The sequence below is a fragment of the Azospirillum sp. ST 5-10 genome (assembly GCF_051225715.1).
Lineage (GTDB): Bacteria > Pseudomonadota > Alphaproteobacteria > Azospirillales > Azospirillaceae > Azospirillum.
The window spans coordinates 1-53,373 of the sequence record NZ_JBPJSP010000005.1; the positions used below are offsets into that span (position 1 = coordinate 1).

The window sequence follows — 53,373 nt, forward strand, 5'->3', positions numbered from 1 at the left end:
CAACGCCCGCCTGAACGGCGCAACCAGGGGGCAGATCCTCATGGCGCCAGGGGGGCAGTTCGGGATGTCGCTGGACACCTTGATCCGCTCCTGCTCGTCTGTTGTCGGCCCCGGCCGCTCCCCTGGTCGCGCTCGGCCTGCCGAACCCAGCCCCGCAGCGTCTCGGCCGTGCAGCCGATCTTCGCTGCGATCGAACTGATCGCCGCCCACTGTGAGGCATGCTCGCCTTCGTGCTCGAACACCATCCGAACCGCGCGCTCGCGGACTTCAGGGGCGAATTTGGCTGATCTCTGCTTCGTCATGATGACCCCATTCTCTCAAGAAACGGGGCCTCCTGTCTAAGACGGTTCAGGTATGTTGAGAGTGGCAGATGGCATTCCGCGGGCCTCCAGGGACAACAAAGCCCGTTTCCCGGACTGGAAGCCATCTGCTCATCGATTGTCATCCTGAACAGTTGATTGGGTCTGCGTTGCAGACCCCGCAGGACAGGGGCAGGAACATGGTGCAGGAACTCTTCATTGGTGTGGACGTCGCCAAAGATTGGCTGGACATCCACCATCCCGGTCTCGGCGCTCGCCGGATCGACAACACCCCCGGCGCGGCGCGTAGCTTCGCCAAGGCATGCGTCAAGGAAGGCGCCTGGGTGATCTTCGAGGCGAGCGGCGGTTACGACCGTGTCCTGCGCGAGGCGTTGGAGACGGCAAATGTTCGATTCAGCCGCGTAAACCCACGGCAGGCTCGTGACTTCGCCCGGGCCATGGGCGTCATCGGCAAGACCGACCGCGTGGATGCCCGAATGCTGTCGGAGCTTGGTGTTCGTCTTCGCCCGACGGCAACGGAGCCGCTGGCGGCGGCGCGGCGCGCCCTCCAAGCGCAGGCGACGCGCCGCCGCCAGCTCGTGGCGATGCGCAAACAGGAGACGACCCGCCTTCAGCAGACGGCGGACGCCGAAGCGCGTGCCGACATCCGCAGCTTGCTCGTCGTCCTCGATCGCCGAATCGCAAAGATCGAAGAGCGCATGACGGCTCTCGTTGCCGCCGATCCGGAAATGGCTGCCGTTGACCGCCGACTGCGCACCATACCGGGTGTCGGCGCTGTCGTCGCGGCGACATTGATCGCGGAACTGCCGGAACTGGGGCAACTCGACCGCCGTCGTATCGCGTCACTCGTCGGCTTGGCCCCCATCGCCCGCGACAGCGGAAAACGCTCCGCTCCTCGGGCAATCGCCGGTGGCAGGCCCATCGTCCGGACGGTGCTCTACATCGCTGCCCTGCATGCCTCTCGATGGTGCCCGGCATTCAAGGACTTCCGTGCGCGGCTCCAGACCGCCGGAAAGCCCGTCAAAGCGGCTCTCGTCGCCACCGCTCGAAAGCTCCTCGTCACACTCAACGCTATGATCGCAACAGGCACCGATTACCGAGCGACCACAGCAGTCTGAATACAGTTGCCGGGAAACCCGGTGCGGTTCGCTCCACCCAACCCGGTAGAATTTTCCACAGCCAGGAAAAACCTGCCCAGCGTCCATTCCTCGACCAACGCGACACGACCACTTCACGTGGTGACGACCTTCACAGTGCAAGGTGTTGGCATCTGGTATCAATTTTGCTCGATGGAATCCGCCAACTTCAACGGGCGACCACGAATCCAGTACGATGGTATCGACCGATCTCCCTCTTCCCGCCGCGATGCGGGCGAACCTGCTGACCCTTCAGGTCACGCAGCGGGGGATATCGGCTGCCCAGCAGCATCTGGCGACCGGGCTGAAGGTCAACACCGCCCTGGACAGCCCGCCGGTGTACTTCGCCGCCAAGGCTCTGACGCAGCGGGCCGGCGATATGTCGGCGATGAAGGACGCCATCGGGCAGGCGATCAGCACCGTCAAGGCCGGCGACAAAGGAGCCAAGCACATCGGCGATCTCCTGGCCCAGGCCCGCGGGCTCACGACCGCAGCCCTGAGCAACCTGGGAACCGATGCGGGGTCCATTCGGACCCGGCAGAACCTCGCCGGTCAGTTCGACGCCATCCTGGACCAGATCAACGGAGTTGCCCGCGACAGCAGCTACGGGGGCAAGAACCTCCTGGTCGGTGACGGCTCGAAGATGGAGGCGACCGTTGAGAGCAAGCTCGACGTGCGGCGGATCGTCGGAGTCACAAAGGCCCGCGTCACCGACATCACGTCCCCTGACAGCTACGACATCCGGGTGGTCGGCAACGGCGAGATCTCGGGGTCTGCCGAAGGCATCGCCGACGCGGAACAGCAACTCGGCCTTGTGGGCCTCTCGATCAGCGGGCTGATGAGTTCGACCCAGGGTAACTTCAACAACATCCAGATCGCGGTCACCGGCAGTCCCGGACGGGACAAGACCATCACCGTCTCGAATCCACCCGAGACGTACACCCGGAAGTTCACCGTTGACGAATGGAAGGTGGCCGACGCCGCCGGCATCCCCCTGTCGTTGGACCACGCTTTCCAGAGCGGTTCCCGCGTCCGCTTCGATGTCGATTTTGACCTGATCGACGCGACGCCTCGCAACGTCGGCACCCGCTCGGTCGAGATCGAGAAGCACGCCGCCCTGGCCGTGAAGGTCACCAACAACCAGGGTCTCACCGTGACCCGTGACCTCATGAGTCCCCTCGGACAGAGAAAGCTCGCCAATGGCGTCAATGACTTCGTGTTCCCGAGCGGAACCGTTCGGATCGAGGTGGATGGACAAAAGCTGTGTTCCAGAACGGACCCCTTCGCCCGCGGCACGCAGATCGGGGTGGACGATCTGCGGGGCACCGGACCGTACCTTCCGGTCGGCGTCCCGGTCGCCCAGGCCGAGCAGTACCTGAGCGTTCCGGAGTCCACCTACTTCCAGTTCAAACTGGGCCTGCCGGACGGGAATTCGCCCGGCTTCCGAGACCTTTACGTTTGGGACACACGGTACGATTCCGTGACCCAGGTCACCGTGCCGAATGAGCGGCAGACCTACTTCCCGGTCACGCTTGCGGGGAGCAACCCGAACTCGGGCTCGACCATCCGCCTGAACATCGACGCATTCGACCCCGCGACCCCGTACGCCTTCGATTTCGGCATTCCCAGCCCGGTCACCGAGGGAACCCCTGGCTGGCTCGGCATCACCGACACGCAGCCGCATTCGACAGGCTGGGTCGGAATTGCGACCAACAGTCCGATCCTCGACGGGATGGGTGGCATTCCGCCGTTCGCCGACAACGTCAGCAACATGGCGTCATCGGCGAAGCAGGGCGTCTACAATCTGGTCCCCGAGAGCATCCAGGGCTTTGTGCCCGGTGTTAATACCCGACTTCGCTTCCAGGAGGGGCTGCTGGACAGTGCGGGGCCGGGGCAGGCAACGCTCACGGTCACCGACGACCTTGGCCGGTCGTTCCAAGCGGCCGTCCCGAACGCCGGTTTCACGTACGTCGATGTGAATTTCGCGGAGACGGATGCCGCTCCGGCGTCCTCGATGCGGGTCGGCGTGGTATCCCGGCTCGGCACAGGCTTCGGCCAGACCCTCACGCCCTTCTGGCACGATGTCGAGATCAAGTGGCCGGAGGGCACCCGCGAAACGGCGTCGCTGAAGACTGCTCTGGTCAAGCCGGCCGACCACGCGAACGACATGTTCGTGGCCTTTGACACTGCCCATCAGAACGGCGTCACGGTCGAATCCCAGAATCTCCAGGTCGAGGGCACGGGGCTGAACGTCGATTACAGCCAGAATGGCTGGACCGACCGGGCCGACATCGAGAACGCCGTCCAGGGCCTCGACACCGCCGAGCAAAAGCTTCGGTCGGCCACTCAAGTGCTGACCAACGGCTTGGGCATCATCACAACCCGCGAGGGCTTCATGCGGGGCTTTTCCGATGTGCTCGATGAAGGGGCGAACAAGTTGACCTTGGCCGACCAGAACGAGGAGGGGGCCAACCTTCTGACGCTCCAGACGCGGCAGCAGCTTGCCCAGACCGCCCTGGGGCTGGCGAACCAGAGCCAGCAGGCGATCCTGTCTCTGTTCAGGTGACGCCCCTGGCAGGCAGCGGTAGGGCCGGTGTCGGCCTACGTCCCTCCTCGTGGCATCGTATGGCCGACAGCGGTGATCGCAGGTCGTTGACGGACACCTGATCGGTGGTGAAATGGCCTGTCCACGACTCCTTGGAGATGAAATGGAAGATCCCGCAGCAGGCCAAGCTACAGAATCGCACATCCCACGGCTCCAGCAGTGCTTCCTCAGGTGGCTGGCGGAGAATGCCCGTCGGTTCGTCAGGTCGCCGTACGTGATGGACCGCACTGAACGGATGATCGAGATGTCGCTGGTCGGTACGTCGCCCGCGATCACGGCTCGGCTGACCGTGGACCAGCTTCTCGCCGAAACCGGCGGCAGCGTCCTGGTCTGCTTCGACTTACCGAAGAGGAACACCGGATACACCTGTGGGGCGATATCGCCTCTGTATACAAGAGTTGACGGCACCGATGAGGACATGTGGAACCGCAACTTCGAGCGATTTCTGGCCTGGGCGAACCGCCAACACGGACCGCCGGTGTAGCCGCTATTCGATCCTCATAGAGGGCAGATGTTGAACTCCAAGTCGATCTCCTCGATTGCTTGGACCGTCTGCTGGAATCTTGCCGGCTCCCAAAGGGCTAGCCGAATTACTTCCGCCCAGAATTCCTCCATGATCTCCGGGGACCACGGAGGCAGCCAAACATCATCAAGATGTGGCCCGCCTGACCGGCAGGTTAGGATAGTCCCGATGAGCCAGTTCACCGCCGCGGAACGGATACCCACCTTGTAGCGAAAATGGGGAGCCTTCTGGCAATCCGTCGGCTACAAGCTCCAGAAAGGCCCGGAGGTGCACATTGTGGGTCAGCCGCCAGCCGGCGGCCTGCATCTCCCGCTCGAACTGTTCCCGCTTCAAGGGTTCTCCCGCACTTTGCGTGGATCAGGCTGCGAGGAGGACGCGACGGCGCAGCAGATCGAAGCTGGCGCGTCCATACATCTGACGCTTGATCAGCTTCAGCTTGTTGACCTGTCCCTCCGCTTGCCCGCTGCTCCAGGGCATGGTGAGCGCGGCTTTGACGGCTGCCTCGTCCTGCCTCACGCCGGCGGCGAAGGTTTCGACAGCCGGGATGCCGCAGGACAGCGCATCTGTGAGCCAAGTGTCCAAAACGGCGGAGGGATTGGCGGGAGCCGCATCCGATCGCACTCCGCAGCGTCCGATCAGTTCAGCAAAGCGGCGGATCAAGTGGCGCCCCTTGGCGACCTCCGGGTCCTGAGAAATCCGGGCGAGGGCCTCGGTCGCGGTGGCGTCAAGGCTCTGCGGCGCTTGCACCAGCCGCCATGCCAATTGCCGAGGCGAGATCAGGGCGGGGAATGGACCGGCAGCCGAGGCTGACGCGGTTTCCGTGGGTCCGGGGCGCCACTTGTGCGGCGTGAACTTGGCCGGGGTGGTGCGCCGCTGGTTCAGCCAGCGGCGCACCTGTTTGGCCGATCCGGCGAAGCCGAGGTCTTGGAGTTCGCGCCACAGGGCCGCGGCATTCTCGTTGCCCGCGGCAAGGCGGGCTTCGAGGTGCTCACGATACGGGGTGAGGATGCCAAGCCCGGACTCCCGCACGACCCGCTCGGGAAACTGCTGCGCGTGGGCGTAGCTGCGCACGGTTCCGCGGGCGAGCCCCATCGTCCGGCTGATCGTGAGCAGCTTCTCGCCAGCCGCGAAACGCCGCCGAACTTCCTCATACAAGGCATGGCGCCGGGCACGGCTGTCCGCCGTCGCGGCGGCTTCGGCCCGACTGCGCGGATAGCCCCCGACGCGCCGTGCCGCGGTTCCGCCCGAAGCCGGCGGCAAGCGGCGCCAACGGCCATGCACGCCGGCCAGCCAGCGTTCCACCATCTGGCGCAGGTTCTGGAGCAGGTGCCCGCGATCGGCCACCTGAACCGCGCCGGGAGCGCCCAGGGCACTGCCGCGGGCATATTCGGTGGAACGGTCGCGGGCGATCACCATGACCGTGTCACGGTCCCTGAGCCAATCCGCCAGCGTCTGGGCGGTGCGGTCGGGCAGCAGATCGGCCACGCGGCGTGCCTCCAGATCAACCAGGATGGTGCCGTAGCTCCGCCCTTTCCTCAACGCCCAATCATCCACGCCCAACACGCTGGGGGGCGCGCACTCCGGCAGGGGAAGGGCGCGCACCAGCCGCAGCACGGTGTCGGCGCTGGTCGGCATGCCGAGCCGACGCAGCAGTCGTGCGCCGGCTTCCCCACCACAGGTGACGCCGACCCGCCCTTGCGCGTTGGCGAGCCGCCGGGTGCGACGCACCCGCGGCGACAACAGCTCCGGCACGGGTTCAGCGAAGGTCCGGCGCGGACAAGCCGGGTTGCGGCAATAAAAAACGGCGAACGAGAAGGTTGATGTGGACGGCGTTGCCCAGGCTCGGGAGGTCAACGGGATGCCGATGGTACCGGCTATGAACGGATTGGCTCGGCCGTCGGCAGGATGGACAGTATGCGTGGGAATGCTTGACCTGAGCAACCACATGAAGACCAGCCGCGCCAACAGATTCAACCATCACGACACGGAAGTCCGGGATCACAAAAAGCTCTTGCATGCTCCACTACATGGGATCTACCGACGGCGCCGGCTCCAGCATTGTCAGCCTTTCCACGCAAAGTGCGGGAGAACCCCGATATCGGACACCGGCGTGTCCTGGCCGATGATCTCGATCAGCAGGCCGAACACCGTCTCGTAGGCCAGGATGGTCTTGCCGGACCGGATGACGCCGGGATCGGCCATGTAGGCGTCGTAGACTTGCTGAATGGTCTTCGCCTTGGCAGGCTCGGCGGCAGGCACAGCCGCCTCTCCGGCGACCTGTTGGGCGGCCTGGAGTTTTTCGGCGATGCGGCTGGCCAGCAGTTTCAGTTCGATGTGGATGGCGGGGCCGGTGGGCTTGGGCAGGACGGTGTTGGCCGTCACCGAGGGGGCGGGGGGCGGTCGGCAAGCCCTGTCGCACGCGGCGTGGGCCGGGTCGCTTCCGGTGCCCCCGCGAGCCGCATCGAACAGGCCCTCGATCTCGAAGGCCACCCGGCGGGCCGCCCGGATGGCGTCGGGGTAGCTGCTGGTCCGGAGAGATCGGTTCACATGGGTCCGGCCCAGCACCGCCTGGAGATCGGCGGGGACGCGGGTTCGGAACTGCCAGACGGCTCCCCGCAGCCACAGCCCCGTGGAACGCCGCTTGGGCGACAAGGATGTGCGACACCCAGGGCGGGCCAACGCGGCGGATTTTGAAGGGGATGGAGGCGATTCGGCCGACGCCGCGTGCGACAGGGCGGTGTCACACCGCTAGGAATTCCGCCCCTTCCGGGTGAATTCCTGTGTCGCATCGTTGTCTTGGGGGGAATTGGTGGAGCCGAGGAGGATCGAACTCCCGACCTACGCATTGCGAACGCGTCGCTCTCCCAGCTGAGCTACGGCCCCACTCGCCGTCCCCGGCGTGGGCGGGATAATGGTGATCCGGCCGGCCCCTGTCAAGCGCTTGTTTCGCCCCCGCGAAACGACCTCCGGCGCGGCCGGCCGGCCGGGGGCCGAGCCAGGGCTTGTCAGCGCCGGGGCCGGCGATTAGGGTGCTGCCAACCCGCGAAACCGGAGGGACAGTGCCGTCATGGAGCCGTTGGTCGCGACCGTCTTCGGTTTGCTCTACATCGTCCTCGACCTGTTCAAGTGGATGCTCCTCATCGCCGTGGTGATGAGCTGGCTGGTCGCGTTCAACGTCATCAACACCCGCAACCGCTTCGTCTACATGGTGAACGACTTCCTGTACCGGGTGACCGAGCCGGTGCTGGCGCCGATCCGCTCGGTGATGCCCAACCTGGGCGGCATCGACCTGTCGCCCCTGGTGGCGCTGCTCGGCGTCTGGTTCCTGCAGAGCCTGATTGCCAACTACGGGCTGCTGTATTGAGCGGAGCCGCCGGCCCCGTGGAGCCCGCCGCCGGTGGCGTACGGGTGGCCCTGCGGGTCAGCCCGAAGGCAGCGCGCAACGCCGTCGCCGGCGTCGCCGAGACGGCCCCCGGCCGGCGGGCGCTGAAGGTGTCGGTGACCGCGGTGCCCGAGGGCGGCAAGGCGAACGAGGCGGTCGTCAAGCTGTTGGCCAAGGCGTGGGGCGTGCCGAAGACCGCCCTGACGGTGGTGGCCGGCGCCGCCGACCGCAACAAGGTGCTGCACGTGGCCGGCGATCCGGCCGAGCTGATGCGCCGGCTGGGCGCGCTCGTGGAAGGGGGGGATGGCGATGGCCGAGGCTAGGATCATCGACGGGAAGGCCTTCGCCGCCGGCCTGCGCGGCCGGGTCGCCGAGGGTGTGGCGGCGCTGAAGGCCAGCCACGGCGTCACGCCGGGCCTCGGCGTGGTGCTGGTCGGCGAGGACCCGGCCAGCCAGGTCTACGTCCGCTCCAAGGAGAAGGCGCTGGTCGAGCTGGGGATGAACTCCTTCGACCACCATCTGCCGGCCGACACGACGCAGGATGCGCTGCTGACACTGATCGACGGCCTCAACGCCGACCCGGCGGTGCACGGCATCCTGGTCCAGCTGCCGTTGCCCCGGCACGTCGACGCCCAGGCGGTGCTGGGCCGGATCGCCCCCGCCAAGGACGCCGACGGCTTCCATGTCGTCAACGCCGGCCTGCTGGCGACCGGCCAGCCCGGCGCCACCATCCCCTGCACGCCGTGGGGCTGCCTGCTGCTGATCCGCGACGTGCTGGGCCGCGACCTCGCCGGCCGGCGGGCGCTGGTGATCGGCCGCTCCAACATCGTCGGCAAGCCGATGGGGCAGCTTCTGCTGCAGGCGGACTGCACGGTCACCATGGCCCATTCGCGCACCCGCGACCTCGCCGAGGAGTGCCGGCGCGCCGACATCCTGGTGGCCGCCGTCGGCCGGCCGGAGATGGTGCGCGGCGACTGGGTGAAGCCGGGCGCCGTCGTCATCGACGTCGGCATGAACCGCATCCCCGGCGCCGAACCGGGCAAGACCCGGCTGGTCGGCGACGTCGCCTACGAGGAGGCGCGCCGCGTCGCCGGGGCGATCACGCCGGTGCCCGGCGGAGTCGGCCCGATGACCATCGCCTGCCTGATGCTGAACACGCTGACGGCGGCCTGCCGCGCCGCCGGCGCGCCGCTGCCGCCCGAGGCGGCCCCGTGATCACCGTCCACGCCCGCAACGAGCAGGGGCGGGTGATCGAGCAGCCGCTGGGCATCGGCGACCCGCTGCCCGACGGCACGGTGTGGATCGACCTGCTGCGGCCCGACGAGGCGGAGCGCGCCCACATCGGCCGGCTGGCCGGCTGCGACCTGCCGACCCGCGAGGAGATGCGGGAGATCGAGGCGTCCTCCCAGCTCTACGTCGAGGCCGACGGCATCTATCTCACCACCACCGTCATCGCCCGCGCCGACACGCCGCACCCCGAGCAGGGCGAGGTCACCTTCGTGCTGACGCCGCGGCACATGATCACCTTGCGCTACACCGAGCCGCGCTCGGTCGCCACCTTCGCCGCCCGCACCGGCCGCCAGCCGGAGCTGCTGGCCAGCGCCGAGGACGCGCTGCTCGGCATCCTCGACGCCGTCATCGACCGGGTGGCCGACGTGCTGGAGCTGATCGGCGGCCGCATCGACGCCCTGTCCGCGCGCATCTTCACCGACAGCCTCGACGGCGGCATCGGCGGCGGGCGCAACAAGAAGCCGGACGAGCTGCAGGACGTGCTGCGCGGCATCGGCCGGGCCGGCGACCTCACCCACAAGGTGCGCGACAGCCTGGCCGGGCTCGACCGTCTGGTGGCCTTCCTCACCTCGGTCACCACCGGGCGCCTCAGCAAGGAGCAGAAGACGGCGCTGAAGACGCTCGCCCGCGACCTGCGGTCGCTCAACGAGCACGCCGGCTTCCTGGCGCACGAGGCGAACTTCCTGCTCGACGCCACCCTCGGCCTCATCAACATCGAGCAGAACGCCATCATCAAGATCTTCTCGGTGGTCGCCGTCGCCTTCCTGCCGCCCACCCTGATCGCCTCCGCCTACGGCATGAACTTCGCCTTCATGCCCGAGCTGCAGTGGGAGTGGGGCTACCCCATGGCGCTGGTGCTGATGGTGGTCTCCGCCGTGCTGCCCCTGTGGTACTTCCGCCGCCGCGGCTGGCTCTGAGCGGCCGGCGCGCTCACGCCGCCATCAGCGCGTCGACCGGCTCGCCGGCGGCGGCCGCGGCCAGCGTGCGGAACAGGTTCTGCTGGCGCTCGTCGGCCACCAGATATTCCGGGTGCCACTGCACGCCCAGGCGCAGGGGCGCGCCCCGCGCCTCGACCGCCTGGACGATCTCCCAGCGGTCGCGCGCCACCACCGACAGCCCGTCGCCGAGCCGGTCCACCGACTGGTGGTGCAGGGCGTTGACCCGGCACTCGGCGATGCCGAGCACGCGGTAGAGGCCGCTGTCGGGCTCGATGCGGATGCGCTTGCGCGGCAGCACCGTGCGCATGCGCGGCGCCTCCTCATAGATGGCGTGGATGTCCATGTGCAGCGAGCCGCCACGGTGCACGTTGATCATCTGCGAGCCGCGGCAGATCCCCAGGACCGGCAACGACAGCCGCTCGGCGTCGTCCAGCGCGGCGAGCTCCAGCCGGTCGCGCTCGGGATCGACGCGGATCTGCGGCTCCGAGCCCTCGTGATAGAGGCTGGCGTCGATGTCGTCGCCGCCGCCGACGATCAGGCCGTCGAGGCGGTCGACGGGGCAGGGGCGGTCGGGGGTGATGCGCACCGCCCGCGCGCCGGCGCGCCACAGCGCCAGCCGGTTCGCCCACCAGGCGAAGCGGCTGCCGTGGGTCGAGGCGGTGACGCCGATCAGCGGGCGCGCCGCCATCGGCCTAGCCCGCCCCGGGAAGGGCGATCTCGCGCCCCACCTCCAGCGCCCAGGCGTCGAGGGTGTGGCGCGCCGCGTGCCCGCGGTAGGCCGTGCCGAGGCGGTCGAGGCGCTCGCGGTCGGCCGCCAGCTCCTCGACCGCCACCCAGCGGTTCCACTCCGCCGCCAGCGACCACGCCGTGTCGCCGATGCGGGCGTTGGGCAGGCGGTAATGGAAGGTCGGGCGGGCCCGCACGTGCGGATCGTCGACCCGCGCCGCCAGAACCTCGGGCGCCAGATGGGCGAACAGGGGCAGCAGGTCGAGCTCGCGGTTGCGCGACGGGTTGGCGTCGAGATAGTCGGCGATCAGCGTCGGCAGGTCGGGGCGGTAGGCGGGGTCGACGACCTGCGCCGCGAAGGGGACGGGGAAGGAGGCGACGTAGCCGGTCAGCCGGCGCGTCGGGTCGACGCGGATCGCCGCGCGCAGCCACGGTCCCAGCAAGAGGAACGCCTTGAGGTGGTCGAGCACGTAGTCGGCGCCGGTGTCCGCCACCTCCGGGTTGAAGTGCAGGCCGAAGGCGAACAGCGGGCTGGCCTCGGTGCCGGAGGCGCCGGCGTCGCGCAGGGCCGCCACCAGCCGGTCGAGCTCGGCCAGCCGCTCGATGGGGATCGGCGGGGCGGCGATCTCGAAGGGCATGACCAGGCTGCCGATGCTGCCCCACAGCGGGCGCAGGCGGTCGAGCACGGTGTCGAGCTTGTCCGGTGCGACGTCCGGCAGCTCCGGCTTCTTGTGCGCCGCCTGCATGTCGAGCTCCACCGTGAAGTCGCCCAGCCGCGTGCCGCGCACGCGGCAGCGGTGGGGATCCTCGGTCTCGATGGTGCCGCCGTAGAGCGCGCGCACCAGCCGGGCGGCGGCCGGGGCGTCGAGGTCGGCGAACTCCAGCTCCACCCCGACGCGGCGGGGCGAGCCGTCGGGCGCGGTGCGGCGCGAGGGCATGATCGGGGGCGTCTGCATGGCGTGAGATCAACACCGCGCCGGGCCGGCGGTTCCGCGCTGCGGCAGCCGCCGGCCTTGACCGTCCCGCGGGGGCTGCCTACCAAGGGAACGAGAGGCCATTCCGGGAGGACGAGGATGCCGGACGCGTTGCGCATCGAGCCCCTGACCGGCGACGCCCTGCAGGCCCGGCTGCCCGACCTGGCGCGCCTGCGCATCGCCGTGTTCCGGGACTTTCCCTATCTCTACGACGGGTCGCCGGACTACGAGGAGCGCTACCTCGCGACCTACGCGGCCGCGCCGGGCAGCGTCGTCGTCGGCGCCTTCGACGGCGAGCGCGTGGTGGGCGCCGCCACCGCCCTGCCGCTGCGCCACGAGCCGGAGCACGTCACCGCGCCGTTCCGCGCCGGCGGCTGGGACGTCGGGCGGCTGTTCTACTACGGCGAATCCGTGCTGCTGCCGGCGTACCGCGGCCGCGGCGTCGGCGTGCGCTTCTTCGCCGAGCGGGAGGCGCAGGCGCGCCGCCTCGGCGGCTTCAGCCACGCCGTGTTCTGCGCCGTCGACCGCCCGGCCGACCACCCGCGCCGGCCGGCCGGCCACGTCCCGCTGGACGATTTCTGGCGCCGCCGCGGCTTCCGGCCGCTGCCCGGCGTGGCCTGCCGCTTCTCCTGGCGGGACCTCGACGAGACGGCCGAGAGCGAGAAGCCCATGCGCTTCTGGATCAAGGAGCTGGCATGACCGTCCTGCGGGTCGCCGCCGCCCAGTACCCGGTGGAGCGCATCGCCTCCCTCGATGCCTTCCGCGCCAAGGCCGGGCGCTGGACGGCCGAGGCCGCCGGCAACGGGGCCGGGCTGCTGGTCTTCCCCGAGTACGGGGCGATGGAGCTGACGGCGCTGGCCGGCATCGCCGGCGACCTGGACGCCCAGACCGCCGCGCTGCAGCCGCTGGTGCCGGCGGTGCGGGAGACCTTCCGGGCGCTGGCGCGGCGCCACGGCGTGTGGCTGCTGGCGCCCAGCCTGCCGGTGCGCGGCGGCGACGGGCGCCTGCGCAACGTCGCCTGGCTGATGGCGCCGGACGGCCGGGTCGGCGCCCAGGAGAAGCTGGTGCCCACCCGCTTCGAGCGCGAGCGGTGGGACCTCCGCGGCGGCGGGGCGGCGCGCGTCTTCGCCACGCCGTGGGGGCCGGTGGGGATCTGCGTCTGCTACGACGCCGAATTCCCGCTGATCGCGCGGCGCCAGGCCGAGGCTGGGGCGGTGCTGCTGCTGGTGCCGAGCTGCACCGACGCGCCGGCGGGCTGGCACCGGGTGCGCGTCGGGGCGGCGGCGCGGGCGCTGGAGAACCAGTGCTTCGTGGTGCAGGCGCCGACGGTGGGGGAGGCCCCCTGGTGCCCGGCCATCGACGTCAACGTCGGCGCCGCCGCGGTCTACGCGCCGCCGGACCTCGGCATGCCCGACGACGGGGTGGTGGCGATGGGCACCATGAACGCCCCCGGCTGGCTCTACGCCGACCTCGACCTCGCCGCCGTGGAGCGGGTGCGCCGCGACGGCCACGTGCTCAACCTCCGCCACTGGCCGGACCACGCCGGCCTCGCCGCGGCGGAGGTGGACCGGTGGGAACAGCGGTCTGACGGCAGTGCGGATGAAAAACGCGAAGGATGAAAGTTTGTAAGAATATCTTCTTCCAAACTTTCATCCTTCGCGTTCTTGATCAGGACGGCACCCGCAAGCCGACCGTTACCCCCGTCCGATCAGGCGGCGCCAGAAGGAGGCGGAGGCGCGTTCCTCCTCGTCCTTGGCGGTCAGCCAGTCGTCGGCCAGCTCGCGCACCTGCCAGTTGCCGAGGAAGCGGTCGCAGTCGACGGCGGCGTAAAGCCGCACCCGGTCCTTGCCGAGGCGCTCGAAATATTGGAGCGTGCGCCGGCGGTCGTCCTCGCTCATCGGCCGAAAGGCCCCGTCACGATGCACCGTCGGGCGCTGCGTTACCAACATCCGCTCCCTTTGCGTCTGCGCTCGTACCAAATCTGGTTCTCCAGTCGGACACTATAGTGATAGCGTGCAGTGCAGCGCAACGGTGCCACCCTTCCGCGGGCCGGGAAAAGGGATCACTATGGGACAATCCGGCCGCGGCCTGCGGTGCGCGTCGCCAGGGGCGCGCCACAACACCAAGGGAGACAGGGAACCATGAGCACGAAGACATGGATGATGGGGACGCTGGTGGGGGCCCTCGTCGGCTTGAGCGCCGCCGTGGCGGGGGCGCAGGACAAGCCCAAGGTGACCATCGCCATGAGCGGCTGGACCGGCTTCGCGCCGCTGACGCTGGCCAAGGAGGCCGGCCTGTTCGAGAAGAACGGCATCCAGGTCGAGATCAAGAAGATGCCGGTGTCCAACCGCCACCAGGCGATGGTCGCCGGCGAGGTCGACGCCATCGCCACCACCGTCGACACGCACATGGTCTACGCCTCGTCGGGCGTGCCGGTGCAGCAGGTGCTGGTGCTCGACAGCTCGCACGGCGGCGACGGCATCGCCGTGCGCGGCGGCGTCGCCAAGGTCGAGGACCTCAAGGGCAAGCCGGTCGCCGTCGAGTCCGGCGGCGTGTCGCAGTTCTGGCTGGCCTACGTGCTGAAGAAGCACGGCCTGTCCATCAACGACGTGCAGCAGACCAACCTGTCGCCCAAGGACGCGGCCGCCGCCTTCGTCGCCGGCCAGGCCGACGTCGCCGTGACCTATGAGCCCTACCTCTCCAACGTCCGCAACGCCGACGGCAAGGTCCTGGTGTCCTCCGACCAGACGCCGGGCGTCATCATCGACACCTTGGCCTTCCAGCCGGACTACGTCGAGAAGCACCCGAAGGTGGTGCAGGCGGTGGTCGATTCCTGGTTCGAGGCCCTGGAGATGATCAAGGAGAACCCGGACAAGGCCTACGCCGCCATGGGCAAGGACGTCAACCAGTCGGCCGACCAGTTCGCCGCCTCGGCCAAGAACGTGCGCTGGTACGACAAGGGCATGAACCAGACCTACTTCGCCGAGACCATGCCGACCTTCCTCAAGGAGGTGCGCGACGTGATGCTCGACGCCAAGCTGATCCGCCGGGCCCCCGACGACCTCGCCGTCATGGCGAACGGCTCCTTCGTGAAGTGACGACCGCCGCCCCCGCCCCGTCCCCCGCGGACGGGGCGGGGGCCGCCCCCACCGCAAAGACCTTCCCACCATGCATGGCCTCTTCGCACCGCTGAAGCCGGTGCCGCCGGGACTGCGCCCGGTCCTCTCCATCCTGTGCTTCGCCCTGTTCTTCGCCGGCTGGGGGATCGCCACCTACGGCGGCTTCGTCAAGCCGCTGTTCCTCGCCTCGCCGGGCGAGACGCTGCGTTCGGGCGGCGCGCTGTTCGCCGAGTACGGCTTCGCCGGCGACGTCGCCGTCACGGTGTGGCGGGTGTTCGCCGGCTTCCTGCTGGCCGCCCTGCTGGCGGTGCCGCTGGGCATCCTCATGGGGGCGTTCAAGCCGGTCGAGGCGTTCTTCGCCGGCTTCGTGTCGTTCGCCCGTTACCTCCCGGCCTCGGCCTTCATCCCGCTCCTCATCCTGTGGGCGGGGGTGGGCGAGCTGCAGAAGATCCTGGTGATCTTCATCGGCTCGATCTTCCAGATCGTCATCATGATCACGGTGATCGTCGGTTCGGTGCGCGCCGACCTGCTGGAGGCGGCCTACACGCTGGGCGCCTCGCGCCGCGGCGTGGTGCTGCGCGTGCTGCTGCCGGCCGCGGCACCGCAGATCGCCGAGTCGCTGCGCCTGGTGCTGGGCTGGGCCTGGACCTACGTGATCGTCGCCGAGCTGGTGGGGGCGTCGGCCGGCATCGGCCACATGATCATCGAGGCGCAGCGCTTCCTCGACACCGGGCAGATGATCTTCGGCATCTTCGTCATCGGCCTGATCGGCCTGATCACCGACTTCCTGTTCCAGACCGCCAACGCCCGCCTCTTCCCCTGGGCGCGCGGGCGCTGAGGACCCCCATGAGCAAGCTGTCCATCCGCGGCGTCGAGAAGACCTTCCCGGCGCGCCGCGGCGCCGCCCCGACCCGCGCCCTGGAGCCCACCAGCCTGGAGGTCCGCGACGCCGACTTCATCACCATCCTCGGCCCCTCGGGCTGCGGCAAGTCCACGCTCCTGCGCGTCGTCGCCGGGCTGGAGACGCCGTCGGCCGGCGAGGTGCTGCTGGACGGCGTGCCGGTCACCCGGCCCGGCCCCGACCGCGGCATGGTGTTCCAGTCCTACACCCTGTTCCCCTGGCTCAGCGTGCGCGACAACGTCTGCTTCGGCCTGCGCGAGCGCGGCGTGCCGCGGGCCGAGCAGGTGGAGACCGCCGACCGCTTCCTCGGCCAGGTCGGCCTGAAGGGTTTCGAGAACCACTCCCCCGCCCAGCTCTCCGGCGGCATGCAGCAGCGCACGGCGCTGGCCCGGGCGCTCGCCAACGACCCGAAGATCCTGCTGCTGGACGAGCCGTTCGGCGCGCTCGACCACCAGACCCGCGAGCTGATGCAGGAGCTGCTGCTGGGCATCTGGGAGGAGCACCGCAAGACCGTGCTGTTCGTCACCCACGACATCGACGAGGCCATCTTCATGGCCAGCCGCGTGGTGGTCATGTCGGCGCGGCCCGGCCGCATCAAGTGCGACATCCCCATCGAGCTGCCGCACCCCCGCTCCTACAAGGTCAAGACCACCGCCGCCTTCGCCGCCTACAAGGAGCGGCTGACCGAGGAGATCCGCGTCGAGACCATCAAGACCCTGAACATGGAGGCCTGACGGCGCGCCGATGAAACTCCGCGCCCGCTCCGAGCGTTGATGGGGCACGGCAACCAGAGCACGGAGGAGACGATGGCCGAGAACCGCAACCAGGGCGAGGGCAACCGCACCGCCGACAAGCACTACCGCGACGCGGTGCGCGACCACGTGGAGCACCACGACGTCGCCGGCGACGCCAAGCGCGCCCGCGACGCCGTCGACGGCCCCGAGGGCGACGCCCTGCGGCGCGCCGAAGAGACGGGCAAGGCCCATTCCAAGGGCGAGGATCCGGCGCTGAAGCGCTGAGCGTCCTGCGGCGGGCCGCGCCCCGGTGCGACGCGGCGCGGCCCGCCCCTCCTGTGTCCCCGGCGCACCACTCCTTCCGACGCGGCGCTCCACCCCAAAATCGTCACGGCCACGGTCGCGCTGGATCCTCACTCTGATCCGGTACGAACCACTGCAACGGGTTGGAGCATGCTCAAGTCATCCGCCATCGTCCTCGCCGCCGCCCTCCTGCTGGGCGGCTGTTCCGGGCTGTCGCACCGGGAGAACCGCGCCCTCACCGGGGCCGCCGTCGGCGGCGCCGGTGGCGCGCTGATCGGCGGCGTCGCCGGCGGCAGCGCGCTGGTGGGCGGGCTGGTCGGCGCCGCCGGCGGCGCGGCCGTCGGCGCCCTCACCGCGCCGGAGGGGAAGCGGCACTGAGGCGCCGCCCTACTCGAAGTCGTCCAGCGACAGCTGCCGCACCTCGGGCGGGGCCGGCGGGGCGGCGGCGGGCGGCGGCGGGGCCGCCGCCTGCGGGGGCGGGGGCCCCCGCACCGCGCCGCGCGCCGCCCCCCGCGCCGTCTTGATCGGCTTGTTCACCGTTCCCCGCGGGCCGACGCTGGGCAGGTCGCCGAAGTCGGGCAGCGGCGGCAGGCGCGCCATCACGGCGCGCATCAGTTCGGCGACGCGGTCGGCCTTGGCCCGCAACGCCAGCCCGCGCTCCGCCTCGTAGCGCGGATCGTCGAGGAAGCCGCGGATGGCGAGCAGCCCCCGCAGCTCCAGCCCGCACATCTCGTGGGTGCCGACCGGCAGGTGCTCGACCCGCGCGAAGGACGCGAAGAAGCCGGCGCTCTCCTCGACGAACAGCACCACCATGCGGGTGTGCATGCGGTCGAGCGCCGTCGCCAGCGGCCCGGCCAGCTCCGGCGGCACCGCGTCCAGCTTCTCGTCGGCCAGCGCGGCCAGGGCGAAGAAGTCGCGCACCTTGCGGGTGAAGCGGCGGTAGCGGGTGAGTCCGCCGACGCCGACCCGGTCGCGGGCCAGCGCCGCCAGCTCCCCGGCCTTGCCCAGCATCTCGTCGAGGCGCAGGAGGATGGCCGCCACCTCGCGCTGGCGCGCCGCCGGGCCCGGCGGGGCGGCCGCCGGCCTGGCCGGCATCGGGGTGGCCGCCGGCCTGGCCGGCATCGGGGTGGTCGCCGGCCTGGCCGGCATCGGGGCGGGCGGACGGGGAGGCGGCATGGACCCTACCGTGCGGAACGGATGGTCACGGTGTGCGTCTGGCCGGCGCGCAGGAACGTCAACGGCACCGGGGTGCCGATCCGCAACAGGCCGATGCGGTTGCGCAGTTCGGTGCCGCTGCCGATCGGCCGGTCGCCCACCGCCACCACCACGTCGCCCGGCTGCAGCCCGGCGCGGTCGGCGGCCGATCCGGCCTCCACCTGGGCGATCACCGCGCCGGCGTCGCCGGTGACGCGCAGCGCCTCCGCCAGATCCGGGGTCAGGTCCTGGATGGCGACGCCCAGCCGGCCGCGGCGCACCTCGCCGTATTCCGCCAGCTGCTCCATCACCGCGCGGACGATGCTGGTCGGCACCGCGAAGCCGATGCCGACGCTGCCGCCGGCCGGGCCGATGATGGCCGTGTTGATGCCGATCAGTTCGCCGCGGAAGTTGACCAGAGCGCCGCCGGAATTGCCGGGATTGATGGAGGCGTCGGTCTGGATGAAGTCCTCGTAGCCCTCCACCCGCAGGCCGCTGCGCCCGAGCGCCGAGACGATGCCGGACGTCACCGTCTGCCCCAGGCCGAAGGGGTTGCCGATGGCGACCACGAAGTCGCCGACCTTGGCCTGGTCGGATTCGCCGAAGGGCAGGGCGGTCAGTCCCTCGGCCGGGATCTGCAGCAGCGCCACATCGGTGGCGGCGTCCGACCCCACCAGGCGGGCGCGCAGCCGCCGCCGGTCCTTGAGGGTGACGTAGATCTCCTCGCCGTTGGCGACGACGTGGTGGTTGGTGACGACGTAGCCGCGCCGGGCGTCGACGATCACCCCCGACCCGGCGCTCACCTGCGGACGGGCCTGGGGCATGTTGGGAAAGTCGAAGAAGCGGCGGAAGAACGGATCGCGCAGCAGCGGGTTGTCGGACTGCGGCGCGCGCGACAGCACGGCGATGTTGACCACCGCCGGGGTCACCGCCTCCAGCATCGGCGCGATGGTGGTGATGCCGCCGACCGCGACCGGCAGCGCCGCCGGCGCCGGGACGCTTCCCCCGCCGACCGCCAGCCCCAGCAGCAGCACCAGCGCCGCGCTCCGTCGTCCGTTCATGCCCGTCTCTCCGCTCCTGCCGCCGTCCGCGCGCCGCGCCGTCGTCCGCGCGACATTTGGTGGAAAGGAAAAGTTGGTTCAAGGTTGGCCGGCGCCCGCCGCGATCCGCCGTCCGTCTTCCAGGAGCCCCGCATGCCCGGCACCCCGACCTTCCCCGACCCGCGGCGACCCGACCGTCCGCCCGCCATCGCCCCGCTCGCCGTCCTCGACTGGTGGGCGACGGTCGTCCGCGCCTCGGCACCGCTGGTCGCGACGGGCTGGCTGATCGCCGGCTCGCCCCTCCACTGGGCGCCGCCCCTGTGGATCGCCGCGCTGACGGCGGGCCGCGGCGGTCCGTCCGCCGGCGGCGGCCCCGCCGCCGGTGCGGCGCCGGCACCCGTCGCGGCGCCGGCGCCGGCGCGGCCGGCCTCCCGCCGCCGGCGGCGCGGAACGGCCGCCTCCTGACCGGCCGCCTCCTGGCCGGCCGGCCTCACGTCGACAGCTCCGGCGGCCCGTCGGCCAGGGCGGCCACGGCGTTCTGCAACCGCACCGGATCGATGGGCTTGTGCAGCAGCCGCAGGCCGCGGCGGGCGGCGTCCTGCAGCAGGGCGGGGTCGGTGTCGCCGGTGACGATGACCGTCGGCAGGTGCCGGCCGAAGCGCGCGCCGACGCCGGCGGCGACGGCGATCCCGTCCACCGGCCCGGGCAGCCGGTGGTCGCTGACCAGCACGTCCGGCGCCTCGCTCAGCCCGGCGGCGAGCGTCAGGGCCTCGACGCCGTCGGCGGCGGCGACGACGCGATGCCCGGCGTTCTCCAGGATGCGGACCAGCGCGGCGCGCTGGTCGGGATGGTCCTCCACCAGCAGCACCGACAGCGGGCGGGTGGGGGCCGGAAGGGCCCGCCCGCCCGGCGCGGCGAGCGGGCGCGGCGCCGTCGAGACGGGGACGGTGACCGCGAAGCACGAGCCGCGGCCCGGCCGCGAGCACACCGTGACGGGATGGCCGAGCAGGGCCGCCGTCCGCCGCACCACCGCCAAGCCGAGACCGAGGCCGTGGCGGTGGTCGCGCTGCGGGTTGGCGACCTGGACGAAATCCTCGAAGATGCTGTCCAGCCGGTCCTCGGGAACGCCGATGCCGGTGTCCCACACCTCGATGCGCAGCGCCCCGCCGCGACGCCGGCAGGCGACCAGCACCCGCCCCGCCGGCGTGTAGCGCACCGCGTTGCCCAGCAGGTTGGCGAGGATGCGGCGCAGCAGCGTCGGGTCGCTGTCGACCACCGCCGGGCAAGGCCGGGTGCCGATGCGCAGGCCCTTGCCGGCCGCCTGCTGCTGCACCTCGTCCAGCGTGGCGTCGATGACGTCCTGGACGGGAAAGGCCCCGCGGTGCGGCTGGACCGTGCCGGCTTCCAGGGTCGAGACGTCGAGCAGGGCGTTCAGCAGCGCTTCGCCCGAGGCCAGCGCCGTGCCCAGCCGGTCGTGCATCTCGGCCGCGCGGCCGTCGACGTGGGAAGCCAGCAGGTGATGGTAGAGGCGCATGGCCTGGAACGGCTGGCGCAGGTCGTGGCTGGCCGCGGCCAGGAACCGGCTCTTGGCGGCGTTGGCGAGTTCCGCCTCGCGCCGCCGCGCCGCCTCGCGCCGCAACAGCTCGTCGCGCTCGCGCAGCGCGCCGTCGCGGTCCGACGCCGAGCCGGCCAGGGCGGCGCAGAGGTCGTTGACCTCCCGCACGACCGAGGGCGCGCCGTCGGGCAGGGGCTCGCCGCGGCGGGCGGCGGCGGCCAGCCGGCGCAGCGGTTCGGCGATGCGCCGGCCGGCGCGCACCGCCAGCAGGACCGCCAGGGCCGTCGCCGCCGCGGTGGCCGCCAGCACGGTCCACAGGCCGGCGCGCAGCGGCCCAGCGATCGCCTCGCGCGGCGCGGCATAGGCCAGCGTCCAGCCGCTCAGCGCCGACCGGCGGAAGGCCATGACGACCGACTGTCCCTCCAGGGCCTCGCCCTCCAGCACGCCTCCGGTGTGTGCCGGGGCGTCGGCGCGGGTGGCGGCGCGGTACCAGTCCGGCGCCCGGCGTCCGACATAGTCCTGCGGGGCGCGGGCGCGGGCGACCACCCGGTCCGCGCCGTCGACGACGACGCCGATCCAGTCCGGCGGCACCGCCTGCGCCTGGAGCAGGCGGCTCCAGCGCGCCGCCGCGACCGTCACGCCGATCACCGCGCCGACCGTCCCGTTGCGGCGCAGCGGCACCGCCACGGCCACCGCCGGCTCGTCGGCCGCGCCGCCGGGCAGCAGCCCGGACACCGCGACCCGGTCCTTGACGATGGCCTCGCGCACCGTCGCCGCCACCGCCGCCGTGGCGCCGGCCGCCGCCGCGGGCGTGCCGTCGCGCGCCAGCGTGCGGCCGAAGGCGTCGGCCAGGAACAGCGACCGCCAGGTCGGCTGCGCCGCCGCCAGGGTCGCGGCGACGGCCGGGAAGCGGCCCGCGCCCTCGGACGGGAGGGCCGCCAGGCCGCCGGCCAGGGCCGCCCCTTCCAACGTCGCGACGATGCCGCCGAGATCGGCGTCCAGCGCCAGCGCCAGCGCGTGCGCCGTCTCGCCCAGGGAGCGTTCCAGCGCGTCCCGCTGGGCGAGGGTGTGGTGGACCAGCAGCCCCCCCGAGAGGAGCGCCAGCGGCGCTGCGGCCGCCAGCACCAGCACGGCGAGGTGGCGCCGCACGCCCCAGACCCGGCCGCCCGCGGCGCCGGGCAGCGCGGGTCGGTCGGTCGGGTCGGGAACGGTGGCGGTCGGTTCCATGGTGAGGATGGCGGGTCTCGGCGGTTGGAAGGAACGGAAGGACGGACAGCCCCCAGTGTCTCACGACCGAGGATAGCAGGATTCCTTTACGCGTCCCCGGGCGAAGGCTAGAGTCCGTCGAGCGAACAGTGCAGGCCGCCGCCGCGGAACCGGACATGAACGAAACGCCGCTGCTCGAGATCAGCGAGGAGGAGTACCTCCAGGTCGAAGAGGCCCTGTCGCAGACCGCGCGCGGGCGGGCGTTCCTGCGCATGCGCGACCGCCGCACCCGGAACGCCGCCGTCGACGAGTTCCAGCGGGTCGCCCTGAACCTCGCCCGGCAGGTCGACCGCCTGAGCCGGCTCGGCGGCACGGCCCCGGGCGCCCGGGGCGCGGCGGCGGCCGAGGCGCCGCCGGTGAGCGACGGCGCGCTGACGCGCATCCAGCAGGAGCTGAACGCCATCGGCCAGTTCGTGCAGCAGGCGCGCAGCGACATCGCCGCGCTGAAGCCGTCCGACAACGGCACCAACCGCATCATGGCCGCCACGGCCGAGCTCGACGCCATCGTCGTCGCCACCGAGCGGGCGACCAGCGACATCCTGAACGCCGCCGAACGCATCCTCGACTACGCCGCCCGCATCCCCCGCGACGATCCCGACTGGGCCGAGCTGGGCGGCGGCCTCGAGGCCGAATGCATCGAGATCATGACCGCCTGCTCGTTCCAGGACATCACCGGCCAGCGCACCACCAAGGTCGTCAACACCCTGCGCTACATCGAGCAGCGGGTGAACTCGATGATCGAGATCTGGGGCGTCGACCGGGCCGGCCTGGGCCTCGGCGGCGACGACGGCGTGGCGGCGCACCGCAAGCTCAACGACGACCGGCCGGACGCCCATCTGCTGAACGGGCCGCAGCTCGAAGGCCAGGGCGTCTCCCAGGCGGAGATCGATTCCATCTTCGACCAGATGGCCGAGTGCATGCCGGAGGTGCTGGAGCGCGAGCCGGCGACCGAGGAGGCGCCGCCGCCCCCCACCCCGGCGGCCAAGCCCGTGCCGCCTCCGGCGGCCAAGCCCGTGCCGCCGCCCCCGGCGGCCAAGTCGGTGCCGCCGCAGGGACCGGCCGCCGCGCCGGCGCCCCGGAAGGCGGCCCAGAAGGCGCCGCCGCCGGCCCCCGTGCCGGCGGGCGGGGGCGAGCAGTTCAGCCAAGACGACATCGACAAACTGTTCGCCTGACCGACCATGGCATACGAGGGCAAGCTCAAGACGCGCATCCGCCTCAGCCAGGACCAGCTGGACCGGGTGTGCGAACGCCACGCGCGCTTCGCCGAGGGCCGGCCGGGCGGGGCGCGTGCCAACCTGCCTTTCTTCGACCTGTCGGGGCTCGACCTGTCGGGCCGCAACCTGGCGGGCGCCAACCTCTCCGGCGCGATCCTGCGCAACGCCGCGTTGCGCGGCACGGTGTTCGACCACGCCGACCTGTACGGCGCGGACCTGCGCATGGCCGACCTGCGCAACGCCCGCATGTTCCGCACCGACCTGCGCGGCGCCAACGTCCGCGGCGCCAACATGGAAGGGGCGAAGCTGGTCGAGGTGGATCTGCGCGACGCCAGCAAGGTGAACAAGCGCAGCGCGGCGGAGACCAAGGTCGTCGGCTTCCTGCCGGGACCGGCCGACCTGAGCGCCGCGCGCATCACCAACGCCGACCTGTCGCGCGCCAACATGTCGGGCAGCCTCGCCCGGGCGGCCGACTTCACCAACAGCGCCCTGACCGGTGCCCGCCTCGACCACGCCGACCTGCGCGACGCCACCTTCATCGGCACCGACCTGCACGGCGCCGACCTGACCGGGGCGGACCTGCGCGGCGCCACCCTCGACGGCGCCTTTCTCGACGAGCTCGACCTGATCGCCGCCGTCCGCTCCGACGAGCAGGCGGCGGCGCTGGAGGACGAGGCCGCCCACGACCCGCCGCCGGTGCCGGAGGAGCCGCCCCCCCTGCCCGCCGAGGAGACCGGCGAGTCGATGCCGGAACTGCTGCGCCAGCACCTGTTGTGGCTGGGATCCGGCGGCAAGGTGGGGCGCCAGCTCGACCTGAGCGGGCGCAATCTGGCCGGGGCCGATCTGTCGGGCGCGGTGCTCACGCTCGCCAAGGGGCGCGGCGTCAACCTGCGTCACGCCACCCTGACGGGAGCCCAGCTCCAGGCCGTGCGCTTCGAGGGCGCCGACCTGCGCTCGGCCGACCTGCGCGGCGCCGACCTGCGCGGGGCGACCCTCGACCGCGCCATCCTCATCGGCGCCGAGATGGACGCGGCGCGCCTGTCGGCCCTGGTGATCGTCGGCGCCGGGCGGACCATACGCACCTCGCTGGTGCGCGCCCGCCTCGCCGGCGCCTCCCTGGTGGGGGCGGACCTGCGCGACAGCGACCTGACCCGCGCCGACCTCACCGGCTGCGCCGCCACCGGCGCGACGCTCGACGGCGCCATCCTGACCGGCACGCGCGGCGAGATCGCGGCCTGAGCGGCGGCGTCGCCTCGCCGCCGCGACGGGGGGCCGCCGGGACGGGGGGCACGGGGATGCGTCGACCGGCGTCAGCCGAGCCGGTATTCGTCGCTGTGGAGCGCCTCCCGCACGGCGGTGAGCGTATCCTGCGTGCCGTGGCCGGCGGTGTCGATGACGTTTCTCTCGAACGCGCCGAGGCTGGAGAACTGCCGGTGGAGGGCGGTTATCGGCACCGGGTCGGCGAGCGTATCGCCGCCCCGTCGGCGGCAGCGGTCGATCGCGGCCTCCAGGTCGGGACGCAGGATGACGTAGTGGACGGGGCGGGTCAGCGTGCGGAACGGATCGAGGAACCATGGCCCGACGATGCCGTCCACGACGACGAAGTAGCCGCCCTCGGCATAACCTTGCGACGCCCGGGCCAGCACGGCCATGACGCACCGATTCTGCTCGTGCGCTTCGGGAAGGTACGGCGGAATCGCGCCCTGGCGGATGAAGTGCCAGAAGTCGTCCCCGTGAAGATGCACCGCCGCGACGGCTGACGACCGCGCAAGGCCGAGCGCGGTGGTGGTCTTGCCGGCCCCCGGCGGCCCAGTCAGGATGAGGATGTGTCCGGCAACGTCGCGCATGTCCCCTTATGCACCGCCCGGGCCGCCGGGGGAAGGGCCGACCGGCACGGACGGTCAGTCGACCAGCGCCGCCGCCACTTGCCGGTCGTAGCCGCGGGCGGCGAGCAGGAGCTGGCGCGTGTAGGCCTCGCGCACCGCGCCGGCCCGCAGCTCCCCGACCGTCAGGCGCTCCACCACCGCGCCGCGGCGCAGCACGCTCAGGCGGTCGCACATGTGGGCGACGACGGCCAGGTTGTGGCTGACCAGGATCATGGTCAGGCCGAGCTCCCGCTTCAGCCGGACGAGCAGGTTCAGGATCTCCGCCTGCACCGAGACGTCGAGGGCGCTGGTCGGCTCGTCGAGCAGCAGCACGCGCGGCTCGACGACGATGGCGCGGGCGATGGCGACGCGCTGGCGCTGGCCGCCCGACAGCTGGTGCGGGTAGCGGAAGCGGAAGCCGTCGTCGAGCCCGACCGCGCGCAGCACCCGCCGGATGCGCCCGTCGCGGTCGTCGAACCCCTGGATCGTCAAGGGCTCGGCCAGGGCGCGGTCGACGGTGTGGCGCGGGTGCAGGCTGCCGTAGGGGTCCTGGAACACCATCTGGACGCGGCGGCGGAACGATGCCGAGCGCCGCCGGCCGAGCCGCTCGCCGGCCACCTCCATGCGGCCCTCCCAATGGTCGTCGAGTCCGGCGAGGGCGCGCAGCACGGTCGACTTGCCCGAGCCGCTCTCGCCGACCAGCCCGTAGACCTCGCCCTCCCGGACCTCCAGGGAGACGTCCTTCACCGCCTCGACGAGGTGCTGGCCGCTGTGGAAGGTCACGCGCAGGGAGTCGATGGCGATCATCCGCCGCCCTCCGCCCAGGCGGGATCGCGGGCGAGCACCGGCAGCTCGCCCGGCGGGCGGTCGAGGACGGGCTGGGCGGCGAGCAGGCCGCGGGTGTAGGGGTGGCGGGCGCGGTTCAGCTCGGCGGCGGCGCACTCCTCGACGATCCGGCCGGCGTACATCACCGCCACGCGGTCGCAGAAGCTGGCCACCAGGGGCAGGTCGTGGGAGATGAACACGAGCCCCATGCCGGCCTCCGCCACGAGGTCGTCGAGGATGGCCAGCACCTGCATCTGGACGGTGACGTCGAGCGCGCTGGTCGGTTCGTCGGCGATCAGCAGGTCGGGGCCGAGCGCCACCATCATGGCGATCATCACCCGCTGCCCCATGCCTCCCGACAGCTCGTGCGGGTAGGCGTCGTAGACCCGCCCGGCATCGGCGATGCGCACCTTCGCCAGCGCCTCCAGCGCGATGGCGCGGGCGCCGCCGCGGGTCAGGGTGCGGTCGGCGGTGCGGAAGGCCTCGGTCAACTGGCGGCCGACGGTCATCACCGGGTTGAGCGAGAACTTGGGGTCCTGCATCACCATGGCGATGCGGCGGCCGCGGTAGGCGCGCATGCGGCGCTCCGGCAGGGCGAGCAGGTCGGTACCGTCGAAGCTCAGCCGGCCGGCGGTGACCCGGCCCGGCGGCCGGACGAGGCGGAGCACGGCCCGTCCGGTCACGGACTTGCCGGAGCCGGACTCGCCGACGATCCCCACCCGCTCGCCGCGGGCGACCCGCAGGGAGAGGCCGCGCACGGCCTGGACGACGCGGCCGTCGGTGGTGAAGTCGACACGGAGGTCCTCGATCTCGAGCATCCCTCAGCTCCCGCTCTTGGGGTCGAGCACGTCGCGCAGGCCGTCGCCGAGCAGGTTGAAGCCGAGCGAGACGACGAAGATGGCGATCCCGGGAACGGTGGCCACCCACCACTGGTCGAGCAGGAACTTGCGCCCCGAGGCCACCATGGCGCCCCACTCCGGGCTCGGCGGCTGCGCGCCGAGGCCGAGGAAGCCGAGGCCGGCGGCGGTCAGGATGATGCCCGCCATGTCGAGCGTCACCCGGACGATGACCGAGGCGGTGCACAGCGGCACCACGTGGCGCAGGACGATGCGGGCGGGCGAGGCGCCCTGCAGCCGGGCGGCGGCGATGAAGTCGCTGCGGCGGATGGTCAGCGTCTCGGCCCGGGCGATGCGGGCGTAGGGCGGCCATGTGGTGACGGCGATGGCGATCACCGCGTTCTCGATGCCCGGTCCCAGCGCCGCCACCAGGGCCAGCGCCAGGATCAGGCGCGGGAAGGCGAGGAAGATGTCGGTGATGCGCATCAGCACGGTGTCGGTCCAGCCGCCGGCGTAGCCGGCGACGGTGCCGACCAGCAGCCCCACCGGCGCGACGATGACCGCCACCAGGGTGACGATGACGAGGGTGATGCGGGCGCCGTGCAGCACGCGCGACAGGATGTCGCGCCCCAGCTCGTCGGTGCCCAGCGGGTGGCCGGCGGTGCCCGGCGGCAGCAGGCGCATGTCCAGCGCCTGGGCGTAGGGCGGGTGGGGCGCCAGCCAGGGGCCGGCGACGGCCACCAGCAGCAGGGCGGCGATGATGGCGAGGCCGGCGACCGCCAGCGGGTTGCGGCGGAAATGCAGCCAGCCGCGGTAGGCGCGGCCGCACCACGCCTGGCGGTGCGACGCCGGGGCATCGGCGAGCAGCCAGGCGCGCAGGCCCTGCGGGGCGGTTCCGTCCATGTCAGCGCGCCCTCGGGTCGAGCGTGCGGTAGAGCGCGTCCGACAGCAGGTTCAGGCCGATGAAGACGCAGCCCACCACCACGGTGCCGCCGAGCACCGCGTTCATGTCGGCGTTGAGCAGCGAGTTGGTGATGTAGAAGCCGAGGCCCGGCCAGGAGAAGACGATCTCCGTCAGCACCGAGCCCTCGAGCAGGGTGCCGTAGGACAGGGCGATCACCGTCACCAGCGGCACCCGGGCGTTGCCCAGCGCGTGGCGCCACACCACGGTGCGCTCCGGCAGGCCCTTGATGCGGGCGGTGGTCACATATTCCTGGCGCAGCTGCTCCAGCATGAAGCTGCGGGTCATGCGGCTGAGGTAGGCGAGGCTGAAATAGCCGAGGATGGCCGCCGGCAGGACGAGGTGCGACAGGGCGTTCCCGAACACCTCCCACTCCCCGGCGATGGCGCTGTCGAGCAGCAGGACGCCGGTGCGGTCCGGCACCATCCCCTCGTAGAACAGGTCGATGCGCCCCGGCCCGGCCACCAGGTCGAGCTTGGCGTAGAGGACCAGGAGCCCCATGAGGCCGAGCCAGAACACCGGCACCGAGTAGCCCACCAGCCCGAGGAGGCGGATGGTGTGGTCGATCCAGGTGCCGCGCTTGGCCGCCGCCAGCACCCCGGCCGGCACGCCGAGGACGACGCCGATCAGCGTCGCCGCGGTCGCCAGCTCCAAGGTCGCCGGGAAGACGCGCGCCACGTCCTCGAGCACCGGCTTCGACGTCAGCACCGAGGTGCCGAAGTCGCCGTGCAGGGCGTTCCAGACATAGAGCGCGAACTGCCGCCACAGCGGCAGGTCGAGGCCGAGTTCGCGCCGCACCGCCTCGTAGGTCGAGGCGCTGGCGCGCTCGCCGACGGCGGCCAGCAGCGGGTCGACCGGCACCATGCGGCCGATGAAGAAGGTGACGGCGAGCAGGCCGAGGAAGGTGACGAGGACGGTCGCCACCAGGCGCAGGCCGGCGGCGGCCCGCCGCGCCGCGGAGGGCGGACGCGCCATGCCGGTCGGCGCCGTCACCGCTTGGTCAGGTTGCGGTAGTAGACGACGTCGAAGTTCGGCCCGACCTCGAACCCTTCGACGCCCTTGCGCTCGGCCACCACGGCAATGTCCTGGAACATGATGACGAAGGGCGAGGCCTTCTGGTGCTCGCGCTGCATCTCCTGGTACAGCCGCCGCCGCGTGTCGGTGTCGCGCTCGGCGAGCGCGGCTGCCGTCTGCCGGGTCAGCTCCGGGATGTCCCAGGCGTTGCGCCAGGCCAGCAGCTTGACGTCGCTGTCGTCGGCGTTGTCCGGGTTCCAGGCGAAGCCCTGGGCGTTGGAGTGGGGGTCGAGATAGTCCGGCGCCCAGCGGCCGATGTAGATGTCGTGCTGGCGGGCGCGGTACTTGGTGAGCGTCTGCTTGTTGTCGCCGGGGATGATCTCCAGGGCGATGCCGGCCTTCGCCCACATCGCCTGGATGGCCTGGGCCACGTCGGCGGTGGGGTAGGTGTTGCGCACGTCCATCGTCACCTTGAAGCCGTCGCCGACGCCGGCCTTCGCCAGCAGCGCCTTGGCCTTCTCCAGGTCGTAGCGGTAGGGGCGGTCGTCGATGGCGCCGAGGAAGCCGGCGGGCAGGAACGACTGGTGCTGCACCTTGGTGCCGCGCAGGATGTTCTTCTCGATGCTGTCGTAGTCGATCAGCCACTTCAGCGCCTCGCGCACCTCGGGCTTGGCGAGGGTCGGATTCTTCTGGTTGAGGCCGAGATAATAGATGGCGCCCTGGGGAATCTTGCGGATGCGCACCGTGCCCGCCCGGTCGAGGGTCGCGATGTCGTCGGGGCTGAGGTTGCGGGCGATGTCGGCGTCGCCCTTCTCCAGCATCAGGCGCTGCGGCGCGCTTTCCGGAACGTGGCGCAGCGCCACCCGCCGCATGGCCGGCGCCCCCCGCCAGTAGTCCTCGAAGCGGTCGAGCAGCACCATCTCGTTGGGCTTCCAGACGCTCAGGGTGAAGGGCCCGGAGCCGGCCTCGTTGGTCTTGAGCCAGGCGTTGCCGAGGTCGCCGTCCTTCTCGTGCCGCAGCACCGTCTTGCGGTCGATGACGGAGCTCACCCACGAACCGAGGCAGTTGAGCACGAAGCTCGGCGCGTAGGTCCGGTCGGTCTCGAACACCAGCGTCCGCGCGTCCGGCGCGCGCACCCGGTCGGCGACGTTCTCCGGCGTCAGGCCGAACTCGCCGAGGATGAAGGCGGGGCCCTTGTTGAGCGTCACCACGCGGCGCAGCGACCACGCCGCATCCTCGGCGGTGACCGGGTTGCCGGAATGGAAGGTGACGCCGTCGCGGATCTTGAAGGTGAAGGTCCGTCCGTCCTCGGAGACGGACCAGCTCTCGGCGATGCCGCCCTTGATCTCGTCGGTGTCGGCGACGTCGTAGTAGACCAGCCGGTCGTAGAGGTTGGCGTCCAGCTCGGCGCCGGAGAACTCGTAGGCCTCGGCGGGGTCGAGGGTGATCAGCTCGTCGAGCTGCCAGGCGATGACCGCCATGGTCTTGGGCGTCTCGGCGCGCAGCGGCGCGCCGCCGCCGACGATGGCGGCGAGGGCCACCACGGCGGCGGCGCAAGCGGTTCGGAGGGTCATCGTCTGGGGGTCTCCCTGCGGAACGGCCGCCCCGGGGCGCGACCTTGGGCATGCCGATGATGGCGGAGGTCGGTTTCGCCGGTCAAGGCGGGCCGCCGCCCGCCCAGCCGCCTACCGTTCGGCCGGGGGAAACCGGACCGTGACGGTGGTGCCGCTGCCGGGAGTGCTGGACAGGTCGATGGCGCCGCCGTGCCGTTCGACCAGGGCGCGGGTGATGGTGAGGCCGAGGCCGGCCCCCTCGTGGCGGCGCGACAGGGTGGTGTCGGCCTGCTGGAAGGGTTCGAAGACGCGGGCCTGCGCCTCGGCCGGGATGCCGCCGCCGGTGTCGGCGACCGTCAGCGCCAGGGTGCCGTCCTCCTCCATCGCCACGCTCACCCGCGCGCTGCCGCCGGGCGGGGTGAACTTGACGGCGTTGGACAGCAGGTTGACGAGGATCGTCATCACCGCCCGGCGGTCGGCGTGGAGGCCGACCGGCAGGACGCCGGTGTCGTCGATCAGCGTCACCTCGCCCTTGACGGCGCGGTCGCGCACCATGTTGAGGGCGGAGCGCACGACCGCGCCGAGATCGATGGTCTCCTTGGCCAGCCGGTGTTCCCCCGCCTCGATGCGCGAGACGTCGAGCACGTCGTTGATGATCCCCAGGAGCTGCCGGCCGCTCTCGACGATGTCGCCGGCGAACTCGCGGTACTTGGGATCGCCGAGCGGCCCCATCACCGCGTCGCGGATCAGCTCGGAGAAGCCGATGATGGCGTGCAGCGGCGTGCGCAGCTCGTGGCTCATGTTGGCGAGGAAGGTGGTCCTGGCCTGGACGGCGGCCTCGGCCCGCGTCTTGGCCTCCAGGAGCGCCAGTTCGGCGGCCTTGCGCTCGGTGATGTCGCGCAGGTAGGCGGTGAAGAACAGCTCCTCGCCGACCGGCGTGGGGGTGATCGACAGCTCGGCCGGGAAGGTGGAGCCGTCGGCGCGCAGGCAGGTCATCTCGACGCGGCGGCCGATCATCGTCCCGCCCCGGCCGGCGAGGTAGGCGGTGAAGCCGGCGCGGTGGGCCTCGCGCCACGCCGGCGGCACGATCAGCTCCTCCAGCCGGCGGCCCAGCACGTCGTGGCGGCGGAAGCCCAGCGTGCGCTCGGCGGCCGGGTTGAACTCGACGAGCAGGCCCGCGGCGTCGATCGCCAGGATGCAGTCGAGGGCGCAGTCGACGATGGCCTGCTTGCGGGTCTCGCTGCGGTGCAGCTCGGCGTCCATCCGGGTGCGCTGGATCGCCCCGGCCAGCATGGCGGCGGCGGTGGTCAGCACGTCGACCTCGCCGGCGCTCCACGCCCGCCCGGGATCGCCGTCCTCGACGGCGAACTGGCCCCACCACACCCCGTCGAGCATCACCGGCACCAGCAGCAGCGCCCGCGCGCCCGTCTCCTCCAGCGCGGCGCGCGACGGCCCGTCGAGGGTGGCGTCGTCGGTCCGGAAGGGGCGGCCGTCGCCGAGCGCCACCGCCCACGGCGGCGGCCGGCCCGGCGGCGGCGCCCCGTCGGGCGGCGGCGCGGCACCGTCCTGCGGCGCCCGCCATTCGGACAGGCAGGCCTCGCTCAGCGTCCCGTCGGCGCCGGCGCCCACCTGATGCAGCGCGGCGCGCTGGACGGCCATGGCGGGACCGAGACGGGCCAGCAGCTCCTCGACGCCGCCCTGCCAGTCGCCCAACCCGACGATCCGCCCGGCCGCGGCGGCCAGCGCGCCCAGCATGGCGCTGCGCCGTTGCGCGTCGTCCGCAGGCGGCGGTGCCGAACTCGCCCTGTCGGACATCCTGCTCCCCCCGGGCGGTTGCCGCCATCACGTGCTCGACCGCAAGTCTAGCCACCAAGACCCGTCGGTGTCTCCAGCAATCCGGCGCCCGGCCCCTTGCGGACGGGGCCGGGCGCCGGCCCCGTCGCGACGGCGGCGGGACTCACCCCGTCGACGTGCTCACCGCCGGCAGGTTGGCGGTGGTCGGCAGCGCCGTCGGGCCGGCGGCGATCTCCGGCTGGACCTGATGGAGGGCCACCGACGGCTGCTTCCAGTCCAGGCTGTCGAAGGCGCTGCAGTTGCCGCACAGGCCGGCCCAGGCCGGGCTGACGGCGCCGCAGGCGCGGCAGGTCCACGCCGGGTCGGCCGGGGCCGATCCCGCCTGGACGAGCCAGGCGCGCGCGGCGTCCTCGTTCTGGTGCTCGGCCCGCTCCAGCTCGGCCAGCAGCCGGTGGATGCGGCGCGACGGCTGCATCTCCAGGGCCTTGGTCAGGTGGCTGCGCGCCTCGCCCCACAGCTTGGCGTCCATCGCCGCACGGGCCACCGCCAGATGGCTTTCCACGTGGTTGGGCGACAGGGCCAGGAGCTTCTCGAACATCTTCACCCGGGTCAGCGGATCGTAGGCTTCGAGGACCTGGCGGTAGACGTCGGCCAGTTCGGGGTGCGGGTGCAGGCGCCACGTCCGCTCGACCACCTTGGTGGCCGGCTTGGCGCGGCCGGCGTCGGCGAGCAGGCGCGACAGGCGGGCGGCCGCCGGCACGAAGCCCGGCAGCAGGTCGTGCGCCGCCTGGGCGTGATAGAGCGCCGAATCGGCGCGGCCGCGCCGCTCCGCCTCGAAGCTGCGCTCCAGCAGCAGGGCGGCGCGGTGGTGCCGGCCCTCCTCGGGCGTGATGGCGCCGGCCTGGACGGCCGACTGCAGGCTGGTCTCCGCCGCCGCCCACTCGCCCGAGCGCGCCTCCAGGTCGTAGAGGGTGGCGAGCAGCCACGGCGTGTCGGGCTGCAGCTGATGGGCGCGCCGCGCCAGCGCCAGCGCCTCGACCCGGTCGCCCTTCTTGATCGCCTGGGTGAGCAGGCCGCGCAGGCCGAGGAAGGCGGTCTCCGGCCGTTCCAGCATGGCGGTGAAGTGGTGGTGGGCCGCCCGGTCCTCGCCCATGAGCTGGGCCGCCTGGGCCGACAGCAGCATGGTCAGCGGCGGTTCGTTCAGCAGACCGTCGGCACGGCGCGCCATCTTCCTGGCGGTCGCCGCGTCACCGGCGGCCACCGCCACCAGCCCCTTGGTGAGCGCCCGGTAGCCGCGCTCCCGCCGGCGGGTGCGGCGGTAGCGGCGGACGCTCGACGGGGCGCCCCAGAGGGCGCGCCACAGGCGGTAGAGCAGCGCGGCGGCGCCGAGCGCCACCACGGCGATGAGGACGGCCATGGCGACCGAGGTCTCGACGACCCAGCCCTGCCAGGCGACGGCGACCGTTCCCGGCCGTTCGGCGAGCCAGACGGCGATCGCGACGACGATCGCCACCTTGACGATGAACCAGATCGCGCGCGCCATCACTGGGCTCCCGCGCCGCCGGCGGCGCCGGCCGTCTGCTTCAGCAGGGCCAGCGCCCGGCCGTCGAGCGTCCGCAGCGCCGCGTCGGCGGCGAGCCGCGCCTTGGCCGCGGCGACCCAGTCGGCGGCCGCCTCGGCCGCCGGCCCCTTCAGCGCCGCCAGCTCGTCGACGGCGCCGGCCAGGTTGCCGTCGTTCACCGCCGCCTCGGCGCGGGCGACCACCGCCTCGGCGCCGTTGCCGACGACGCCGCCGCCCTGGCGGCGCACCGTGACCAGCGTCGACAGCGTGCCCTTCACCTGGTCGACCCAGGAGCCGCCCTCACCCTCGAGGTCGGCGCGGACGATGCGGCTGCCCAGCGGCTCGAAGCGCTCGGCGAGCTGCGAACGGGTGGGGATGCCCTGGCCGGCGTGGGGGGCCACCGCGTCCAGCGCGCCGGCCACCTCGCCGTCGGACCCGGCGAGCGTCCGCACCGCCTCCAGCTCCGCCTGGAAGGGGCGGTCGGAGGAGAGGGCGCCGCGCAGCTGGCCGGAGGCCAGCACCAGCGCCTGCGCCCGCGATTCCCGGTCGCCGCGCGCCTGCACCTGCCCGGACAGGCGGTCGACCTCCTGCCCCAGCGCGGCGAGGCGCTGCTGCAGCTGCTGCGTCGCCGCGCCGTCGGCCTCGGCCGCCGACAGCTGGCGCTCCAGCGTGGTCACCGTCTCGCCGAGGCTGGCCACCCGCTGCGACAGCGGATCGATCCGCGGGTCCTGCGGCGGCTCGGCCGGCGTCTCCGGCTGGTTCTCCAGGGCGGCGACCCGTTCGGCGAGGCTCTGCAGGTCGGCCGCGGCGCCGCCGTCGCCGCCGGCCGGGGGTTCGCCCGGCGCGGCGGTCCGCTGCTCGAGCGCCGCCACACGGTCCACCAGGGCCTGCACCTCGGGGGCGCCGCCGCCGGCTTCGGCGGCCGGGCGCTGCTCGAGCGCGTCGAGGCGCTGGGTCAGCCGGCTCAGCTCGTCGCGCAGGGCGGGATCGGGCTGGGGCGCGGCCACCGGCTCCGGCTCGCCGTCCCAACCGGGGACATAGCGCCCCCACCAGCCGTCGGTCAGCGCGGCGACGCCCACCACCAGGGCGACCAGCGCCACGAAGGTGGCGAAGCCGGCGCCGCCGGACGGGCGGTCCTCGGTCACCACCCGCACCGGTGGGCTGAACGGCCGCTCGGCCTCGCCGCTCCCGGCGTCCGCCGTCCCGGTGCCGGCGCGATCGTCGGCGGCGCGGACGGTGGCCGGCTCCCCGGCCGCGCCGGGCTCGCCGTCGTCGCTCACCGCCGCCGGCGTCTCCGCGGCACCGCCGGCGACCGTCTCGTCGGCCCTGGCGGCCCTGGCGTCGGCCGAGCGGTCTTCCGCCGGGGTGGCCGCTTCCAGGTCGGCCTCGTCGAGCGGGATGCCGAACTTGACCGCGGCGGCGCGCAGGTCGGCGTGGCGCGACAGCGGGATGGCGCCGCGCTTCTTCCAACCCTGCACCGTGGTGACCGGCGTGTCGAGCTTGTGGGCCATCGGCCGGATGCCGCCGAAGCGCTCGATGATGCGTTCGACGGCCACGCCGTCGCTGGTGGGAGTCGGGTCCGACGGCGTCTGGCCGGTCTGGTCCCGCTCGGGGTTATCGGAGCCTGGGCGAGGGGTCATGAACTGCCTTCTTGGTCACGCGCCGGCGGCGCGCTCTGTCCCGTTCCTTCGGAATGCCGACGCCGCGGTCCGGTCCGCCGGCGCCGGGGGAGGCGCCGCCGCCATCGGCGTCGGCCGGCGCCGCGGCCTCGGGCGTGCCGCGGACCGTCGCGCGATGAAACCCCTACGCCGCGCCGCCGCGGTCCGGCAGCAGGGCGAGCAGGGAATCCTGCTCCGGCCGCTCGGCCACCCGTACGTGCCGCCAGGGAACGGATTGGCCATCGCACGTACGCGCCGCCTCCGCGACCGCGGGGCTGAGGCACAGCGCGTCGACCGTACGACAACGGTCGAGAAGCGCCGCCCCGTCGAGCAAACTAACAAACGAACGGGCGGTACGGGGAGAGAAAATAAGCACAGCCGCGATCCGACCTTCGGCCAACCGTTCCACCGTTTCCGCCGTCAGGGCCGTGGCCGGACGGGCTTCGTACAAGGTTTCCCGCCGTACGACGAAGCCTTCGGCCGCCAGCATTCCGGCGAGATCCCCGGCGACCGCGGTGCCTGCGACATGAAGAAGCGGCCCCGCCGACGGGGTGCACCGGCGGGCGGCGAGGCCGGCCAGAGCGTACACGTCGCCGGCGGCACTTTCCACATCGCGGAAACCGGTCGCGGCCGCCACCCGCGCGGTGGCGTCGCCGACCGCCAGCACCGGCCGGTCGCGCCGTGTCGTACGCCGGGCGAAGGCGCGCACCCCGTTGGCGCTGGTGAACAGCAGGGCCTGTACGCCGTCCAGGCCGGGCTCCGGCCCGTCGTGCCACACCAGGTCGAGCATCGGCTCCACCGCGCTGTCGTAGCCGCGCTCGGCGAGGCGCCGCACCAGCGGCGCCGCGTCCTCGGCGGGGCGGGTGATCAGCAGCAGCGGGCGGGCGGGCGGCACCGGGGCCGCCCTTCAGGCCTGGAAGAAACCGGCCGGCAGCCGCGCCTTGATCTCGGCGCCGGCGTCGGCCCCCAGGGCGGCGGCGTCGCCCGACGCACCCGAGCGTTCGGCGCGGAACACCTGGCGGCCGTCGGGCGACAGCACCTTGGCCCGCAGCTCCAGGCGGTCGCCGGCGAGTTCGGCGAGGGCGGCGATCGGCGTGCGGCAGGAGCCGTCGAGGGCCGCCAGCAGGGCCCGCTCCGCCGCCACGCGCTTGGCGGTGGCGGGGCAGTTCAGGGCGGCGACGCAGGCGCGGGTGCGGTCGTCGGCGCTGCGGATCTCGATGCCGATGGCGCCCTGGGCGACCGCCGGCAGCATGACCTCCGGCTCGAGCACGGCGCTGATCCGCTCGGTGAGGCCGAGGCGGCGCAGGCCGGCGAGCGCCAGCAGGGTGGCGTCGACCTCGCCGGCGTCGAGCTTGGCGAGGCGCGTCTGCACGTTGCCGCGCAACGGCACGACCGTCAGGTCGGGGCGGCGTTCCAGCACCTGCGCCTGGCGGCGCAGCCCGGCGGTGCCGACCACCGAGCCCGCCGGCAGGCTGTCCAGCCCGTGGCCGCCGCGCGCGAAGAAGGCGTCGCGCGGGTCCTCGCGCGGCAGCAGCGCCGCCAGCTCCAGGCCGTCCGGCAGCCAGGTCGGCACGTCCTTCATGGAGTGCACCGCCAGATCGATGCGGCCGTCCTGGAGGGCCTCCTCGATCTCCTTGGTGAACAGGCCCTTGCCCCCGGCCTCGGCCAGCGTGCGATCGAGGATGCGGTCGCCGGTGGTCTTGATGACGACGATGGCGATGGCGTCCGGGCCGGCGAGGTCGGGATGCGCCGCGGCCAGGCGGTCGCGGGTCTCGTGGGCCTGCGCCAGCGCCAAGGGGCTGCCGCGCGTGCCGATTCGCAGTGCAGTGCTCATGGGCGATTTCTAGGCGATCGGCGGACGTTTGCCTAGTGTCGCCGCGTGTCGCTGCGCGCCGGTCCAGGCGTGCGCCGGTCTCGGGCGCCGCCGGGACGCCCCTGTCGCTGGTCGTCGAAGCCGCTCGCCGATCCCCTGCGCTCCCGGGCGACGGGTTGTGTTTCGCGCGTCCGCCTTCGCCCATTGCGGGGGAAGCCGAGCCCCGCGGCGTCGGCATGGCGGTTTTGCGGCCGGTGCGGCGCGGCGGGTTTTGCCGGGCGTGGCGGCCGCCGGACGGCCGTGGCCGGCGTGAGCGTTGCTTGCGCGGGCCGCGGGTCGGCCATACGTTGCGGCGCGGAATCAAGGATTGACTCGGGACCTTCAAAGGCCCACTTGTGTTCCATGCAAAAATCGAAACGACCGGAGCATCGCTGCTCCTACGCCGGCACCCCATGAAGGACCGGCGTCGGGTCTCATCGCCGCATCGCGCCACTTCCCCGGCACGGTGCCGGATTTCCCATTCCGGATGTGCGGGCATGACTCGGCCGGCCGTGTCCGGATCGCGCGGTATCCGGGCGGGATTCCGTTGTGGGCTCGGTTGCGGTGGCTCTGCGCGGGCGTGTTCTGCGCGCGTCGTTTAGGATCAACAGAAGAAAGGATCGAACAGATATGGATCAAGCCCTCGCAGGAAAGACCATTGCCATTCTCGTCGCCAACGGCTTCGAAGAGACCACGATGACGGAGCCGCAGCGGGCTCTGCTGAAGACCGGCGCCGCGCTGCGCACCATCTCGCCCGAGCAGGGGCTGGTGAACGGCTGGCACGGCAAGGCTTGGGGCCACTACTTCCCGGTCGACAAGCAGGTCGGCGACGTCCTCGGCTCCGATTTCGACATGCTGCTGTTGCCGGGTGGCGAGCGCAGCGTCGCCAAGCTGCTCCAGAACGCCCACACCCGCCGCATCGTCGGCCACTTCCTCGACGCCGGCAAGCCGGTGGCCGCCATCGACGACGGCGTGCAGATCCTCGCCGCGTCGGGCAAGCTGAAGGGCCGCACCGTCGCCGCGCCCGAGGCGCTGAATGACGAGCTGACCGCCGTCGGCGCCGTCGTGACGGACGAGCCGCTGGTCGCCGGCGACACGCTGATCACCGCGCGTTCGGTGGACGATCTGCCGGCCTTCGTCGAGCAGGTCGTGAAGGGCTTCACCGAAGCCGCGGCCATGAAGAAGGCCGCCTGACCCCATCCGGGACCGCTCCCCGCCGGGCCCGGCCCGCGGGAGCGCCGGTCTTTCCGCATCACGCGCACCTTCCGCCGCACCGGCCGTCTTCCGCGCCGGTGCGTTCGCGCGTCCGCGCCGCGCCGCCGGCGGGCGGCCGTCACGGCGACGACGGCGACTGCGGCGGCGCGGCGTCCCGGCCGAGGTCCGGCCAGTAGTGGCAGGCGACGAAGTGGCCGGGGCCGACCGGCTCCAGCTCCGGCGCGGTGCGGGCGCAGTGGTCGCGCGCGGCGGGGCAGCGCGGGTGCAGGGGGCAGCCGGAGGGCGGCATCAGCGGCGACGCCGGATCGCCGGCGAGGTCCGGCGCCCGGCCGTCGGCGACGGCGAGCAGGGCGCGGCTGTAGGGGTGCACCGCGCCGGTGCGCAGGGTGCCGGCGTCCGCCGCCTCGACGACGCGGCCGAGCAGCAGCACGAGGACCCGGTGGGCCGCCCGGACGGCGAGGCCGGCGTCGGCGGTGGCGAGCACCACCGTCAGCCCGTGCGCGCGCCGGGCGTGCAGCAGGCGGTCGAGCAGGGCGGCCCCCTCGGCCGGGTCGAGCGTCGCCAGCGGCTCGTCCGCCACCAGCAGCGCCGGCCCCGGCGCCAACGCGCGGGCGAGCCCGGCCAGCGCCGCCTCGCCCGGGCTGAGCGAGGCGGGATGGCGCCGGGCCGCGGCGGCCGGCAGCCCGGCCTCCCGCAGGGCGAGGTCGAGGCGGGCCGCCGCGTCGGCCTCCGGAACCAGGGCCGCGACCGCTTCCATCACCTGCTCGCCCACCGTCATGGACGGGTCCAGTGCGGCGCGCGGATCGGGGAACAGCGGCTGGGCGACGTGGCGGGCCAGCCGCAGGGTGGCCGCCCCGGGGGCGGTGAGATCCTGGCCGAGCCAGGTGACGCGGCCGCCGGCCACCGGCACCAGCCGCACCAGGGCGCGGGCCAGCACCGACTTGCCGCTGCCGCTCTCGCCCACCAGGGCGACGGCGTCGCCGTCGGCGGCGTCGAAGCTGACGCCGTCGACCGCGTTCAGCATCCCGCCGCCCCGCCGCCCGGCCGCCAGTGGGCCGGCCGCCAGCGAGAAGGCGATGCGCAGGTCGCGCACCGACAGGGCGGGCGCCCCCGCCGGCGGCGGGTCGTCGAGGACCGGCAGCGGAACCGCAGGGGCGGGGCCGAGGCGGCCGCCGTCCAGCGACACGACGCGGTCGGCCGGGCTCGCCACGCCGCTCCCGGCGCGGCCGGCCAGCAGCAGCGCCATCCCGCGCCGCCGCGCCAGCGCCGCCAGACGGTGCAGCAGGCGTGCCCGCACCGTCGGGTCGAGATCGGCGGCCGGCGCGTCGGCCAGCAGCGCCGCCGGCTCCGCCGCCAGGGCCAGGGCCAGGGCGGCGCGCCAGCGCACGCCGGGCGGCAGCTCGTGCGGGTAGAGGGCCAGCCGGCGCTGGGCCGCCGTCACCTCCTGCTCCTCCAGCAAGTCGACGCCGCGCCGCGCCGCGGCGCGGCGGTCGAGGCCGTCCAGGGCCGGCGTCTCGGCGAGCTGGGCGCCCAGCGTGCGGTGCGGCGCCAGCCCGCCGCCCGGCGGCAGCAGAACGGTGCGGCGCGGTGCCGTCACGCTGCCGTCCGCCGCCAGACCCGGCGGCGGCAGGCCGGCGAGCAGGCGCAGCAGCAGGCTCTTGCCGGCGCCGGCGCGGCCTGTCACCGCCACCGCCTCGCCCGGTGCCACCGCCAGGTCGACGCGGTCGAGCAGCAGCGCCGTGCCGGCGCGCACCGTCAGGCCCTCGGCCCGCAGCCCGCCGGCGGTCACGGACCGGGCTCCGCCAGGGCGCGGCGCAGCCCGTCGCCCACCGCGTTCAGCGCCAGCAGGGTGACGGCGAGGACGAGCGCCGGGGCGACGAGGTCGGGGAGCAGCGGACCGGCGGCGCTGCCGGCGAGCAGCATGCCCCAGGTGGCGGGACCGGGCGGCATGCCGAGGCCCAGCAGGCTGGCGAAGCTCTCGGCCGTCAGCGCCTGCGGCAGCGCCGGCCAGGCCGCCAGCAGGAAGGGGGCGGCCAGCGCCGGCAGCCGGTGGCGGATCAGGACGCGGCCCGGCGACAGGCCGGCGGCCTCCGCCGCCGCCAGGAACTCCCGGCGCGCCGTCTCCTGCGCCGCCCGCTGCACCGCCACCGCGACGCCGGGCGCCACCGCCGCGCCGATGCTCAGCGCCAGCAGGCCGGCGTCCCGCCCCCACAGGCCGCCGGCCAGCAGCGGGAGCAGCATCAGCGGCAGCGCCGCCATGCCGCGCGCCGGCGCCGTCAGCAGGCGGCCGGCGCGGCCGCCGAGCAGCGCCGCCGCCGCGCCCCAGGCCAGCCCCGCCGCCGCCCCGGTGCCGCCGGCCAGCAGGGCGAACGCCAAGCTTTCCGGGGCGGCGCCGAGGGCGCGCAGCACGGGGTCGCCCTGGTAGCGGGCGTTCATCACCGGCTCGACCAGGCCGGCCAGCAGCATCACCGCCAGGAGCCCGAGGGCGTGCACGGTGGTGCGGTGCGCGGCGAAGCGGCGCCAGGCGAGGCGCCACGGCGTGTCGGGAGGGCCGGCGAAGCCGTCGTCGAGCATCGCCGCTCCTAGCCGGCCGGGGAGCGCGGGTCGAGCCGCGCCCGCAGCAGCTGCCCGGCGGCGTCCAGCAGCAGCACCAGCCCGCCCAGCAGGGCCGCCGCCGCCAGCGCCGTCGCCGGGTCGGCGCCGCGCAGGGCGGCGACCAGCGTCCCGCCGGTGCCGGCCCGTCCGGCCAGCGCCTCGGCGGCGACCGCCGCGGCGGTGACCGCCGCGGCCAGCCGGCCGGTCGCCGCCGCCACCCCGGCCAACGCCGGCGGCAGGGCGAGGCGGCACGCCACCCGCCGGGCGTCCAGGCCGCGGCTGCGCGCCGCCAGCACGAAGCCGCCGTCGAGCGCCGTCGCGAAGCCGTCGCCGGCGAGCCGCGCCGCCTCGACGAGCGGTGCCAGCGCGAGCGCGGCGGCGAGGGCGGCGAAGCCGTGGCCGCCCGCGGCGACGGCCAGGGCCGCCGCCAGGAACGCCGGCACGGCCGGCCCGAGGACGGCCGGCAGCCCGCGCACGGTGCGGCCGGCGGGCCGCGGCAGCCGCGCCGCCGCCAGGCCGAGCGCCGTGCCGAGCGCCAGGCCGCCGGCCAGCGCCGCGGTCACCAGGCCGGCGGTGGCGGGCAGGCCGGCCGCCGCCCGCGCCAGCGCCGCGCCGGCCGGCGGCGGGGCGGCGAACAGCACGGCGGCGGCGAGCAGCGGCAGGACCGCCAGCCGGACGGCCAGCCGGCGGACGGCGGCGCTCAGCATCGCTTACCGCCGTGGCGGGGAATGGGACGGGCGGACGGGGGCATGGGGCGCGGCGCGGCGGAGGTGGGCACCCGGCGACCGTAAGCGCAGCGTCGCGGTGCGGCAAGGATTTCCGGCCGTCGCGCGCGGTTGTATGGTCGGCGGGCGGGAGCCGAGGGGCCGCCACGGTGTTACTCTCCCGTGCCAACGACCGGACGACGCCCGCCCATGCCCGCAACCCCCGCCCCGACGAGTTCCCCCGCACCCGCCGCCGCGCCCCTGCTGGTGGCGGGGGAGACCTGCTGGCGGCTGGAGCACGCCGACCGCATCGCCGTTATCGTCGACGCCGCCGACTATTTCGCGCTGGCCAAGGAAGCGATGCGGCGGGCGCGCCACTCCATCCTGCTGGCCGCCTGGGACGTCGACACGCGGACGCGGCTGATGCCGCAGGTCCGCCACCGCGGCCGGCCGGACCGGCTCGGCACCTTCCTGAACTGGCTGGCGACGACGCGGCCCGGGCTGGAGATCCGCGTGCTCAAGTGGGACTACGCCGAGCTGTTCGCCGTCAAGCGCTGGCAGAAGCCGCTCGCCCTGAAGCGCTGGTTCACCCACCCGCGCCTGCAGTACCGCATCGACGGCGACCATCCCGCCGAGGGCTGCCACCACCAGAAGATCCTGGTGATCGACGACCGGGTCGCCTTCTGCGGCGGCATCGACATCACCGCCAACCGCTGGGACACCCGCGCCCACCGCGGCGACGAGCCGCTGCGCCGCCAGCCCGACGGCAAGCCCTACGAGCCGTTCCACGACGCCATGATGGCGGTCGACGGCGAGGCCGCCCGGGCGCTCGCCGAGCTGGTGCGCGAGCGCTGGCGCCGCGCCACCGGCGAGGCGCCGCCGCCGGTGCCGGCCGGGGCGCGCGGGCCCGACCCCTGGCCGGCCCGTCTGCGGCCGCTGCTGCGCGACCGCGCCGTCGGCATCGCCCGCACCGACCCCGCCTACAACGGCCGCCCGCAGGTCGCCGAGGTGGAGGCGCTGCACCGCACCGCCATCGCCGCCGCCCGCGACTGCATCTACCTGGAGAGCCAGTACTTCGCCAGCGACGCCGTGGCCGAGGCGCTGCGGGCGCGGCTGGCCGAGCCCGACGGCCCGGAGGTGGTCGTGGTCAACCCGATCCGCACCCCCAACGGCCTGGAGAACGCGCTGATGTCGGCGGCGCGGGCCCGGCTGGTGGAGTCGCTGCGGGCCGCCGACCGCCACGGCCGCTTCCGCCTCTACGCCGCGGTGACCGACGACGACCGCTGCATCACCGTGCACGCCAAGGTGATGGTGGTCGACGACCGGCTGCTGCGGGTGGGCTCCGCCAACCTGGCCAACCGCTCCATGGGCGTCGACAGCGAATGCGACCTGGCGGTGGAGGCGGGTTCCGACGACGCCGAGGCGCGCCGCGCCGTCGCGCTGACCCGGAACGACCTGGTGGCCGAGCATCTCGGCACCACGGCGGAGCGGGTCGCCGCGACCTTGGCCGCCACCGGGTCGCTGATCCGCACGGTGGAGACGCTGTGCGCCGACGGCGGACGGCGCCTGCTGCCGCTGGAGGCGGTGGCCGGCAGCGAGTTCGGCCCGTTCGCCGCGCTGATGGCGCAGACCCGCCTGTTCGACCCGGACCGGCCGGCGGCGGCGCTGATCGGCCGCGCCCTGCCGTCGGCCATTCCGCGCCGCTGGGGCGCCTGGGCGGCGGCGCTGGCGGTGGCGCTGGGGCTGGCCGGGCTGGCGGCGGCGTGGCGGTGGACCGACCTCGCCGCCTGGGCGTCCCTCGACAGCGTCCTGACGGCGGTCCGCAGCCTGGGCGACACGGCTCTGGGCCCGTTCTGGCTGGTCGCCGCCTTCGTCGCCGCCGGCTTCGTGCTGTTCCCGCTGACCGTGCTGGTGGCGGCGACGGCCATCGCCCTGGGGCCGCTGCCCGGCTTCCTCACGGCGATGGCGGGGGCGCTGGCGTCGGCCGTCTGCGCCTTCTGGATCGGCCGGCGGCTCGGCCGGCGGCCGCTGGAGCGGCTGGGCGGGCGCGGCGTCGTGCGGGCCAGCCGGCGGCTCGCCGAGCGGGGAATCCTGGCGGTGGCGACGATCCGGGTTGTGCCGGTCGCCCCCTACACCGTAATCAATCTGGCGGCCGGGGCGTCGCGGGTCCGTTTCCTGGACTTCGTGCTCGGCACCGTCATCGGGCTGGCGCCGGGCACGCTGGCGTTCAGCCTGCTCGGGCGGCAGCTCGAACGCACGCTGGAGAGCCCGACCGCCGCCGACATGGCGCTGCTGGCCGGGGCGGGCGTGCTGACCGTCGCCGCCGGGTGGCTGGCCGGCCGGCTCCTCGCCGGCCGCCGCGCCCGCAAGCCAAGGGGGACCGAAGGACCGTGATCCGAGTCAGCCGAGAACGCGTCGAGCAGTTGGCGGCCGCGCTGCGCGCCGCCCGCGCGCGGCGGCGCGTGCGACCGCCGGAACGGCGCGACGGCACCGTGCCGGACGGCATGGCGTCGTTCAGCGCCGCCACCTGGAACATCCATTCCTGCGTCGGCCTCGACGCGCGCTTCGCGCCCGACCGGGTGGCCGAGGTGATCCGCGGCCTCGACGTCGACCTGATCGGCCTGCAGGAGGTGGGCTGGCACCACCGCGGCGAGGCCGGCGTCGACCAGTTCGCCTATCTCGCCCGCGAGACCGGGCTCACCGCCTACCCCGGGCCGACCAAGCACAACACGCGCGCCCATTACGGCAACTGCATCCTCACCCGCCTGCCGGTGCGCTCGTTCGGGCCCATCGACCTGCGCGTGCCGCACCGCGAGCCGCGCGGCGGCATCGACATGGTGGTGGACGTGGACGGCCGGCCGGTGCGCGTCGTCGTCGCCCATCTCGGCCTCGATCCCTGGGAGCGCGCCAACCAGGTGGCGCAGGTGCTGGCGCTGATCGGACGCGAGCCCGCCCTGCCGGCGCTGTTCATGGGCGACCTCAACGAATGGGCCCCCAACTCGGCCCGGCTGCGCCGGCTCGGCACCTTCTTCGAGGACTGGGCCAGCCCGCGCAGCTTCCACGCCCGCATGCCGACCCTGCGCCTCGACCGCATCTACGTGCGCGGCGGCCTGCAGCTGCCGGCGTTCGAGGTGGTGCGCACCACCGTCACCCGCCGGGCCTCCGACCACCTGCCCGTCAAGGCAGTCGTTGCGGTACCGTAACGACCATTTCCGTCAAAGCATCGTTGCCAGAACGACGATGAGCAGGCCGAGGGCCACCGCGGTGGCCCCCCAGGCCAGGGCGCGCTCGCGCGGGCGGCCGCCCACGTCGCCGTGGCGCACCCGCTCGGCCGCCTCGCCGGGCGTCGGGCGGGTGCCCTGGTTCTCCGGGCGGCGCGGGTCGCCCGGCGGCTGGAAATCGTCCATCGACATGGCGGTCCGCCTCGGTTGTGGGCCTGGAGGGACTCAACCCGAGGGGGGCGGCGGTGTTCCCGGCGCCGCCGGCCCTACTCCACCGCCTGCCGCAGCGCCGCCGCCCCGGCCCACGGCGCCAGCGGCAGCGCGGCGGCGAGGATGCCGGCCAGCAGCAGCAGGTGCGGGCGCGGGCTGAGGCCGAGGATGGCGGCGTCGATGGCGCCGGCGCCGAAGATCAGCACCGGGATGTAGAGCGGCAGGATCAGCAGCGACAAGAGCACGCCGCCGCGGCGCGCGCCGAGCGTCAGCGCCGCGCCGATGGCGCCGATCAGGCTGAGGACCGGGGTGCCGACGGCCAGGGTCAGCACCAGCACGGCGAAGCCGCCGGCCTCCATGTTGAGCAGCACCGCCAGCAGCGGGGCGGCGACGATCAGCGGCACGCCGGTGACCAGCCAGTGGGCCAGCGTCTTGGCCAGCACCACCGCCTCCAGCGGCAGCGGCGTCAGCACCAGCAGCTCGAGCGAGCCGTCCTCGTAGTCGTTCTGGAACAGCCGCTCCAGCGACAGCAGCGAGGCCAGGAGTGCGGCCACCCAGATGACGCCGGCGGCGATGCGGGCGAGGATGTTGGGCTCCGGCCCGACGCCGAAGGGGAACAGCACCACGCACAGCACGAAGAACATCACCGCGATGGTCGCGTCGGAGCCCTGGCGCAGGGCCAGCCGCAGGTCGCGCCCGATGAGGGTCAGGAAACGGTTCATGGTGCGCCCTCCTCGCCGTCGACGCCGTCGTCCCCGTCCCCATCCCCGTCATCGGGTCCCGCCGGGGCGAAGTCGTCGAGGTGCAGGGTGCCGGCGCCGGGCAGGGCGATGTCGGCGTGGGTGGAGACCACCACCATGCCGCCGGCCGCGCGGTGTTCGGCGATCAGCCCCTCCAGCAGCCCCACCGCGGCGCGGTCGAGCGCCACCGTGGGCTCGTCGAGCAGCCACAGCGGCGCCGGTGCCGCGAGGATGCGCGCCAGGTTGAGCCGCCGCTTCTGGCCGGCCGACAGGTAGCGCCCGGGCACCGCGGCGATGTGCGGCACGCCGAGGCGCTCCAGCGCCTCGCGGGCGCGGCTGGCCGGCGCGTCGGCGCCGCCCAGCGCCGCCCAGAAGGCCAGGTTCTCGACCGCGGTCAGCACCGGCTTCACGGCGTCGAGATGGCCGACGTAGTGGGCGCGGCCGCGGTGGCGGTCGGGGTCGTCGGCCAGCGCCGCCTCGTCCCAGGCGAGACGGCCGCGGAAGGGCCGCAGCAGCCCGGCCATGATGCGCAGCAGGCTCGACTTGCCGGAGCCGTTGGGACCCAGCAGCACCAGCGCTTCGCCCGGCCCGACCCGGAAATCGAGGCCGGTGAAGACGAGCCGGTCGCCGCGCAGGCAGGTGAGGTCGGTTCCGGCGAAAACGGGCATGGCGGGGCGGGAATTCCGGCGGGGTACGGCGGCGGGACGGGCGAGCTATAGCACAGCGCCCCGCGCACACCAAAGAAAGGGTGGCCCAAGGAAAGGCTGGCCCACAGAAAGGCTGGCCCCGGGGCCGCGGCCTTCAGTTCCCCATCCTCAGCGCGATGTCGATCCGCTCGACCGAGCAGGTCGGGCGCTCCTGCGGGCAGTAGCGGTACTCGACCCGCAGGGCGCCGTCGTTGCTGTCGGGCGTGCCGAAGCGCACGCCGCCGCGCTGCGTCACCGGCAGGGTGGCGCGCATCACCCCGCCCTTGCCGGCGTCGCGCACCGTGGTGGGGAACTTCCCCTTGAGGCGGCTGCGCATCAGCATGGGGGCGTCGATGCGCAGCACCGAGGGCTGGATGCGCACGCCGCGCTCGGGCCGCACGGTGACCACCAGCGCGTCGCGGTTGCCGCTGCGCTCCACCGTCGCCTCGACCCGTCCGCTCGGCACCTCGGCCGACCAGGCCTGCAGCGTCTCCGCCGGCGCGGCGGCGGCGCACGGGACGGCCAGCGCGAAGGCCGCCGCCACCGTCGGGATGAGCTTCGCCATCCTCGTCCTCCCTCGGTGCGAGCATGGCAGTCCTGCGGGCGCGGCGCAAAGTCTCCGAAGGGGTTCCCTGGTCGGGGTGGTAGCCTGCTCCACATTCCTGTCGACCGACGCCTGCCTGCGGCCGCCCTCCCGTGCGTTCCTCCCCCGATCCCTTCCGCCTGTCCGCGCCCGCCGAGGCGGCGCTGTGGATGGTGCTGTCCTCGGCGATCTTCGCCGTCGGCAACGCCCTGGTGCGCTACGTCACCGACACGCTGCACCCGTTCGAGGTGGCGTTCTTTCGCAACCTGTTCAGCCTGGTGTGCATGCTGCCGTGGGTGGTGACGCGCGGCGTGCGGGTGATGCGCACCGGCCGCCTGCGGCTGTACCTGTCGCGGGCGACGACCGGGCTCTTCTCGATGCTGCTGTGGTTCTACGGCCTGTCGGCGATGCCGCTGGGGGACGCCACCGCGCTCAGCTTCACCACGCCGCTGTTCGCCACCATCGGCGCCGCACTGGTCCTCGGCGAGGTGGTGCGCGGGCGCCGCTGGGCGGCGGTGGCGGCGGGGCTCCTCGGCGTCGTCGTCATCGTCCGGCCGGCCGCCGACACCCTGTCCTGGGCGGCGCTGATCGTGCTGGCGAGCTGCATGTTCGCCGCCGCCAGCGCGCTGCAGGTGCGCTCGCTCGCGCGCTCGGAGACGGCCGCCGCCATGGTCACCTACATGGTGCTGTTCCTGACGCCGATGTCGCTGGTGCCGGCCCTCTTCGTCTGGCGCTGGCCCGACCCGACGACCCTGGGGCTGCTGGCGCTGCTCGGCGGCATCCTCACCCTGGGCCACCTGGCGATGACCCGCGCCTTCGCGCTGGCCGAGGCGTCGGCGCTGATGCCCTTCGACTACGTCAAGCTGCCGGTGTCGGCGCTGATCGCCTATCTCGTCTTCGGCGAGGTGATGGACGGCTGGGCCTGGGTGGGGGCCGGCATCATCGTCGCCTCCACCCTCTACATCGCCCACCGCGAGGCGGTGGTGGCCCGCGCCGCCCGCACCGCCGGGGCGGCGGCGGCGGAATCGCCGGCCAAGCCCTGAGCGCGTCCGCCCGGATCGAGCCCCGCTGCGGCCCGGCCTGGGCGAACGTGCGGACTCTCTGGGCTTGCAGGGTTTCCGAGCCGGCCCATGGGGATCGGCTGGGACAGCCGGCTAGGCCGCCTCGGCGGTCGCGCGTTCGGCCTCCAGGACGACGCGGGCGCGCTCGTAGTGGGCGGGGCGCAGGTGGCTGCGCACGGTGTGGACCGCCGTCATCAGCACCGCCGCGTCGTCGGTGAAACCGGCCGCCAGCAGGAAATCCGGCACCGCGTCGGTCGGCAGGATGAAGTAGGCGAGCGCCCCCAGCAGCACGGCCTTGGCGCGCACCGGGGTCGCCGGATCGATGGCGCAGAAATAGGCCGCCAGCAGATGGTCGAGGAACGGCAGCCGGTGCAGGTTGGCGCGCAGCTTGCCCCAGAAGCGGCGGCGCACCACCCGTTCCTCCTCCTCGATGCGCTCCGGTGCGACGGGGACGCCGTTCAGGTCTGCCATCCTGTCATCTCCGCTGTCCTTGGCCCCCTGATATGTTGGCGCCGTCACGGTCCGGCAACGGCCTCTCTCTCGCGATGTGCATATTGCAACGCAGTTCGCGGTTGCGGCAGCGCCCGCCGCTGCATCGAGGGGCTGTCCGGCGGCCGTGCCCCCGCGGCAACCGCCGGTTTCGGCCATTCCGGCCCGTCCGCCGGCGATGGCAAGCGGTTTGCTAAGGGAAGGACCGAACAGACGGGGCGCTGGGTGTCCGAATGGTTGAGGAAACGGAAATGTTCATGGGTGGTGCCGACGCGATGACCGGCGGGAGCGGCGACGGCGAGCCGGGGGATCGGCCGGAGTGGCATGTCGCCAACGACAACCGCCGGGCCGACGACGGCCACCGGGCGGCCGCCGCCGTGGACGGCGAGGCGGACGGCTACGGCGACCTCGCCCACGGCTGGGACGACGGCGACTACCTCATGGCGATCGCCCGGGACGCCGTCTCGATGTCGCCCGACCTGTCCGCCGACCTCACGGCCATCGCCGACGACATCGCCGCGCTGGTCCGCGAGATGACCGACCTCGTCGACCTGCTGCGCGCGCCGGCCGCCCTGGGCGATCCGCAGCCGGCGGGGTGAGGACCGGCGCGGCCGGCTGGACCGGCACGGCGCGACCTCCTACCATGCCTCGGACCGAGACACCGGGAGGACACGCCATGCCGATCACCAGGGGTTACAAGGCCCTGCTCGCCGACGCCGACGCGCGCATCACGACCATCGGCCGGCAGGAGGCGCTGGGCCTGCACGGCGACCCCGACGTGGTGTTCGTCGACATCCGCGACGTGCGCGAGCTGCAGCGGGACGGCATGATCCCGGGCGCCCTGCACGCGCCGCGCGGCATGCTGGAGTTCTGGGTCGATCCCGAGAGCCCCTACCACAAGCCGGTCTTCGCCTCGGGCAAGCGGTTCGTCTTCTATTGCGCCAGCGCCTGGCGCTCGGCGCTCGCCACCGACACGGTGCAGGCCATGGGGCTGGAGCCGGTGTGCCACCTCGAGGGCGGCTTCAAGGCCTGGAAGGAGGCCGGCCTGCCCGTGGTCATGCCGGAGAAGACGAGCGAGTGAGCCGGTCGGGAGGCGCCGGACGGACCGACGGCGTTCGGATCAGAAACGCAAAGATCGGAAGGTAGGAAGGAGGCCCTTTTTTCATCCTTCCAACCTTTGCGTTCTCGATCCGCACGTTCGCAGCCGTGCGCGGCCCGCCGGGTTCAGGCCCGCGCCGCCCGCCGAAGCGCCAGCCGGCCGGCCAGCGCGGTGACGACGCCGGCGGCGTGCAGCAGGACCGTCGCGGCGACGAAGCCGAGGCCGTAGCCGAGCGCGTCGGCGCCGGCCGGCATCTCCGCCCCGTGGGCGTGGCCGTGGAACACGGCGAAGGCGCCCACCAGCGCCATGCCGGCGGCCAGCGGCAGCCGCCGGTTCAGCAGCGCCAGCAGGCCGAGCACCGCCACCGAGGCGGCGATGGCCGCCTCCACCGCCGGCAGGGCGACGCCGGCCATCCCCAGGGCGGCGCCGCCCACCAGCATGACGACGAAGGCGGCCGGCAGCAGCAGCACGGCGCGCCCACCCTGGCGGGCGGCCCACAGGCCGACGGCGACCATCGCCAGCAGATGGTCGATGCCGCCCAGCGGGTGCAGGACGCCATGGACGAAGCCGGCCCCCTCGGGGTGGCCGGTGTGGGCCAGGGCCGGAGCGGCGAGCAGGGCGGCGGCGATGCCGGCGGCGGCGGCAAGGAACGTGGTCATGATCGGTCTCTCCGGTCAGTGGCCGTGATGATGATGGTGGTGCCCATGATGATGATGGTCATGGTCATGATCGTGATGATGGTCGTGCGGCGCCTCCAGCCCGGCGCGCTCCAGCACCTCGGCCAGGGACAGGTCGGTGACACCGTCGGCCGAGACGTAGCGGAAGAGGAGGCGGGTGCCGGCGGTGATCAGGCGGCCGGGCAGCGGATGGTAGACCAGCTCGCGGGAGCCGAAGCCGGGCGAGGCGGTGCCCACGGCGTGGCTTTCCTCGAAGCGCACCTCGACCAGCTTGAGGCCGAGGCCGCCGGGCCGCTCCAGCTCCGCCGGGATGCGGGCGAGGCGCAGGAAGGCCAGCTTGTCGGCGGCGCGGCGGAAGCCGTCGGCGAAGGCCTCCTCCAGCAGGTGTTCCTCCTCGTGCGTCATCGGAACTCCACCGGCTTGTCGAACACCGCCTTGTGGGCGCCCATCTTGCCGTGCGCCACCAGCGTCCCCAGCACGTCCACGACGACGCGCACGCCCAGCAGTGCGGTGATGTCGGAGGTGTCGTAGGGCGGCGAGACCTCCACCACCTCCAGCCCGCACAGCCCCTCGGCGGCGATCTTGCCGACCAGGCTCAGCACCTCGCGCGGCAGGAAGCCGCCGGGCTCGGGCCAGCCGGTGCCGGGCACGAAGCCGCAGTCGACGCAGTCGATGTCGAAGCTCATGTAGACCGCGTCGGCGTCCTTCCAGGCCAGTTCCAGGGCGATCTCGGCGGTCTTGTCGACGCCCAGCTCCTCGAAGTCGCGCATGGTCAGCACGTTGGTGGTGCGGTCGCGGATGTTCTTCACCGCCTCCCGCGGCACCTGCCAGCCGCCGATGCCGATCTGCACCAGGTTGGTGGCCGGCACGTTGGGCATGTTGGTGGCGTGGAACCACGGCGTGGTGTGCATCCGCTCGTCCAGGTCCTTCTCCTGGATGTCGGCGTGGCGGTCGAAGTGGATGATGCCGATGCGCTTGGAGGTGCACTGCGCCACGCCGCGCACCGTCGGGAAGCCGATGGAGTGGTCGCCGCCGAGGATGATCGGCATGGCGCCGGACGACACCACGTGCGACACGGCGCGGGTGATCTGGTCGAAGGTCTTCTCGATGTTGGCGGGGATGACGAAGACGTCGCCGGCGTCGCACAGGGTCATCTGCTCGCGCAGGTCGACCCCCAGCTCGTAGTTGTAGGGGGTGTAGAGGGCGGAGATGCGGCGCATGCCCTGCGGCCCGAAGCGGGTGCCGGGGCGGTAGGTGGTGCCGCCGTCGAAGGGCACGCCGATGATGGCGGCGTCGTACTTGGCGACCTCGCGTACGTTCTCCACGTAGGGCGCCTTGAGGAAGGTGTTGATGCCGGCGAAGTGCGGCAGCTCGCCCCGGGCGAAGGTCGGGATGGTGCGGTCCTCGACGCTGTCGGCGGCGCTGAGGCCGTTCTCCAGGTTGCGCTTCAGCTCCTCCTCCCACCGCGCGGTGGGGATGTCGGCCTCGGCCATGGCGGCCTTCCAGCCGCGCGCCTGCATGATGCGGAAATCGGGATGGTGGAAGCGGCGCTCGTCGCGCCCGCTCCGGATGCGCGGACGCAGCGTGCTCGTCATGCGGTCAAGCATTGCGGGACCTTCTCGGTGCGAAGGAAATGGACGGGAATGCAGCTGGTGTCGTTCAGCGGCAGGTCGTAGGTGATGGTCGCGCCGTAGGCGGCGGGGGCCTGCGGGTCGTGGCGGACCTTGTCGAAGACGAGGAGGCGGGTGCCGAGCGCGAACGCCTCCTTCATGTCGTGGGTGACCATGAACACGGTCATCCGCGTCTCGCGCCAGAGACGGGAGACCAGCTCGTGCATCTGGCCGCGGGTGGCGGGGTCGAGCGCGCCGAAGGGCTCGTCGAGCAGCAGCACCTTGGGCCGCAGCACCAGGGCCTGGGCGATGGCGAGGCGCTGCTGCATGCCGCCCGACAGCTCGGCCGGGTACTTGCCCGCGGCGGCCTCCAGCCCGACCGAGGCGAGCGCCCGCTCCGCCTCCTCCAGCGCCCGCCGGCGCTTGGCGCCGAACAGCCGGCCGAGCAGCGGCGAGGCCCGCAGCTCGAGCCCGAGCGCCACGTTTTCCCGCGCCGTCAAATGCGGGAAGACGGAGTAGCGCTGGAACACGACGCCGCGGTCGGGGCCAGGGTCCTCCGGCAGCGGGGCGCCGTCGAGCAGGATGGTGCCGCGCGACGGCCGCTCCTGGCTGAGCAGCAGGCGCAGGAAGGTGCTCTTGCCGCAGCCGGACGCGCCGACGACGGTGCAGAAGGCGCCGGCCTCGACCTCCAGGTTGATGCGCTCCAGCACCGGCTGGCCAGCGTACTCCTTCCACAGGTCGGTGACCGAGAGCAGCGCCATCACGCCCCCCGTCCGGCCCGGGTCCACGGGAAGGCGCGCCGCGACAGCGCCCGCAGCGACAGGTCCATCGCCGCGGCCAGCAGGGTGATCCAGGCCACGTAGGGCAGAATCACGTCCATGGCGAGGTAGCGCCGCACCAGGAAGATGCGGTAGCCCAGCCCCTCCGAGGCGGCGATCGCCTCCGCGGCGATGAGGAACAGCCAGGCCGGCCCCAGCGACAGCCGCACCCCGTCGATGAGGCGCGGCAGCACCTGGGGCAGCACCACCCGCAGCAGGATCTGCCAGGTCGAGCCGCCCAGGGTCTGCGCCTTGACGAGCTGCTCGGCCGGCAGCTCCTCAACCTTCAAGGCGAGGTCGCGCATGAGGTAGGGGGAGACGCCGATGGCGATCAGCATGACCTTGGACAGCTCCTCCAGCCCGAAGACGATGAAGAGGATCGGCAGCACCGCCATCGGCGGCACCATCGACAGCGCCGCCACGAACGGCGCCAGCCCGGCGCGGGCGTAGGGGATCAGCCCGTTGAGCACCCCCACCGCCAGCCCCGCCGCCGTCGCCAGCCCGAGGCCGAGGACGAGGCGGACCA

The 53,373-nt window shown here is 73.1% G+C and carries 54 protein-coding genes, 1 tRNA gene and 2 pseudogenes (1 of these 57 only partly in view); 23 read left to right on the forward strand and 34 right to left on the reverse strand.

Features of this window, described 5'->3' with window-relative positions; all coding sequences use genetic code 11:
* Positions 1 to 78: 78 nt before the first annotated feature.
* Positions 79 to 302 (reverse strand): annotated as a pseudogene (locus ACSBPG_RS07540) (transposase); the annotation flags it as partial.
* Between the two features lie 197 nt (positions 303 to 499).
* Here ACSBPG_RS07540 and ACSBPG_RS07545 point away from each other — a divergent pair.
* The 3 genes from ACSBPG_RS07545 to ACSBPG_RS07555 all read left to right on the forward strand — a co-directional run bounded on the left by ACSBPG_RS07545 (position 500) and on the right by ACSBPG_RS07555 (position 4,545).
* Entirely contained in the window at positions 500 to 1,438 is a 939-nt protein-coding gene (locus ACSBPG_RS07545; protein ID WP_435536521.1) for an IS110 family transposase, read from the forward strand.
* 214 nt (positions 1,439 to 1,652) lie between these two features.
* Complete coding sequence (locus ACSBPG_RS07550; protein WP_435536522.1) at positions 1,653 to 4,022, forward strand: hypothetical protein; 2,370 nt, start codon at positions 1,653 to 1,655, stop codon at positions 4,020 to 4,022.
* Positions 4,023 to 4,278: 256 nt separating this feature from the next.
* Positions 4,279 to 4,545, forward strand: a complete 267-nt coding sequence (locus ACSBPG_RS07555; RefSeq protein ID WP_435536523.1) for a hypothetical protein — start codon at positions 4,279 to 4,281, stop codon at positions 4,543 to 4,545.
* A gap of 396 nt (positions 4,546 to 4,941) precedes the next feature.
* On the opposite strand, the pseudogene ACSBPG_RS07560 reads toward ACSBPG_RS07555, so the two are convergent.
* From ACSBPG_RS07560 to ACSBPG_RS07570, 3 genes and pseudogenes are all read right to left on the reverse strand, one after another.
* Positions 4,942 to 6,601: pseudogene (locus ACSBPG_RS07560) on the reverse strand (ISL3 family transposase).
* 44 nt (positions 6,602 to 6,645) lie between these two features.
* Positions 6,646 to 7,236 carry a DUF6538 domain-containing protein gene (locus ACSBPG_RS07565; protein WP_435536524.1) on the reverse strand — a complete coding sequence of 197 codons (591 nt, stop codon included), beginning with the start codon at positions 7,234 to 7,236 and terminating at the stop codon, positions 6,646 to 6,648.
* A 155-nt stretch (positions 7,237 to 7,391) separates the two neighbouring features.
* Positions 7,392 to 7,467: transfer RNA gene (locus ACSBPG_RS07570), tRNA-Ala, on the reverse strand.
* A gap of 184 nt (positions 7,468 to 7,651) precedes the next feature.
* On the opposite strand from ACSBPG_RS07570, the gene ACSBPG_RS07575 reads away from it, so the two are divergent.
* The 4 genes from ACSBPG_RS07575 to ACSBPG_RS07590 are packed head-to-tail and all read left to right on the forward strand — an operon-like array spanning position 7,652 to position 10,173.
* A complete protein-coding gene (locus ACSBPG_RS07575) occupies positions 7,652 to 7,948 on the forward strand; it encodes a YggT family protein (RefSeq protein WP_435536525.1) in 297 nt (98 codons plus the stop codon).
* A gap of 17 nt (positions 7,949 to 7,965) precedes the next feature.
* Positions 7,966 to 8,289, forward strand: a complete 324-nt coding sequence (locus ACSBPG_RS07580) for a DUF167 family protein (RefSeq protein ID WP_435536526.1) — start codon at positions 7,966 to 7,968, stop codon at positions 8,287 to 8,289.
* A complete protein-coding gene (gene folD, locus ACSBPG_RS07585; protein ID WP_435536527.1) occupies positions 8,276 to 9,181 on the forward strand; it encodes a bifunctional methylenetetrahydrofolate dehydrogenase/methenyltetrahydrofolate cyclohydrolase FolD in 906 nt (301 codons plus the stop codon). Before ACSBPG_RS07580 ends, folD begins: the two co-directional genes overlap by 14 nt.
* Positions 9,178 to 10,173, forward strand: coding sequence for a magnesium transporter CorA family protein (locus tag ACSBPG_RS07590; RefSeq protein ID WP_435536528.1), 996 nt, complete (start codon positions 9,178 to 9,180; stop codon positions 10,171 to 10,173). Before folD ends, ACSBPG_RS07590 begins: the two co-directional genes overlap by 4 nt.
* A gap of 13 nt (positions 10,174 to 10,186) precedes the next feature.
* Here ACSBPG_RS07590 and ACSBPG_RS07595 read toward each other — a convergent pair whose 3' ends face one another.
* Both ACSBPG_RS07595 and ACSBPG_RS07600 read right to left on the reverse strand, forming a co-directional pair.
* The gene (locus tag ACSBPG_RS07595; RefSeq protein ID WP_435536529.1) at positions 10,187 to 10,882 is read right to left on the reverse strand and encodes a gamma-glutamyl-gamma-aminobutyrate hydrolase family protein; all 696 of its coding nucleotides are present in this window, start codon (positions 10,880 to 10,882) and stop codon (positions 10,187 to 10,189) included.
* 4 nt (positions 10,883 to 10,886) lie between these two features.
* Positions 10,887 to 11,876: an amidoligase family protein gene (locus ACSBPG_RS07600; protein WP_435536530.1), complete on the reverse strand. Its 990-nt coding sequence runs from the start codon at positions 11,874 to 11,876 to the stop codon at positions 10,887 to 10,889.
* Positions 11,877 to 11,993: 117 nt separating this feature from the next.
* Here ACSBPG_RS07600 and ACSBPG_RS07605 point away from each other — a divergent pair, with 117 nt between their 5' ends.
* Both ACSBPG_RS07605 and ACSBPG_RS07610 read left to right on the forward strand, forming a co-directional pair.
* Positions 11,994 to 12,593 (forward strand): GNAT family N-acetyltransferase, encoded by a 600-nt coding sequence (locus ACSBPG_RS07605; RefSeq protein ID WP_435536531.1) that lies wholly within the window; start codon positions 11,994 to 11,996, stop codon positions 12,591 to 12,593.
* Positions 12,590 to 13,513, forward strand: coding sequence for a carbon-nitrogen hydrolase family protein (locus ACSBPG_RS07610; protein WP_435536532.1), 924 nt, complete (start codon positions 12,590 to 12,592; stop codon positions 13,511 to 13,513). Before ACSBPG_RS07605 ends, ACSBPG_RS07610 begins: the two co-directional genes overlap by 4 nt.
* Before the next feature lie 75 nt (positions 13,514 to 13,588).
* Here ACSBPG_RS07610 and ACSBPG_RS07615 read toward each other — a convergent pair whose 3' ends face one another.
* Positions 13,589 to 13,792, reverse strand: coding sequence for a hypothetical protein (locus ACSBPG_RS07615; RefSeq protein ID WP_435536533.1), 204 nt, complete (start codon positions 13,790 to 13,792; stop codon positions 13,589 to 13,591).
* A gap of 243 nt (positions 13,793 to 14,035) precedes the next feature.
* Between ACSBPG_RS07615 and ACSBPG_RS07620 the strand changes: the two genes are divergently transcribed.
* From ACSBPG_RS07620 to ACSBPG_RS07640, 5 genes are all read left to right on the forward strand, one after another.
* A complete protein-coding gene (locus ACSBPG_RS07620; RefSeq protein WP_435536534.1) occupies positions 14,036 to 14,992 on the forward strand; it encodes an ABC transporter substrate-binding protein in 957 nt (318 codons plus the stop codon).
* A 70-nt stretch (positions 14,993 to 15,062) separates the two neighbouring features.
* On the forward strand, positions 15,063 to 15,851 hold the full coding sequence (locus ACSBPG_RS07625) for an ABC transporter permease (protein WP_435536535.1): 789 nt from the start codon (positions 15,063 to 15,065) through the stop codon (positions 15,849 to 15,851).
* 8 nt (positions 15,852 to 15,859) lie between these two features.
* Positions 15,860 to 16,648, forward strand: a complete 789-nt coding sequence (locus ACSBPG_RS07630; protein ID WP_435536536.1) for an ABC transporter ATP-binding protein — start codon at positions 15,860 to 15,862, stop codon at positions 16,646 to 16,648.
* Positions 16,649 to 16,720: 72 nt separating this feature from the next.
* The gene (locus ACSBPG_RS07635) at positions 16,721 to 16,933 is read left to right on the forward strand and encodes a hypothetical protein (protein ID WP_435536537.1); all 213 of its coding nucleotides are present in this window, start codon (positions 16,721 to 16,723) and stop codon (positions 16,931 to 16,933) included.
* Positions 16,934 to 17,101: 168 nt separating this feature from the next.
* Positions 17,102 to 17,329 (forward strand): hypothetical protein, encoded by a 228-nt coding sequence (locus ACSBPG_RS07640; RefSeq protein WP_435536538.1) that lies wholly within the window; start codon positions 17,102 to 17,104, stop codon positions 17,327 to 17,329.
* A gap of 9 nt (positions 17,330 to 17,338) precedes the next feature.
* Here the strand turns inward: ACSBPG_RS07640 and ACSBPG_RS07645 are convergent, their stop codons facing one another.
* Together ACSBPG_RS07645 and ACSBPG_RS07650 are read right to left on the reverse strand one after the other, a co-directional pair.
* Positions 17,339 to 18,046: a hypothetical protein gene (locus ACSBPG_RS07645; protein ID WP_435536539.1), complete on the reverse strand. Its 708-nt coding sequence runs from the start codon at positions 18,044 to 18,046 to the stop codon at positions 17,339 to 17,341.
* A gap of 86 nt (positions 18,047 to 18,132) precedes the next feature.
* Complete coding sequence (locus tag ACSBPG_RS07650; protein WP_435536540.1) at positions 18,133 to 19,206, reverse strand: Do family serine endopeptidase; 1,074 nt, start codon at positions 19,204 to 19,206, stop codon at positions 18,133 to 18,135.
* A 132-nt stretch (positions 19,207 to 19,338) separates the two neighbouring features.
* On the opposite strand from ACSBPG_RS07650, the gene ACSBPG_RS07655 reads away from it, so the two are divergent.
* Positions 19,339 to 19,650: a hypothetical protein gene (locus ACSBPG_RS07655; protein WP_435536541.1), complete on the forward strand. Its 312-nt coding sequence runs from the start codon at positions 19,339 to 19,341 to the stop codon at positions 19,648 to 19,650.
* A gap of 25 nt (positions 19,651 to 19,675) precedes the next feature.
* Here the strand turns inward: ACSBPG_RS07655 and ACSBPG_RS07660 are convergent, their stop codons facing one another.
* On the reverse strand, positions 19,676 to 21,967 hold the full coding sequence (locus ACSBPG_RS07660; RefSeq protein ID WP_435536542.1) for a hybrid sensor histidine kinase/response regulator: 2,292 nt from the start codon (positions 21,965 to 21,967) through the stop codon (positions 19,676 to 19,678).
* Between the two features lie 155 nt (positions 21,968 to 22,122).
* On the opposite strand from ACSBPG_RS07660, the gene ACSBPG_RS07665 reads away from it, so the two are divergent.
* Positions 22,123 to 23,178 carry a hypothetical protein gene (locus ACSBPG_RS07665; protein ID WP_435536543.1) on the forward strand — a complete coding sequence of 352 codons (1,056 nt, stop codon included), beginning with the start codon at positions 22,123 to 22,125 and terminating at the stop codon, positions 23,176 to 23,178.
* 6 nt (positions 23,179 to 23,184) lie between these two features.
* Complete coding sequence (locus ACSBPG_RS07670) at positions 23,185 to 24,459, forward strand: pentapeptide repeat-containing protein (protein WP_435536544.1); 1,275 nt, start codon at positions 23,185 to 23,187, stop codon at positions 24,457 to 24,459.
* 71 nt (positions 24,460 to 24,530) lie between these two features.
* On the opposite strand, the gene ACSBPG_RS07675 is transcribed toward ACSBPG_RS07670, so the two are convergent.
* The 11 genes from ACSBPG_RS07675 to hemC form a co-directional block, all read right to left on the reverse strand.
* The gene (locus ACSBPG_RS07675) at positions 24,531 to 25,067 is read right to left on the reverse strand and encodes an AAA family ATPase (RefSeq protein WP_435536545.1); all 537 of its coding nucleotides are present in this window, start codon (positions 25,065 to 25,067) and stop codon (positions 24,531 to 24,533) included.
* Positions 25,068 to 25,121: 54 nt separating this feature from the next.
* Entirely contained in the window at positions 25,122 to 25,892 is a 771-nt protein-coding gene (locus ACSBPG_RS07680) for an ABC transporter ATP-binding protein (protein WP_435536546.1), read from the reverse strand.
* Positions 25,889 to 26,728, reverse strand: coding sequence for an ABC transporter ATP-binding protein (locus ACSBPG_RS07685; protein ID WP_435536547.1), 840 nt, complete (start codon positions 26,726 to 26,728; stop codon positions 25,889 to 25,891). The genes ACSBPG_RS07680 and ACSBPG_RS07685 overlap by 4 nt, the downstream gene beginning before the upstream one ends.
* A 3-nt stretch (positions 26,729 to 26,731) precedes the next feature.
* Positions 26,732 to 27,649, reverse strand: coding sequence for a nickel transporter permease (gene nikC, locus ACSBPG_RS07690; protein WP_435536548.1), 918 nt, complete (start codon positions 27,647 to 27,649; stop codon positions 26,732 to 26,734).
* A gap of 1 nt (position 27,650) precedes the next feature.
* On the reverse strand, positions 27,651 to 28,682 hold the full coding sequence (locus tag ACSBPG_RS07695) for an ABC transporter permease (protein WP_435536549.1): 1,032 nt from the start codon (positions 28,680 to 28,682) through the stop codon (positions 27,651 to 27,653).
* A 14-nt stretch (positions 28,683 to 28,696) separates the two neighbouring features.
* Positions 28,697 to 30,295, reverse strand: coding sequence for an ABC transporter substrate-binding protein (locus ACSBPG_RS07700; protein WP_435536550.1), 1,599 nt, complete (start codon positions 30,293 to 30,295; stop codon positions 28,697 to 28,699).
* Between the two features lie 111 nt (positions 30,296 to 30,406).
* Positions 30,407 to 32,089, reverse strand: a complete 1,683-nt coding sequence (locus ACSBPG_RS07705; protein WP_435536551.1) for a sensor histidine kinase — start codon at positions 32,087 to 32,089, stop codon at positions 30,407 to 30,409.
* A gap of 142 nt (positions 32,090 to 32,231) precedes the next feature.
* Positions 32,232 to 33,611 (reverse strand): heme biosynthesis protein HemY, encoded by a 1,380-nt coding sequence (locus tag ACSBPG_RS07710; RefSeq protein WP_435536552.1) that lies wholly within the window; start codon positions 33,609 to 33,611, stop codon positions 32,232 to 32,234.
* A complete protein-coding gene (locus ACSBPG_RS07715) occupies positions 33,611 to 35,269 on the reverse strand; it encodes a COG4223 family protein (protein ID WP_435536553.1) in 1,659 nt (552 codons plus the stop codon). Before ACSBPG_RS07715 ends, ACSBPG_RS07710 begins: the two co-directional genes overlap by 1 nt.
* Before the next feature lie 163 nt (positions 35,270 to 35,432).
* The gene (locus tag ACSBPG_RS07720) at positions 35,433 to 36,182 is read right to left on the reverse strand and encodes a uroporphyrinogen-III synthase (RefSeq protein WP_435536554.1); all 750 of its coding nucleotides are present in this window, start codon (positions 36,180 to 36,182) and stop codon (positions 35,433 to 35,435) included.
* A 12-nt stretch (positions 36,183 to 36,194) separates the two neighbouring features.
* Positions 36,195 to 37,121 carry a hydroxymethylbilane synthase gene (hemC, locus tag ACSBPG_RS07725; protein WP_435536555.1) on the reverse strand — a complete coding sequence of 309 codons (927 nt, stop codon included), beginning with the start codon at positions 37,119 to 37,121 and terminating at the stop codon, positions 36,195 to 36,197.
* A 648-nt stretch (positions 37,122 to 37,769) separates the two neighbouring features.
* Between hemC and ACSBPG_RS07730 the strand changes: the two genes are divergently transcribed.
* On the forward strand, positions 37,770 to 38,333 hold the full coding sequence (locus ACSBPG_RS07730) for a DJ-1/PfpI family protein (RefSeq protein WP_435536556.1): 564 nt from the start codon (positions 37,770 to 37,772) through the stop codon (positions 38,331 to 38,333).
* Between the two features lie 139 nt (positions 38,334 to 38,472).
* Here ACSBPG_RS07730 and ACSBPG_RS07735 read toward each other — a convergent pair whose 3' ends face one another.
* Genes ACSBPG_RS07735 through ACSBPG_RS07745 form a run of 3 tightly spaced genes read right to left on the reverse strand, consistent with a single transcriptional unit; the run spans position 38,473 to position 41,656 of the window.
* Positions 38,473 to 40,143 carry an oligopeptide/dipeptide ABC transporter ATP-binding protein gene (locus tag ACSBPG_RS07735; protein ID WP_435536557.1) on the reverse strand — a complete coding sequence of 557 codons (1,671 nt, stop codon included), beginning with the start codon at positions 40,141 to 40,143 and terminating at the stop codon, positions 38,473 to 38,475.
* A complete protein-coding gene (locus ACSBPG_RS07740; protein ID WP_435536558.1) occupies positions 40,140 to 40,928 on the reverse strand; it encodes an ABC transporter permease subunit in 789 nt (262 codons plus the stop codon). The genes ACSBPG_RS07735 and ACSBPG_RS07740 overlap by 4 nt, the downstream gene beginning before the upstream one ends.
* Positions 40,929 to 40,936: 8 nt before the next feature.
* Entirely contained in the window at positions 40,937 to 41,656 is a 720-nt protein-coding gene (locus ACSBPG_RS07745; RefSeq protein ID WP_435536559.1) for an ABC transporter permease subunit, read from the reverse strand.
* A gap of 207 nt (positions 41,657 to 41,863) precedes the next feature.
* Here ACSBPG_RS07745 and ACSBPG_RS07750 point away from each other — a divergent pair, with 207 nt between their 5' ends.
* Both ACSBPG_RS07750 and ACSBPG_RS07755 read left to right on the forward strand, forming a co-directional pair.
* Complete coding sequence (locus ACSBPG_RS07750; protein ID WP_435536560.1) at positions 41,864 to 44,047, forward strand: VTT domain-containing protein; 2,184 nt, start codon at positions 41,864 to 41,866, stop codon at positions 44,045 to 44,047.
* The gene (locus tag ACSBPG_RS07755; protein WP_435536561.1) at positions 44,044 to 44,856 is read left to right on the forward strand and encodes an endonuclease/exonuclease/phosphatase family protein; all 813 of its coding nucleotides are present in this window, start codon (positions 44,044 to 44,046) and stop codon (positions 44,854 to 44,856) included. Before ACSBPG_RS07750 ends, ACSBPG_RS07755 begins: the two co-directional genes overlap by 4 nt.
* Positions 44,857 to 44,868: 12 nt before the next feature.
* Here the strand turns inward: ACSBPG_RS07755 and ACSBPG_RS07760 are convergent, their stop codons facing one another.
* The 4 genes from ACSBPG_RS07760 to ACSBPG_RS07775 form a co-directional block, all read right to left on the reverse strand.
* On the reverse strand, positions 44,869 to 45,066 hold the full coding sequence (locus ACSBPG_RS07760) for a hypothetical protein (protein ID WP_435536562.1): 198 nt from the start codon (positions 45,064 to 45,066) through the stop codon (positions 44,869 to 44,871).
* A gap of 74 nt (positions 45,067 to 45,140) precedes the next feature.
* Positions 45,141 to 45,806: a heme exporter protein CcmB gene (ccmB, locus tag ACSBPG_RS07765; protein WP_435536563.1), complete on the reverse strand. Its 666-nt coding sequence runs from the start codon at positions 45,804 to 45,806 to the stop codon at positions 45,141 to 45,143.
* The gene (gene ccmA / locus ACSBPG_RS07770; RefSeq protein ID WP_435536564.1) at positions 45,803 to 46,492 is read right to left on the reverse strand and encodes a heme ABC exporter ATP-binding protein CcmA; all 690 of its coding nucleotides are present in this window, start codon (positions 46,490 to 46,492) and stop codon (positions 45,803 to 45,805) included. Before ccmA ends, ccmB begins: the two co-directional genes overlap by 4 nt.
* 133 nt (positions 46,493 to 46,625) lie before the next feature.
* Positions 46,626 to 47,075 carry a hypothetical protein gene (locus tag ACSBPG_RS07775; protein WP_435536565.1) on the reverse strand — a complete coding sequence of 150 codons (450 nt, stop codon included), beginning with the start codon at positions 47,073 to 47,075 and terminating at the stop codon, positions 46,626 to 46,628.
* Between the two features lie 131 nt (positions 47,076 to 47,206).
* On the opposite strand from ACSBPG_RS07775, the gene ACSBPG_RS07780 reads away from it, so the two are divergent.
* Positions 47,207 to 48,136 carry a DMT family transporter gene (locus tag ACSBPG_RS07780; protein ID WP_435536566.1) on the forward strand — a complete coding sequence of 310 codons (930 nt, stop codon included), beginning with the start codon at positions 47,207 to 47,209 and terminating at the stop codon, positions 48,134 to 48,136.
* A 111-nt stretch (positions 48,137 to 48,247) separates the two neighbouring features.
* On the opposite strand, the gene ACSBPG_RS07785 is transcribed toward ACSBPG_RS07780, so the two are convergent.
* Positions 48,248 to 48,625, reverse strand: a complete 378-nt coding sequence (locus tag ACSBPG_RS07785) for a YkvA family protein (RefSeq protein ID WP_435536567.1) — start codon at positions 48,623 to 48,625, stop codon at positions 48,248 to 48,250.
* Positions 48,626 to 48,900: 275 nt separating this feature from the next.
* Here ACSBPG_RS07785 and ACSBPG_RS07790 point away from each other — a divergent pair, with 275 nt between their 5' ends.
* Positions 48,901 to 49,242 carry a hypothetical protein gene (locus ACSBPG_RS07790; protein WP_435536568.1) on the forward strand — a complete coding sequence of 114 codons (342 nt, stop codon included), beginning with the start codon at positions 48,901 to 48,903 and terminating at the stop codon, positions 49,240 to 49,242.
* Between the two features lie 77 nt (positions 49,243 to 49,319).
* Positions 49,320 to 49,724, forward strand: a complete 405-nt coding sequence (locus tag ACSBPG_RS07795) for a rhodanese-like domain-containing protein (protein ID WP_435536569.1) — start codon at positions 49,320 to 49,322, stop codon at positions 49,722 to 49,724.
* 143 nt (positions 49,725 to 49,867) lie between these two features.
* Here the strand turns inward: ACSBPG_RS07795 and ACSBPG_RS07800 are convergent, their stop codons facing one another.
* The 5 genes in view from ACSBPG_RS07800 to ACSBPG_RS07820 are tightly spaced (at most 15 nt apart) and all read right to left on the reverse strand, a layout consistent with a single transcriptional unit that may run on beyond the window.
* A complete protein-coding gene (locus ACSBPG_RS07800) occupies positions 49,868 to 50,401 on the reverse strand; it encodes a HupE/UreJ family protein (protein WP_435536570.1) in 534 nt (177 codons plus the stop codon).
* A 15-nt stretch (positions 50,402 to 50,416) separates the two neighbouring features.
* Positions 50,417 to 50,824, reverse strand: coding sequence for a hypothetical protein (locus ACSBPG_RS07805; protein ID WP_435536571.1), 408 nt, complete (start codon positions 50,822 to 50,824; stop codon positions 50,417 to 50,419).
* On the reverse strand, positions 50,821 to 52,026 hold the full coding sequence (locus tag ACSBPG_RS07810; RefSeq protein ID WP_435536572.1) for an agmatinase family protein: 1,206 nt from the start codon (positions 52,024 to 52,026) through the stop codon (positions 50,821 to 50,823). Before ACSBPG_RS07810 ends, ACSBPG_RS07805 begins: the two co-directional genes overlap by 4 nt.
* Positions 52,011 to 52,790: an ABC transporter ATP-binding protein gene (locus ACSBPG_RS07815; RefSeq protein ID WP_435536791.1), complete on the reverse strand. Its 780-nt coding sequence runs from the start codon at positions 52,788 to 52,790 to the stop codon at positions 52,011 to 52,013. The genes ACSBPG_RS07810 and ACSBPG_RS07815 overlap by 16 nt, the downstream gene beginning before the upstream one ends.
* Positions 52,790 to 53,373: the 3' portion of an ABC transporter permease gene (locus ACSBPG_RS07820; protein ID WP_435536573.1), read on the reverse strand. 238 nt of this gene lie beyond the right edge of the window; only the last 584 of its 822 coding nucleotides appear in the window; its start codon lies off the right edge, out of view; its stop codon occupies positions 52,790 to 52,792. The genes ACSBPG_RS07815 and ACSBPG_RS07820 overlap by 1 nt, the downstream gene beginning before the upstream one ends.

What these genes read in the sequence shown, in the direction of transcription:
- ACSBPG_RS07760 (WP_435536562.1), bottom strand. Translation starts at nt 45,066, where the DNA reads ATGTCGATGGACGATTTCCAGCCGCCGGGCGACCCGCGCCGCCCGGAG.
- ACSBPG_RS07555 (WP_435536523.1), top strand. Translation starts at nt 4,279, where the DNA reads ATGGACCGCACTGAACGGATGATCGAGATGTCGCTGGTCGGTACGTCG.
- ACSBPG_RS07800 (WP_435536570.1), bottom strand. Translation starts at nt 50,401, where the DNA reads ATGACCACGTTCCTTGCCGCCGCCGCCGGCATCGCCGCCGCCCTGCTC.
- ACSBPG_RS07605 (WP_435536531.1), top strand. Translation starts at nt 11,994, where the DNA reads ATGCCGGACGCGTTGCGCATCGAGCCCCTGACCGGCGACGCCCTGCAG.
- ACSBPG_RS07670 (WP_435536544.1), top strand. Translation starts at nt 23,185, where the DNA reads ATGGCATACGAGGGCAAGCTCAAGACGCGCATCCGCCTCAGCCAGGAC.
- hemC (WP_435536555.1), bottom strand. Translation starts at nt 37,121, where the DNA reads ATGAGCACTGCACTGCGAATCGGCACGCGCGGCAGCCCCTTGGCGCTG.
- ccmA (WP_435536564.1), bottom strand. Translation starts at nt 46,492, where the DNA reads ATGCCCGTTTTCGCCGGAACCGACCTCACCTGCCTGCGCGGCGACCGG.
- ACSBPG_RS07545 (WP_435536521.1), top strand. Translation starts at nt 500, where the DNA reads ATGGTGCAGGAACTCTTCATTGGTGTGGACGTCGCCAAAGATTGGCTG.
- ACSBPG_RS07620 (WP_435536534.1), top strand. Translation starts at nt 14,036, where the DNA reads ATGAGCACGAAGACATGGATGATGGGGACGCTGGTGGGGGCCCTCGTC.
- ACSBPG_RS07550 (WP_435536522.1), top strand. Translation starts at nt 1,653, where the DNA reads ATGGTATCGACCGATCTCCCTCTTCCCGCCGCGATGCGGGCGAACCTG.
- ACSBPG_RS07680 (WP_435536546.1), bottom strand. Translation starts at nt 25,892, where the DNA reads ATGATCGCCATCGACTCCCTGCGCGTGACCTTCCACAGCGGCCAGCAC.
- ACSBPG_RS07715 (WP_435536553.1), bottom strand. Translation starts at nt 35,269, where the DNA reads ATGACCCCTCGCCCAGGCTCCGATAACCCCGAGCGGGACCAGACCGGC.
- ACSBPG_RS07575 (WP_435536525.1), top strand. Translation starts at nt 7,652, where the DNA reads ATGGAGCCGTTGGTCGCGACCGTCTTCGGTTTGCTCTACATCGTCCTC.
- ACSBPG_RS07675 (WP_435536545.1), bottom strand. Translation starts at nt 25,067, where the DNA reads ATGCGCGACGTTGCCGGACACATCCTCATCCTGACTGGGCCGCCGGGG.
- ACSBPG_RS07665 (WP_435536543.1), top strand. Translation starts at nt 22,123, where the DNA reads ATGAACGAAACGCCGCTGCTCGAGATCAGCGAGGAGGAGTACCTCCAG.
- ACSBPG_RS07785 (WP_435536567.1), bottom strand. Translation starts at nt 48,625, where the DNA reads ATGGCAGACCTGAACGGCGTCCCCGTCGCACCGGAGCGCATCGAGGAG.
- ACSBPG_RS07625 (WP_435536535.1), top strand. Translation starts at nt 15,063, where the DNA reads ATGCATGGCCTCTTCGCACCGCTGAAGCCGGTGCCGCCGGGACTGCGC.
- ACSBPG_RS07750 (WP_435536560.1), top strand. Translation starts at nt 41,864, where the DNA reads ATGCCCGCAACCCCCGCCCCGACGAGTTCCCCCGCACCCGCCGCCGCG.
- ACSBPG_RS07615 (WP_435536533.1), bottom strand. Translation starts at nt 13,792, where the DNA reads ATGAGCGAGGACGACCGCCGGCGCACGCTCCAATATTTCGAGCGCCTC.
- ACSBPG_RS07640 (WP_435536538.1), top strand. Translation starts at nt 17,102, where the DNA reads ATGCTCAAGTCATCCGCCATCGTCCTCGCCGCCGCCCTCCTGCTGGGC.
- ACSBPG_RS07730 (WP_435536556.1), top strand. Translation starts at nt 37,770, where the DNA reads ATGGATCAAGCCCTCGCAGGAAAGACCATTGCCATTCTCGTCGCCAAC.
- ACSBPG_RS07650 (WP_435536540.1), bottom strand. Translation starts at nt 19,206, where the DNA reads ATGAACGGACGACGGAGCGCGGCGCTGGTGCTGCTGCTGGGGCTGGCG.
- ACSBPG_RS07775 (WP_435536565.1), bottom strand. Translation starts at nt 47,075, where the DNA reads ATGGCGAAGCTCATCCCGACGGTGGCGGCGGCCTTCGCGCTGGCCGTC.
- ACSBPG_RS07655 (WP_435536541.1), top strand. Translation starts at nt 19,339, where the DNA reads ATGCCCGGCACCCCGACCTTCCCCGACCCGCGGCGACCCGACCGTCCG.
- ACSBPG_RS07695 (WP_435536549.1), bottom strand. Translation starts at nt 28,682, where the DNA reads ATGGCGCGTCCGCCCTCCGCGGCGCGGCGGGCCGCCGCCGGCCTGCGC.
- ACSBPG_RS07700 (WP_435536550.1), bottom strand. Translation starts at nt 30,295, where the DNA reads ATGACCCTCCGAACCGCTTGCGCCGCCGCCGTGGTGGCCCTCGCCGCC.
- ACSBPG_RS07710 (WP_435536552.1), bottom strand. Translation starts at nt 33,611, where the DNA reads ATGGCGCGCGCGATCTGGTTCATCGTCAAGGTGGCGATCGTCGTCGCG.
- ACSBPG_RS07600 (WP_435536530.1), bottom strand. Translation starts at nt 11,876, where the DNA reads ATGCAGACGCCCCCGATCATGCCCTCGCGCCGCACCGCGCCCGACGGC.
- ACSBPG_RS07815 (WP_435536791.1), bottom strand. Translation starts at nt 52,790, where the DNA reads ATGGCGCTGCTCTCGGTCACCGACCTGTGGAAGGAGTACGCTGGCCAG.
- folD (WP_435536527.1), top strand. Translation starts at nt 8,276, where the DNA reads ATGGCCGAGGCTAGGATCATCGACGGGAAGGCCTTCGCCGCCGGCCTG.
- ACSBPG_RS07645 (WP_435536539.1), bottom strand. Translation starts at nt 18,046, where the DNA reads ATGCCGGCCAGGCCGGCGGCCGCCCCGCCGGGCCCGGCGGCGCGCCAG.
- ACSBPG_RS07745 (WP_435536559.1), bottom strand. Translation starts at nt 41,656, where the DNA reads ATGCTGAGCGCCGCCGTCCGCCGGCTGGCCGTCCGGCTGGCGGTCCTG.
- ACSBPG_RS07630 (WP_435536536.1), top strand. Translation starts at nt 15,860, where the DNA reads ATGAGCAAGCTGTCCATCCGCGGCGTCGAGAAGACCTTCCCGGCGCGC.
- ACSBPG_RS07805 (WP_435536571.1), bottom strand. Translation starts at nt 50,824, where the DNA reads ATGACGCACGAGGAGGAACACCTGCTGGAGGAGGCCTTCGCCGACGGC.
- ACSBPG_RS07660 (WP_435536542.1), bottom strand. Translation starts at nt 21,967, where the DNA reads ATGGAACCGACCGCCACCGTTCCCGACCCGACCGACCGACCCGCGCTG.
- ccmB (WP_435536563.1), bottom strand. Translation starts at nt 45,806, where the DNA reads ATGAACCGTTTCCTGACCCTCATCGGGCGCGACCTGCGGCTGGCCCTG.
- ACSBPG_RS07795 (WP_435536569.1), top strand. Translation starts at nt 49,320, where the DNA reads ATGCCGATCACCAGGGGTTACAAGGCCCTGCTCGCCGACGCCGACGCG.
- ACSBPG_RS07790 (WP_435536568.1), top strand. Translation starts at nt 48,901, where the DNA reads ATGGGTGGTGCCGACGCGATGACCGGCGGGAGCGGCGACGGCGAGCCG.
- nikC (WP_435536548.1), bottom strand. Translation starts at nt 27,649, where the DNA reads ATGGACGGAACCGCCCCGCAGGGCCTGCGCGCCTGGCTGCTCGCCGAT.
- ACSBPG_RS07635 (WP_435536537.1), top strand. Translation starts at nt 16,721, where the DNA reads ATGGCCGAGAACCGCAACCAGGGCGAGGGCAACCGCACCGCCGACAAG.
- ACSBPG_RS07595 (WP_435536529.1), bottom strand. Translation starts at nt 10,882, where the DNA reads ATGGCGGCGCGCCCGCTGATCGGCGTCACCGCCTCGACCCACGGCAGC.
- ACSBPG_RS07705 (WP_435536551.1), bottom strand. Translation starts at nt 32,089, where the DNA reads ATGTCCGACAGGGCGAGTTCGGCACCGCCGCCTGCGGACGACGCGCAA.
- ACSBPG_RS07610 (WP_435536532.1), top strand. Translation starts at nt 12,590, where the DNA reads ATGACCGTCCTGCGGGTCGCCGCCGCCCAGTACCCGGTGGAGCGCATC.
- ACSBPG_RS07810 (WP_435536572.1), bottom strand. Translation starts at nt 52,026, where the DNA reads ATGCTTGACCGCATGACGAGCACGCTGCGTCCGCGCATCCGGAGCGGG.
- ACSBPG_RS07740 (WP_435536558.1), bottom strand. Translation starts at nt 40,928, where the DNA reads ATGCTCGACGACGGCTTCGCCGGCCCTCCCGACACGCCGTGGCGCCTC.
- ACSBPG_RS07685 (WP_435536547.1), bottom strand. Translation starts at nt 26,728, where the DNA reads ATGCTCGAGATCGAGGACCTCCGTGTCGACTTCACCACCGACGGCCGC.